Annotated in this window: 52 protein-coding genes and 2 pseudogenes (2 of these 54 cut by a window edge); 32 read left to right on the top strand and 22 right to left on the bottom strand. The window is 62.8% G+C overall.

Annotated features, from left to right (window positions below; genetic code table 11):
- Positions 1-24 carry the end of a leucyl aminopeptidase family protein gene (locus AB5Y51_RS10105; RefSeq protein WP_368178386.1) on the top strand. Its footprint begins 1,461 nt before the window's first position, so 24 of the gene's 1,485 nt are visible here — the last part of the coding sequence; its start codon lies off the left edge, out of view; its stop codon occupies positions 22-24.
- 33 nt (positions 25-57) lie between these two features.
- Entirely contained in the window at positions 58-738 is a 681-nt protein-coding gene (gene yjjG / locus AB5Y51_RS10100) for a pyrimidine 5'-nucleotidase (protein ID WP_010674855.1), read from the top strand.
- A gap of 71 nt (positions 739-809) precedes the next feature.
- Here yjjG and AB5Y51_RS10095 read toward each other — a convergent pair whose 3' ends face one another.
- The 4 genes from AB5Y51_RS10095 to elyC all read right to left on the bottom strand — a co-directional run bounded on the left by AB5Y51_RS10095 (position 810) and on the right by elyC (position 6,179).
- Positions 810-2,066, bottom strand: a complete 1,257-nt coding sequence (locus AB5Y51_RS10095; protein ID WP_324063439.1) for an amidohydrolase — start codon at positions 2,064-2,066, stop codon at positions 810-812.
- A gap of 1,321 nt (positions 2,067-3,387) precedes the next feature.
- A complete protein-coding gene (pfkA, locus tag AB5Y51_RS10090) occupies positions 3,388-4,359 on the bottom strand; it encodes a 6-phosphofructokinase (RefSeq protein WP_010674852.1) in 972 nt (323 codons plus the stop codon).
- Positions 4,360-4,502: 143 nt separating this feature from the next.
- On the bottom strand, positions 4,503-5,258 hold the full coding sequence (tpiA, locus tag AB5Y51_RS10085; protein ID WP_029314576.1) for a triose-phosphate isomerase: 756 nt from the start codon (positions 5,256-5,258) through the stop codon (positions 4,503-4,505).
- A gap of 135 nt (positions 5,259-5,393) precedes the next feature.
- The gene (gene elyC / locus AB5Y51_RS10080) at positions 5,394-6,179 is read right to left on the bottom strand and encodes an envelope biogenesis factor ElyC (RefSeq protein ID WP_368178385.1); all 786 of its coding nucleotides are present in this window, start codon (positions 6,177-6,179) and stop codon (positions 5,394-5,396) included.
- Between the two features lie 128 nt (positions 6,180-6,307).
- On the opposite strand from elyC, the gene cmoM reads away from it, so the two are divergent.
- The 10 genes and pseudogenes from cmoM to AB5Y51_RS10030 all read left to right on the top strand — a co-directional run bounded on the left by cmoM (position 6,308) and on the right by AB5Y51_RS10030 (position 18,105).
- Positions 6,308-7,084: a tRNA uridine 5-oxyacetic acid(34) methyltransferase CmoM gene (cmoM, locus tag AB5Y51_RS10075; RefSeq protein ID WP_039040723.1), complete on the top strand. Its 777-nt coding sequence runs from the start codon at positions 6,308-6,310 to the stop codon at positions 7,082-7,084.
- A gap of 114 nt (positions 7,085-7,198) precedes the next feature.
- Entirely contained in the window at positions 7,199-8,518 is a 1,320-nt protein-coding gene (gene mukF / locus AB5Y51_RS10070) for a chromosome partition protein MukF (protein ID WP_042863922.1), read from the top strand.
- Positions 8,499-9,236: a chromosome partition protein MukE gene (gene mukE / locus AB5Y51_RS10065; protein WP_029314572.1), complete on the top strand. Its 738-nt coding sequence runs from the start codon at positions 8,499-8,501 to the stop codon at positions 9,234-9,236. The genes mukF and mukE overlap by 20 nt, the downstream gene beginning before the upstream one ends.
- Before the next feature lie 45 nt (positions 9,237-9,281).
- Positions 9,282-13,709, top strand: coding sequence for a chromosome partition protein MukB (mukB, locus tag AB5Y51_RS10060; RefSeq protein WP_368178384.1), 4,428 nt, complete (start codon positions 9,282-9,284; stop codon positions 13,707-13,709).
- Between the two features lie 438 nt (positions 13,710-14,147).
- Positions 14,148-14,564 (top strand): annotated as a pseudogene (locus tag AB5Y51_RS10055) (septal ring lytic transglycosylase RlpA family protein).
- A gap of 104 nt (positions 14,565-14,668) precedes the next feature.
- Entirely contained in the window at positions 14,669-15,259 is a 591-nt protein-coding gene (locus AB5Y51_RS10050; protein WP_103260205.1) for a hypothetical protein, read from the top strand.
- A gap of 621 nt (positions 15,260-15,880) precedes the next feature.
- Positions 15,881-16,267: a septal ring lytic transglycosylase RlpA family protein gene (locus AB5Y51_RS10045; RefSeq protein ID WP_368178383.1), complete on the top strand. Its 387-nt coding sequence runs from the start codon at positions 15,881-15,883 to the stop codon at positions 16,265-16,267.
- 287 nt (positions 16,268-16,554) lie between these two features.
- Positions 16,555-17,028, top strand: a complete 474-nt coding sequence (locus AB5Y51_RS10040; protein WP_039040728.1) for a cupin domain-containing protein — start codon at positions 16,555-16,557, stop codon at positions 17,026-17,028.
- Positions 17,029-17,045: 17 nt separating this feature from the next.
- On the top strand, positions 17,046-17,531 hold the full coding sequence (locus AB5Y51_RS10035; RefSeq protein ID WP_324048891.1) for a GNAT family N-acetyltransferase: 486 nt from the start codon (positions 17,046-17,048) through the stop codon (positions 17,529-17,531).
- Between the two features lie 265 nt (positions 17,532-17,796).
- Entirely contained in the window at positions 17,797-18,105 is a 309-nt protein-coding gene (locus tag AB5Y51_RS10030) for a putative quinol monooxygenase (RefSeq protein WP_368178382.1), read from the top strand.
- Positions 18,106-18,150: 45 nt separating this feature from the next.
- Here the strand turns inward: AB5Y51_RS10030 and AB5Y51_RS10025 are convergent, their stop codons facing one another.
- Entirely contained in the window at positions 18,151-19,089 is a 939-nt protein-coding gene (locus AB5Y51_RS10025; protein WP_368178381.1) for a LysR family transcriptional regulator, read from the bottom strand.
- A 308-nt stretch (positions 19,090-19,397) separates the two neighbouring features.
- Between AB5Y51_RS10025 and xapA the strand changes: the two genes are divergently transcribed.
- From xapA to AB5Y51_RS10000, 5 genes are all read left to right on the top strand, one after another.
- On the top strand, positions 19,398-20,225 hold the full coding sequence (gene xapA, locus AB5Y51_RS10020; RefSeq protein WP_324059586.1) for a xanthosine phosphorylase: 828 nt from the start codon (positions 19,398-19,400) through the stop codon (positions 20,223-20,225).
- Positions 20,226-20,250: 25 nt separating this feature from the next.
- Positions 20,251-21,510 (top strand): NupC/NupG family nucleoside CNT transporter, encoded by a 1,260-nt coding sequence (locus AB5Y51_RS10015; protein ID WP_368178380.1) that lies wholly within the window; start codon positions 20,251-20,253, stop codon positions 21,508-21,510.
- Between the two features lie 62 nt (positions 21,511-21,572).
- A complete protein-coding gene (gene deoC, locus AB5Y51_RS10010; RefSeq protein ID WP_323890535.1) occupies positions 21,573-22,379 on the top strand; it encodes a deoxyribose-phosphate aldolase in 807 nt (268 codons plus the stop codon).
- Positions 22,380-22,426: 47 nt separating this feature from the next.
- The gene (locus AB5Y51_RS10005) at positions 22,427-23,341 is read left to right on the top strand and encodes a DMT family transporter (RefSeq protein ID WP_323890536.1); all 915 of its coding nucleotides are present in this window, start codon (positions 22,427-22,429) and stop codon (positions 23,339-23,341) included.
- A gap of 38 nt (positions 23,342-23,379) precedes the next feature.
- Positions 23,380-23,871: a histidine phosphatase family protein gene (locus tag AB5Y51_RS10000; protein WP_182975756.1), complete on the top strand. Its 492-nt coding sequence runs from the start codon at positions 23,380-23,382 to the stop codon at positions 23,869-23,871.
- A 65-nt stretch (positions 23,872-23,936) separates the two neighbouring features.
- Here the strand turns inward: AB5Y51_RS10000 and AB5Y51_RS09995 are convergent, their stop codons facing one another.
- The 4 genes from AB5Y51_RS09995 to AB5Y51_RS09980 form a co-directional block, all read right to left on the bottom strand.
- On the bottom strand, positions 23,937-24,527 hold the full coding sequence (locus AB5Y51_RS09995; protein ID WP_368178379.1) for a hypothetical protein: 591 nt from the start codon (positions 24,525-24,527) through the stop codon (positions 23,937-23,939).
- 121 nt (positions 24,528-24,648) lie between these two features.
- Positions 24,649-24,852 (bottom strand): hypothetical protein, encoded by a 204-nt coding sequence (locus tag AB5Y51_RS09990; protein WP_039040737.1) that lies wholly within the window; start codon positions 24,850-24,852, stop codon positions 24,649-24,651.
- Between the two features lie 123 nt (positions 24,853-24,975).
- Positions 24,976-25,611, bottom strand: a complete 636-nt coding sequence (locus tag AB5Y51_RS09985) for a LysE family translocator (RefSeq protein WP_368178378.1) — start codon at positions 25,609-25,611, stop codon at positions 24,976-24,978.
- A gap of 522 nt (positions 25,612-26,133) precedes the next feature.
- The gene (locus tag AB5Y51_RS09980; protein ID WP_039040739.1) at positions 26,134-26,712 is read right to left on the bottom strand and encodes an alkylphosphonate utilization protein; all 579 of its coding nucleotides are present in this window, start codon (positions 26,710-26,712) and stop codon (positions 26,134-26,136) included.
- 179 nt (positions 26,713-26,891) lie between these two features.
- On the opposite strand from AB5Y51_RS09980, the gene AB5Y51_RS09975 reads away from it, so the two are divergent.
- The 6 genes and pseudogenes from AB5Y51_RS09975 to AB5Y51_RS09950 all read left to right on the top strand — a co-directional run bounded on the left by AB5Y51_RS09975 (position 26,892) and on the right by AB5Y51_RS09950 (position 31,527).
- Complete coding sequence (locus AB5Y51_RS09975) at positions 26,892-28,085, top strand: methyltransferase (protein ID WP_368178377.1); 1,194 nt, start codon at positions 26,892-26,894, stop codon at positions 28,083-28,085.
- A 188-nt stretch (positions 28,086-28,273) separates the two neighbouring features.
- Positions 28,274-29,720 (top strand): annotated as a pseudogene (locus AB5Y51_RS09970) (chitinase).
- 122 nt (positions 29,721-29,842) lie between these two features.
- The gene (locus tag AB5Y51_RS09965) at positions 29,843-30,208 is read left to right on the top strand and encodes a VOC family protein (RefSeq protein ID WP_128273632.1); all 366 of its coding nucleotides are present in this window, start codon (positions 29,843-29,845) and stop codon (positions 30,206-30,208) included.
- A 206-nt stretch (positions 30,209-30,414) separates the two neighbouring features.
- Positions 30,415-30,813: a GFA family protein gene (locus tag AB5Y51_RS09960; protein WP_010674834.1), complete on the top strand. Its 399-nt coding sequence runs from the start codon at positions 30,415-30,417 to the stop codon at positions 30,811-30,813.
- Between the two features lie 29 nt (positions 30,814-30,842).
- The gene (locus AB5Y51_RS09955) at positions 30,843-31,070 is read left to right on the top strand and encodes a DUF4287 domain-containing protein (protein ID WP_042863908.1); all 228 of its coding nucleotides are present in this window, start codon (positions 30,843-30,845) and stop codon (positions 31,068-31,070) included.
- Between the two features lie 46 nt (positions 31,071-31,116).
- The gene (locus AB5Y51_RS09950; RefSeq protein ID WP_042017133.1) at positions 31,117-31,527 is read left to right on the top strand and encodes an SRPBCC domain-containing protein; all 411 of its coding nucleotides are present in this window, start codon (positions 31,117-31,119) and stop codon (positions 31,525-31,527) included.
- 89 nt (positions 31,528-31,616) lie between these two features.
- Here AB5Y51_RS09950 and smrB read toward each other — a convergent pair whose 3' ends face one another.
- Positions 31,617-32,141 carry an endonuclease SmrB gene (smrB, locus tag AB5Y51_RS09945; RefSeq protein ID WP_041211465.1) on the bottom strand — a complete coding sequence of 175 codons (525 nt, stop codon included), beginning with the start codon at positions 32,139-32,141 and terminating at the stop codon, positions 31,617-31,619.
- A gap of 65 nt (positions 32,142-32,206) precedes the next feature.
- On the opposite strand from smrB, the gene prmB reads away from it, so the two are divergent.
- The gene (gene prmB / locus AB5Y51_RS09940; RefSeq protein WP_039040745.1) at positions 32,207-33,142 is read left to right on the top strand and encodes a 50S ribosomal protein L3 N(5)-glutamine methyltransferase; all 936 of its coding nucleotides are present in this window, start codon (positions 32,207-32,209) and stop codon (positions 33,140-33,142) included.
- A gap of 16 nt (positions 33,143-33,158) precedes the next feature.
- Complete coding sequence (aroC, locus tag AB5Y51_RS09935) at positions 33,159-34,247, top strand: chorismate synthase (RefSeq protein WP_010674829.1); 1,089 nt, start codon at positions 33,159-33,161, stop codon at positions 34,245-34,247.
- A gap of 99 nt (positions 34,248-34,346) precedes the next feature.
- Here the strand turns inward: aroC and AB5Y51_RS09930 are convergent, their stop codons facing one another.
- Positions 34,347-35,132: a substrate-binding periplasmic protein gene (locus tag AB5Y51_RS09930; protein ID WP_368178389.1), complete on the bottom strand. Its 786-nt coding sequence runs from the start codon at positions 35,130-35,132 to the stop codon at positions 34,347-34,349.
- Positions 35,133-35,470: 338 nt separating this feature from the next.
- Here AB5Y51_RS09930 and AB5Y51_RS09925 point away from each other — a divergent pair, with 338 nt between their 5' ends.
- Positions 35,471-36,871 (top strand): DEAD/DEAH box helicase, encoded by a 1,401-nt coding sequence (locus tag AB5Y51_RS09925; RefSeq protein ID WP_368178376.1) that lies wholly within the window; start codon positions 35,471-35,473, stop codon positions 36,869-36,871.
- Between the two features lie 86 nt (positions 36,872-36,957).
- On the opposite strand, the gene AB5Y51_RS09920 is transcribed toward AB5Y51_RS09925, so the two are convergent.
- The 4 genes from AB5Y51_RS09920 to cra form a co-directional block, all read right to left on the bottom strand.
- Entirely contained in the window at positions 36,958-37,647 is a 690-nt protein-coding gene (locus AB5Y51_RS09920; protein WP_368178375.1) for an RES family NAD+ phosphorylase, read from the bottom strand.
- Positions 37,647-38,051, bottom strand: a complete 405-nt coding sequence (locus AB5Y51_RS09915) for an antitoxin Xre-like helix-turn-helix domain-containing protein (protein ID WP_039040750.1) — start codon at positions 38,049-38,051, stop codon at positions 37,647-37,649. The genes AB5Y51_RS09920 and AB5Y51_RS09915 overlap by 1 nt, the downstream gene beginning before the upstream one ends.
- A 243-nt stretch (positions 38,052-38,294) precedes the next feature.
- On the bottom strand, positions 38,295-39,488 hold the full coding sequence (locus tag AB5Y51_RS09910) for an aromatic amino acid transport family protein (protein WP_042863904.1): 1,194 nt from the start codon (positions 39,486-39,488) through the stop codon (positions 38,295-38,297).
- A 608-nt stretch (positions 39,489-40,096) separates the two neighbouring features.
- Positions 40,097-41,083 (bottom strand): catabolite repressor/activator, encoded by a 987-nt coding sequence (gene cra / locus AB5Y51_RS09905; RefSeq protein ID WP_368178374.1) that lies wholly within the window; start codon positions 41,081-41,083, stop codon positions 40,097-40,099.
- Between the two features lie 307 nt (positions 41,084-41,390).
- On the opposite strand from cra, the gene fruB reads away from it, so the two are divergent.
- The 3 genes from fruB to fruA are packed head-to-tail and all read left to right on the top strand — an operon-like array spanning position 41,391 to position 45,201.
- Entirely contained in the window at positions 41,391-42,491 is a 1,101-nt protein-coding gene (gene fruB / locus AB5Y51_RS09900) for a fused PTS fructose transporter subunit IIA/HPr protein (protein ID WP_010674822.1), read from the top strand.
- Positions 42,491-43,480, top strand: a complete 990-nt coding sequence (gene pfkB / locus AB5Y51_RS09895; RefSeq protein WP_010674821.1) for a 1-phosphofructokinase — start codon at positions 42,491-42,493, stop codon at positions 43,478-43,480. The genes fruB and pfkB overlap by 1 nt, the downstream gene beginning before the upstream one ends.
- The gene (fruA, locus tag AB5Y51_RS09890; protein WP_324063456.1) at positions 43,477-45,201 is read left to right on the top strand and encodes a PTS fructose transporter subunit IIBC; all 1,725 of its coding nucleotides are present in this window, start codon (positions 43,477-43,479) and stop codon (positions 45,199-45,201) included. Before pfkB ends, fruA begins: the two co-directional genes overlap by 4 nt.
- Before the next feature lie 82 nt (positions 45,202-45,283).
- Here fruA and AB5Y51_RS09885 read toward each other — a convergent pair whose 3' ends face one another.
- Positions 45,284-45,535, bottom strand: a complete 252-nt coding sequence (locus AB5Y51_RS09885) for a DUF1289 domain-containing protein (protein WP_039040754.1) — start codon at positions 45,533-45,535, stop codon at positions 45,284-45,286.
- A 150-nt stretch (positions 45,536-45,685) separates the two neighbouring features.
- Between AB5Y51_RS09885 and mltA the strand changes: the two genes are divergently transcribed.
- Entirely contained in the window at positions 45,686-46,837 is a 1,152-nt protein-coding gene (mltA, locus tag AB5Y51_RS09880) for a murein transglycosylase A (protein WP_368178373.1), read from the top strand.
- A gap of 133 nt (positions 46,838-46,970) precedes the next feature.
- On the opposite strand, the gene yfaE is transcribed toward mltA, so the two are convergent.
- The 5 genes from yfaE to ubiG form a co-directional block, all read right to left on the bottom strand.
- Positions 46,971-47,270 (bottom strand): class I ribonucleotide reductase maintenance protein YfaE, encoded by a 300-nt coding sequence (yfaE, locus tag AB5Y51_RS09875; RefSeq protein ID WP_272868905.1) that lies wholly within the window; start codon positions 47,268-47,270, stop codon positions 46,971-46,973.
- Between the two features lie 69 nt (positions 47,271-47,339).
- Positions 47,340-48,473: a class Ia ribonucleoside-diphosphate reductase subunit beta gene (gene nrdB, locus AB5Y51_RS09870; RefSeq protein ID WP_042017109.1), complete on the bottom strand. Its 1,134-nt coding sequence runs from the start codon at positions 48,471-48,473 to the stop codon at positions 47,340-47,342.
- Positions 48,474-48,552: 79 nt separating this feature from the next.
- Entirely contained in the window at positions 48,553-50,820 is a 2,268-nt protein-coding gene (nrdA, locus tag AB5Y51_RS09865) for a class 1a ribonucleoside-diphosphate reductase subunit alpha (protein WP_368178372.1), read from the bottom strand.
- Positions 50,821-51,407: 587 nt separating this feature from the next.
- A complete protein-coding gene (locus AB5Y51_RS09860) occupies positions 51,408-52,094 on the bottom strand; it encodes an HAD family hydrolase (RefSeq protein WP_029314563.1) in 687 nt (228 codons plus the stop codon).
- Positions 52,094-52,810, bottom strand: coding sequence for a bifunctional 2-polyprenyl-6-hydroxyphenol methylase/3-demethylubiquinol 3-O-methyltransferase UbiG (gene ubiG, locus AB5Y51_RS09855; RefSeq protein WP_041211453.1), 717 nt, complete (start codon positions 52,808-52,810; stop codon positions 52,094-52,096). Before ubiG ends, AB5Y51_RS09860 begins: the two co-directional genes overlap by 1 nt.
- A gap of 199 nt (positions 52,811-53,009) precedes the next feature.
- Between ubiG and gyrA the strand changes: the two genes are divergently transcribed.
- Both gyrA and AB5Y51_RS09845 read left to right on the top strand, forming a co-directional pair.
- Positions 53,010-55,757 carry a DNA topoisomerase (ATP-hydrolyzing) subunit A gene (gene gyrA, locus AB5Y51_RS09850; RefSeq protein ID WP_039040760.1) on the top strand — a complete coding sequence of 916 codons (2,748 nt, stop codon included), beginning with the start codon at positions 53,010-53,012 and terminating at the stop codon, positions 55,755-55,757.
- A 303-nt stretch (positions 55,758-56,060) separates the two neighbouring features.
- Complete coding sequence (locus tag AB5Y51_RS09845) at positions 56,061-56,234, top strand: hypothetical protein (RefSeq protein WP_164882096.1); 174 nt, start codon at positions 56,061-56,063, stop codon at positions 56,232-56,234.
- Between the two features lie 6 nt (positions 56,235-56,240).
- Here the strand turns inward: AB5Y51_RS09845 and AB5Y51_RS09840 are convergent, their stop codons facing one another.
- A protein-coding gene (locus tag AB5Y51_RS09840) for a PA0069 family radical SAM protein (protein WP_368178371.1) crosses the window boundary here: on the bottom strand, positions 56,241-56,795 show its 3' portion. It continues 501 nt past the right edge of the window; only the last 555 of its 1,056 coding nucleotides appear in the window; its start codon lies beyond the right edge, outside the window; it ends in the stop codon at positions 56,241-56,243.

The following is a 56,795-nucleotide window of genomic DNA, read 5'->3' as shown; positions in this document are numbered from 1 at the left end:
GGGATGGGTGCGCCCGACGCATGACAACGTGGCCAAGCACAATCAATAAGGACAAGCGTGAAACAAGCAAGCTATGACTGGGTGCTGTTCGATCTGGACGAAACCCTGCTCGATTTTCCGGTCGCCAGGGCGCTGGAGCGGACCCTGCAGATCTACGGCGTGGCGCCGACTCCCCCCAAGATGGCGGAGTACCATGCCCTCAACCAGCGGCTCTGGCAGCAGTACAACTCAGGGGAGATTGACGCCACCCACCTGCAGCAGACCCGTTTTTCGCTCTTTGCCGAGCAGGTCAACGTGGCGCCCATGGCGATGAACGAGACCTTCCTGCAGCAGATCATCGCCCTGAGCGTGCCGCTGGAGGGGGTGGAGGAGACCCTGCAGGCCCTGAAGAGCAAGGTCAGAATGGGGATCATCACCAACGGCTTCAGCCTGCCCCAGCGCGGGCGCCTCGACAAACTGGGTTGGAACAGCTGGTTTGAGCCTCTCGTTATCTCTGACGAGGTGCAGGTGACCAAGCCGGCGGCGGCCATCTTCCAGCATGCCCTGGCGCAGATGGGTCAGCCGAGCCCGGCGCGGGTGTTGATGGTGGGGGACAATCCCAAGACCGACATCGCCGGTGCCGCCGCCCAGGGGCTTGCTACCTGCTGGTACAACCCGGGGCGGGAGACAGGTCCGTGTGAGGCGACCCACGAGATCCACCACTTCGCCCATCTCTGCGCGATCGTGCTGGGAGAGTAGGTCCCCTATGCCCGCAAGGGTGTAAAAAAACAAGGCAGCCCATGGGCTGCCTTGTTTGCATCCGGCGTTTGCTAGCGGCCGAGGCGGGCGAGCAGCCAGGCCTCCAGCAAGGCCACTCCGGGGGCCAGCACGGCTTCGTCGAAGTCGAACTCCGGATGATGGTGGGGGGCCGCGAGGTTGGCTCCCAGGATGAGATAGGCGGCTTCGCCGCCGTGCTGCTGTACCCGCTCGATGAGGAAACCGGCATCCTCGCTGGCCCCGAAGCGGCGGGTGTGGATGGTATCAAGGGAATTCCCCTCTGCGAGAGGCACGATTTCCTCGATGAGGGCTGGGCTGTTCTCGATACCGATCGCTTCCCCCTGTTTGCGGATGTGGTAGGTCGCGCCCTGCATCAGGGCCGCCCCCTCCACAATCTGCTGTACCTGATTGAACATGTAGTCGTTGAGGGCCGGCGTCGCGCCACGGGTCTCCCCCATCAGGCGGGCATGGCCCGGGATGACGTTGCGTCCACTGCCGCCGTTGAGCTGCCCCACGTTGATGCGGGTCATGCCGTCCCGATGGCGGGGAATGCCGAGCATGGCGGTGGTGGCCATGCAGGCCGCCGCCAGGGCATTGTGGCCCGCGTTGGGCTCGAGCCCCGCATGGGCGGCTTGCCCCATGAACTCCACGTCGAATTTGGTTGAACAGAGAAACTCGGTGGGGTTGACCACCAGCTCACCGCTGCTCGCGTGAATGCCGATGTGCAGTGCCAGCAGGGCGTCCACGTCGTCGAGCTGCCCCCCTGCCGCGAGCGCCTTGCCGCCTCGGCAGCCCTCTTCAGCCGGCTGGAAGAAGAGCTTGATGCGGCCAGTGAGGCGATCGGCGAGGGCCGCGATCCGCTCGGCCAGCACCAGCCCGATGGCGGTGTGACCATCGTGGGCACAGGCGTGCATCCAGCCCGGGTTGGCGGAGTGCCAGCCTCCCTGGCCGGGCAGGTGTGACGCCTCCTGGCTCTCTTCGACCTCCACCGCATCGATATCGAAGCGAAACGCCAGGGTGGGGCCGGGGCGCCCGCTATCCCAGAGTCCCATCACGCCGGTGAGTGCGTCGATCCGCGTCAGCCACTCCGGATGCGCCCCCTGGTGCAGGGCACGGGCCTTCTGGGCCTCGACGTCTATTTCCCGTCCCATGATGAGGGTGCTGGCGAGCAGTTGATCCCCCAGCATGATGGAGAAACCGAGTTCACTGAGGTGTTGGGCGATGAGGGTGGTGGTGCGAAATTCACACCAGGCGGCTTCGGGGTGACGATGAAGGTCGCGGCGCCAGTGGCGCAAGGCATCCTGAGTCATGGTGGTTCCTGCGTGGCAAATCCAGCGGTCATTGTGACGGGCAGGGGGGCAAGAGTAAATCCCGCAGGGGGAGATGCGACAAGGGGAGCCTGGGCTCCCCTTGAAAGATGGCATGGATGTCGACGAGGTCGTTTTGTGTGCTCAGATCGCACTCAATGATGGCTTGGCATCATCCTTTGCCAGAGCGCGTCAAAAATCCACGTTGCAGTCTGTTTTTTGAACCACCCCTCTGGTGCAGAGGTGGCAGATGGCTGATTGACCGACTTAGAGCTGTGCCAGCGACGGCATGGAGACGGCAACCAGAGTGAAAAACACGGTGAAAACGGCAGTAACTACGAACTCTTTCATGATTTTATCTCCCTTGGTTGGCTCATGATGGAACCAAGATACCACAACAGAACGATAAAACAACGAAAAATGTAATTATGAGGCGAAAATGGTTTAGTGGTGAAATATAGCTGCATTTTCACAAGTTTAAGGGCGTTTTTTGTCCTGGGAAGAGTTTGATAGTAATGCCAGTGAAAGTGGATGCATATAAAGTCTTTAAATACATTAAGTTACGTTGTTTTTGTGACTCTCTCCTTTGTGGTTCCGATTGGGGTCTTTGTGGTGATCTCCATTTTTAGTCAGCAAAATGGCCTGCGGGATGCGCCGATTGGTGTCGTCCTAGGGAGGTTGGTGGCTGTCAGCCAGGTTTTGTCATCCCATGTCATGTTTTCTCACGACTTGTGTCCCAACCCCAGTCTGCAAGGCTGTTGCCAGCCAGGGTTATCCGATGAAGGCTCAATTTTCTGCTCATCCCAAACAGGATGGGAGCAAAAAGAGTACGGAAAAACGACAAAATGGCCGTCAAAGGAGCATGGAAGGAAAGGGGGGAAGGCGGGAAAATGGGGGGCGATCTTCATGGGGCCTTGGGTGGCCGGAAGCCCCGTTTTTCGCTGTTTTCTTGGGGGGACGAGCCACTGGGCCCGCGCGCAGGGGAAGCGGGCGATATCGTCGGCCCACCTGGGTGGCTATATGGCGCCAGTGTGATGTGATGAAAGGCGGGGAGAACAACCCGGCGTCACCCTGGCGCAGGGCCCTGGCACTGTGGCACCAAGGCCTTTATCCAGACCCGTCGCGAACAAGGTGAGCAAGCAGAAAAGCGGGGGAAAGAAGTAAAGGAGAAGGTCGTGGGGTCAGAGGCTCAGGGCCGCCGGGCAAGGGGTAAGACATGGCGACAGTGGCCAGTGGATAGTCGGGCCCCCGCAGGGGGAGGAGAGGGTGAGGAGCCCGCATAAAAAAACCCTCCAGAGGAGGGTTTTTTGTCAGACCACAGCCCTTAGAACAGGGTGGTGGAGAGATCGTACAGCTCCTGGTTGAACGGGCGCTTCAGGTTCTCGATGCAGTCGATGATGTCGTGGTGCACCATCTCGTTGCCCTGAATGCCGACGCAGCGGCCACCCTGGCCCGCCAGCAGTTGCTCGACGGCGAAGGCACCCATGCGGCTGGACATGATACGGTCACGGGCAGTGGGAGAACCGCCACGCTGGATGTGACCCAGGATGGTGGCGCGGGTTTCGCGGCCGGTCATTGCCTCGATGTCTTTTGCCAGGGCGTTGACGTCGGTGACGTGCTCGCAGATGGTGATGATGGCGTGCTTCTTGCCCTTGGCTTCCCCTTCCTTGATCTGTTGCAGCAGCTTCTCCTTGTCGAAGGCCACTTCCGGCACGATCACGTATTCGGCACCACCGGCAACGGCGGCAGACATGGCCAGATCGCCGCAGTGGCGGCCCATGATCTCGACCACGGAGATGCGGTGGTGGGAGCTGCAGGTGTCGCGCAGGCGGTCGATGGCGTCCACGACCACGTTCAGGGCGGTGTCAAAGCCGATGGTGAAGTCGGTACCGGCGATGTCGTTGTCGATGGTGCCCGGCAGGCCGATGCAGGGGAAGCCCTCTTCGGTCAGCTTCTTGGCACCCATGTAGGAGCCGTCACCGCCGATGACCACCAGGGCATCGATGCCGTGTTTCTTCAGGTTTTCGACCGCTTCGGCACGGACTTTCGGATCCTTGAAGGCGGGGAAACGGGCGGAGCCCAGGAAAGTACCGCCACGGTTCACGACGTCGGAGACGCTGTGACGCTCGAGCTTGACGATACGGTCCTGGTGCAGACCGAGGTAGCCATCATAGATGCCGTAAACTTCCAGGCCATGATGCAGACCGGCGCGCACCACGGCGCGGATGGCTGCGTTCATACCCGGTGCGTCACCACCACTGGTCAAAACACCAATACGTTTGATTTGTTTGGTCATGAGTGCCTCTGGATCTGAGTTGTCGAAAATCAAGATTCTGAAAAATACGGCTTGCCGCTTTTACTATATCGGCTTTCCTATGGCGAGAGGGTCCATAGGAAAGCGATATGCAAAGAGGGGCGGGGCCCCTCTTTGCTTGGCGCTTACTTGGCGGCGCCAGCGATGATCTGGGAGAAGTCGTCCACTTTCAGGGACGCGCCACCCACCAGGCCACCGTCGATGTCCGGCTGGCCGAACAGGTCAGCAGCGGTGGCGCCAGTCACGGAGCCGCCGTACAGGATCTGTACCTTGGCAGCCACGGCTGCATCAAAACCGGCCAGGTATTGACGGATGTGAGCATGCACGGATTGTGCGATCTCCGGGGTGGCGGTCTTGCCGGTGCCGATGGCCCATACCGGCTCGTAAGCGATGACGGCGTTCTCGAAGGAGGCGATGCCGCAGCGATCGATCACGGCCTTGAGCTGGGTCTCGACCACCTGGTTGGTGGTACCGGCTTCAAACTGGGCCAGGGTTTCACCGATGCACAGCACGGGGATCAGGCCGCCCTTCTGGATGGCTTCGTACTTGGCAGCCACCACGTCGTCGGTCTCTGCATGCAGGGTACGACGCTCGCTGTGGCCGACCAGGGAGTAGGTGCAGCCGAAGGCTTTGAGCATGGAGGGGGCGTTTTCGCCGGTGAAGGCGCCGGACTCATGAACGTCGGCGTTCTGGGCACCGTAGGCGATCTTGCTGCCAGCGGTCAGCTGTTCAACCAGACCCAAAAAGATAACCGGCGGGCAGACGGCCACTTGCACGGAAGGATGAGCGGCAGCGGCCGGGGTCAGTCCTTTGATCAGGGCTTCTACAGAAGCCTTGGTGCCGTTCAGTTTCCAGTTACCCATTACCAGGTGCTGTCTCATCTTCTATATCTCCTAGGCATTTGATTGCGCAACATTATATGAATTGAACCGAGCCCAAGATAGCTGACCCGGCGGCAAATGACGTAATTTTTTTTCGCTTTCCTGATCCAAATCAGGAATGCAAGGCGCGATTGCTCACTCGGTGACCTGCCCACGCAAACGGGCCCACCATACCCCAATCCACTCGTGAATGGCAGCCTCGGAATACATCAGATAACGCCCCTTGGGGAGGTAGCTGTAGAGGGGTTGCGGCTCCTGACTCTGCTTGGCGGTGTAATCGGTGGGAGCCGGCACCGCATCGAGTCCCTGACTGCGATAGAGGGCCATGGCCCGGGGCAGGTGGGTGGCCGAACTCACCAGCGCCACCTGTTTGCCGTTGAGGTGGGCGGCGATGCTGACCGCCTCGTCATGGGTGTCTTTGTTGTTTTCAAACAACGTCATGCGCGCGCGCGGGATGCCAAGGCTGGCCGCCATGCGGGCGTTGACCTCGGCGTTCGACAGGGGATCCCCGGCCACGGCGCCGGAGAAGACCAGCTCGGCCTCTGGATAGGCCAGGGCCAGGCGAACCCCTTCCAGGGTGCGCGCCAGGGAGATGTTGTTTTGCCAGGCGCGCTCTGGGATGGCCGGATCGCTCACATGACCGTTGCCCAGCACGACGATGGCCTGGATGTCAGGATGCTGGCTCACCTCGAAGGGGGGATAGGTCTGCTCCAGGCTGCGGGCCAGCTCGTAGCTCACCGGCCGCGTCCCCATCAGGGCGATGATCACCAAGGAGAGGGTCGCCAGCAGTCTGCCGCTTTTTTGAAAGCGGGTGAACCAGAGCAGCACGAGCGCCAGCACCAACAAGGAGAGAGAAAAGGGGAGCGGCATCAACAGATGGCCCAGCCATTTCTTGATGACAAAGAAGTTGAGCTCGAACACGACAGACACGTCCTTGAGTTTTCAGCAAATTCGGGATGTGACAGAATACCCCTCTTTTTTCCTGTGGCCCAATCCTGTGTGGTTCCTCCTGCGGCCCTCATGGCGGGGCGGTCGAAGATGAGTGTGTCTTGAAGCAAGATCAGAGTTTTGACGGGCGCGCGGACAAGTTCGCTCGCAACATTTACGACTCCACCAAGGGGCGCATTCGCACCACCATTGTCTGGAGTGACATCGAAGCCTGCCTGGCGCGCCTGGGCAACCGGCCGCTGCGCATCCTGGATGCCGGCGGCGGCTTTGGCTACTTCGCCCAGAAACTGGCGGCCATGGGCCATCAGGTGGAGCTGTGCGATTTGTCGGCAGAAATGCTGGATCTGGCCCGGGAGCAGATCGCCCAGAAGGGGTTGGAAGACAGAATTCGTCTCATCCATTGCCCCATTCAGGATCTCAAGCACCAGGTGACCGGCACCTTCGATCTGGTGCTCTGTCACGCGGTACTGGAGTGGCTCGCCGAGCCGCGCCAGACCTTGCTGGGTCTGTTCCCTTTCGTCAAGGCTGGGGGCATACTGTCGCTGCTTTTTTACAATCGTCACGGCCTCCTGTTCCAGAGCCTGGTGGTGGGTAATTTCGACTATGTGCGCCTGGGCCTTCGCAAGAAACGCCAGACAGCCCTGACTCCCACCAACCCTCAGTTGCCAGAGCAGGTCTATGACTGGATAGGCCGGGGGGGATTGCGGATCATCGGCAAGACCGGGGTGCGCGTCATCCACGACTACATGCGCCACAAGCAGGATCAGGTCGAGAAGTTCGAGGACCTGCTGGCCATGGAGCAGCAATATTGCCGCCAGGAGCCCTTTGTTTCCCTGGGGCGCTACATCCATGTGATGGCCCAGAAACCGGCCGGTTGAGACACACCGGCGTGAATACGATGCGGGATCCAGCCGCCGGGACGCCACCGACCCCGGCCTATATCACCACGGCGGGCGAAGACCTGCCGACTATAACAACGAGATGATAACGTCATGATGAGTACATCCCGTACCCTGCCAGAGACGGTGGGATGGGTCAGACAGGAGGGGTTGGCGCTGAACCTCCCCACCGACAGGCTGGCCTTTCTGATAGCGATCAAGACGCTCTCCGAGGACGAGTCTGATCTCTCGGAGGCCGCGCTGCACGATGCCTTTGGCTATGTCAGCAGTGCCTTCGGCCAGATGGACGAGACCCTCACCGGTCGCGCCAACAACGCCATCAACGATCTCATTCGCCAGCAACTGCTGTCGCGTTTCACCACCGACATGGTGGCGGGGGAGAGCCTCTATCGCCTGTCGCGCCTTGGCATGAGCATCGTCGATTTCTTCATGGATCAGCGCCAGGTGGACTCCATCAAGCTCTCCATCCTGCTCGAGCACCTGGCTGCCGAGCTCGACACCGCCCGCAAGGCGGCGCTCGAGACCAACACCCGGGAGCAGTGGGACGCCGAGGTACTGCCGCGCCTCTCCTTCTCCCTGGAAGAGACGCTCGGGCGCATCGATCTCACCCAGCGCGCCATGGACGAGCAGCAAAACCAGGTCAAGAGCGAGATCGCGGCCCTGCTGACCCAGAACTGGGTCGATGCCATCCACAGCTGCGAGAAGCTCCTGCACGAGACCGGCCAGACCCTGCGCGAGTTGCAGGACACCCTGGACGCCGCCGGCCACCGCCTGCAGGCGGGGCTGCTCAACATTCAGGAAGCGGCCCAGGGGCGTGAGGATCTGTTCCACGTCGAGGAGCTGACCCACGCCCTGCAGGGGCGTCTGGACGTCATCACCGCCTGGGGCCAGCAGTGCATCGAGCTCTGGTCCCGTTATGACAGGCACGTTCACAAGTTCATCCGCAACGCCATCGACATGGACAAGAACCGCGCCTTCAGCCAGCGGTTGCGGGAATCCATCCGCAACTTCGAGCAGCACAGCTGGTTGTTGCGGGTGGCCGAAGAGCCCCGTTTGCTGGAGCTGCGGGATGAAACCATCGCCATCCACGACGAGGAGGTGACCGGCGAGGTGCCCCTCGAGATGGAGTATGTGGAGATGGTGGACATCAACCAGGAGCTGGCGGAGCGCATCGAGCGCTACCTGGCCCGCTACCCGGAGCAGGGAGATCGGCTGGATCTTGCCGACGTGCTGCGGGAATACCTGCTGGACTACCCGGCTCATGCCCACTTCGACGTGGCGCGCCTCCTGATCGATCAGGCCGTGCGTCTCGGCCATGCCAGCGGTGAGCGCGAGCACCACCGCCAACCCGCATGGAAACCCATCAACCAAGCTGGATCCAAGGTTCAGGCCTATGTCATCGATCAATACTGAATTCCCCTTGCCCCTGCGGCTCGCAGAGGCCATCGCCAACCCCTTGTTTCCGCGCATCGACACCGCCCTGCGCTCCGGTCGCCACATCAGTGCCGACGAATTCGAGCAGCACTCTGCCCTGGTGGAGTACCACCAGGAGCTGGAGATCTTCTACGGCCGCTATCAGGTGGAACTCATCAAGGCGCCGGAAGGCTTCTTCTACCTGCGTCCGCGCCCGAGCGCCGACATCGGAACAACAGTGCTATCTGAGCTCGATATGCTGGTGGGCAAGGTGCTCTGCTACCTGTTCCTGAGCCCGGACAGGCTCGCCTCTGAAGGGGTGTTCGCCATGGGCGAGCTGCAAGAAGAGGTGCTGAGTCTGGCGGACGAGAAGCAACTGCTGCGCATGGTCAACAGCCGCTCCGGCGGCACGGATCTGGACAAGAAGAAACTCCTCGAGAAGATCCGCACCTCCATGCGTCGCCTCAAGCGCCTCGGGATGATCACCCCCCTTGGCAACAGCGACAAATTCCGGGTCAACGAATCCGTGTTCCGTTTCGCCGCCGATGTGCGCTCCGACGAAGATCCCCGCGCGGTGCAACTGCGGATGATCCAGGAAGGGGAGGCCATCTTCCACGACGACGAGATGCCGAGCAGCGATTCCCTGTTCGAGGATATCGAAGAGGATCTGGACGAGGAGCAGCTGGAGCTGGAGGTGGAAGATGATCTGCAACGTTAATGTGCCGGCACTGATGGTGTCGGCCGGTTTGATGGAGAGTGTGGCGTGAGAGGCAAATTCAAATCCCTGACCATGGTCAACTGGAACGGCTTCTTCGCCCGCACCTTCGATCTCGACCAGCTGGTCACGACCCTGTCCGGCGGCAACGGCGCGGGCAAGTCCACCACCATGGCGGCCTTTATCGCGGCCCTCATTCCAGACCAGTCACTGCTTCACTTCCGTAATACCACGGAAGCGGGTTCCAGCAGTGCCTCCCGCGACAAGGGGCTCTACGGCAAGCTGCAGCGTGGCCACTGCTATTCGCTGCTGGAAGTGATGAACAGCCGCGAGCAGCGGATCTGGGTCGGCGTTCACCTCGAACAGGTGGCCAACCGTGACAACAAGGTCAACATCACCCCGTTCGCCCTGGTGGATGTGCCCGAGCACCTGGCGCCCACGGATCTGCTGTTGGAGAAGCTCGATGACGGCAAGGGCCGGGTACGTGCCTTCGCCGATCTGAAGGGGGCGGCAGCGGAGCTTGGCGCCATCAAGGTCGCCAAGTTCAATACGGTGACCGATTATCACAACTTCATGTTCGAGTTCGGCATCACCCCGAAGAAGCTGCGGGATCAAAAGGATCGCGGCAAGTTCTATCGCCTGATCGAAGCCTCCCTCTACGGCGGTATTTCGTCTTCCATCAGCCGCTCCTTGCGTGAATACCTGCTGCCGGAGAACTCCGGGGTGCGCAAGGCGTTCCAGGACATGGAGGCGGCCATCTACGAGAACCGCCGCACCCTGGAAGCCATCAAGGAGACCCAGGGTCAGCGGGATCTCTTCAAGAACCTCATCACCGAGACCACCCACTATGTGGCCGCGGAGTATGTGCGGGGCGCTGCCGAGAAGAGCCGTCTCTCCGAGCTGGCCCTCAAGGCACGCTCTGAGCTCGCCGGCAAACGCCGCCTGCTGGCCGAGGAGAAGCAGCGCGCCATCTATCTGGCGGACGAGGTGGATCAGCTCACCAACCGCGAGAAGCTCCTGACCGACGAGCTGGAGTCCGCCGCCGAGCACCTGGCCAAGGTGATGGTCGCCGTGGCGCTGCAAAAGAAGATTGCCCTCTATCGCGCCGATCTGGCGGAGCTCAACGACAAGCTGGAGCAGCAGCAGGCGGTGGTGGAAGAGATCCACGGCCAGTTGCTGGAAGTGGAAGAGCGCAAGGAGCTGGCCCAGGCAGAGGTGGACAGTCTCAAGACCCAGCTCGCCGACTATCAGCAGGCGCTCGATATCCAGCAGACCCGCGCCATCCAGTACCGTCAGGCGGTGCAGGCGCTGGAGACGGCCCGCGAGCAGTGCGAGCTGCCGGGGTTCGAGCCTGCGCAGGCGAGCGACACCCTGCACCAGTTCCGCGCAGCCGAGCAGAGCTTGACCAGCCGCGTGCTGGGGGCCGAGCAGCAGTTGGCGCTGGCCAAGGCGGCGGTGGCCGAACACGAAGCGGCGCTGGCGCTGCTGCTCAGCATCGCCCCCGAGACAGTGCGCGAGGCTGCCTGGCCCACCGCGCAGGGGCTGCTCAAGCGCCACATCGAAGACAAGGCCCGCATTGCCCAGGGGCAAGGACTGCGCGCCGCCCTGGCTCGCCTCGAGAAAGAGAGCGAAAGCCAGAAGACGCTCTTGCGGCTGCGAGACGAGCTGGCCCAGGCGTCTGGTCAGCACATTGCCAGCCAGGACGAGTTGGAGATCTTCCTCGAAGCCCAGCGCACCCGCCAGGAGGAGCTCTCCGAGCAGCAGGCAGAGGCCAATCAGCGCCGCGCCAGCCTCGAGCATCAGGGCACTCAGCTGGGCCGCGATATCGCGGAACTGACCAAGCTGGCCCCGCGCTGGCTCAAATCCTTTGAAAAACTCGAGCAACTGCGCGAGCAGAGTGGCTTGGCCTTGGCCACCGCCGAAGAACTCTCTTCCGGCATGCAGAGCGTGCTCGACAAGGAGCGGGAGTTCGAGCAGGAGAGCAACCGCATTCAGGGCCAGAAACAGGCGCTGGAGATGCAAATTCGCAACCTGCAGCTGGGTGCCGGCGAGGCGGATCCCCGTCTTGCCCGCATCGCCGAGCAGGTGGGGGGCGTGCTGCTCTCGGACGTCTACGACGACATCTCCATCGACGATGCCCCTTACTACTCCGCGCTCTACGGCCCGGCTCGCAGCGCCCTGGTGGTGCTCGACCTCGAAGGCGCCATCGAGCGGCTGAAAAAGCTGGAAGATTGCCCGGAAGATATCTACCTCATTCAGGGCAACCCCGACTCCTTTGACGAGGATCTGGTGGAAGCGGACGAGCTGGGGGACGCCGTGCTGGTGCGCACCAGCAAGCGTCAGGTGCGCTTCTCCCGCTACCCCGAGCTGCCGCTCTTTGGCCGCGCCGCCCGGGAAAAACGGATCGAGCAGCTCGATCTTGAGCGGGAAAACCTCATCGAGGGCTACGCCAAGGCCGCCTTCGAGCAGCAGAAGTATCACCGTCTCTACGGCCACTTCCGCGACTTTATCGGTCAGCATCTGGATATCGCCTTCCGCCCGGACCCCGAAGCCGAGGTGCAGGCCAAGCAGCACGAGCAGCGCAAGCTGCAAGAAACCATCGCCGAGTGCGACAAGCAGCTGAGTGATGCCAAAGCAGCCGCCGCCCAGCTGACCCGCCATATCCAGCTGGTGCAGGGGATGCTGCCCTTTGCCCACCTGTTTGCCGAGGCAGACCTGGCGGCCCGCCTCGAGGCGGCTCACGCCGACGTGGAGGCGCTTAAAACAGCCGAAGCCTTTATCGCCAAACACGGCAAGGCGTTGGAAAAACTGGAAACCATGGTGCAGGTGCTGCGCCAGGATCCCCAGGATCTGGCTGCCCTGCAGGCGGCCTTTGACGAGGTGAGCGACCTGCTGGCCGCGCAGAAACGCCGCTGCTACGCCCTCGATCAGCTGGTGGCCCGTTTGCCGCACTTTGCCTATCAGGATGCACAAGACCTGCTGGGCAAGGCGTCCGAGATGAGCGAGCGACTCAAAGAGAAGCTCAAGGCGGCGGAGCTTGCCGCCCGCACCGCCGGTGAGCAGCACAAGCAGATCACCCAGCGCCACACCGAGGCGCTGCAACTGCGCACGGCGCTCGATTCCAGCGCCTCGGCCAAGGGGCAGACCCTGGCGGAGTTCGAGCAGGAGCTGGCGGCCATGGGGCTGACCCTCTCTGACGATATGGAAGAGAAGGCCCGTGCCCACAAGAAAGAGATTGAAGAGCTGCTTATCCGCACCCGGACCCGCCGCACCAGCGCAGAGGCCCAGTTGCAGGTGTGCAAGCGCGAAATCGAATCCCTTGGCGGTCGTCTCAAGCTCGAAGGCAAGGATTACTACAGCGCCCGTAAATCCCTGGTGGGTCACAAGGCGAGCTGGTCGCGGGTGGTGCGTCTGGCACGGGAGACCGACGTCGAGAAGCGTCTGAACAAGCGCGAGCTGGCTTATCTTGACAGCGACGAGCTGCGCTCCATGTCGGACAAGGCCCTCGGCGCCCTGCGGGTGGCGGTGGCCCACGACGAGGCCCTGCGCGATGCGCTGCGTCTGTCGGAAGGCAACCGCAGCACCGAGCAGAAGGTCGCCTTCTATGTGCAGGTCTACCGTTACCTCAAAGATCGCATCCGCAACGACATCATCCGCTCGGACGATCCGGTGGAAGCCATCGAGGAGATGGAGATCGAGCTGGCGCGCCTCGCCGACGAGCTCAAGCAGCGGGAAACCCATCTGTCCCTCTCCTCCCACGAGGTGGCGGCCAAGATCACCAACATCATCCGCCGGGAGCAGAACCGCATCCGGGTATTGAACCAGGGCCTGCAGAACATTGCCTTCGGTCTGGTGCGCGGGGTGCGTCTCAACGTCAATATCCGCGAGGCCCACACTCGCCTCCTGACCGCGCTCGCCGATCAGAGCGCCATGCACAACGATCTCTTCGCCGACAAGGAGCTCAGCTTCTCCGAGGCCATGGCCAAGCTCTTCCAGCGTCTCAACCCGCAGGTGGAGCAGGGGGAGCGCAACTATCAGGTAATGGGCGACGTGCTGCTCGACTATCGCAACTACCTGGAGCTGGAGATCGAGGTGCAGCGCGGGGCCGATGGCTGGCTGCGGGCCGAGAGCGGCGCCCTCTCCACCGGCGAGGCGATCGGCACCGGTCAGGCCATCCTCTTGATGGTGCTCATCAGCTGGGAGGAGGAGTCCCGCCGTCTGCGCGGCAAGGACATCGCCCCCTGCCGCTTGTTGTTCCTGGACGAAGCGGCGCGGCTTGATGGCAAATCCATCGCCACCCTGTTCGAGCTGTGCGAGCGCCAGGACATGCAGCTCCTCATCGCGGCGCCGGAGAACATCAGCCCCGAGAAGGGCACCACCTACAAGCTCATCCGCAAGGTGCAGGGCAAGCACGAGCATGTGCATGTGGTGGGGCTGCGCGGCTTTGGCTTTGCCGACGACAAGCTCATCGCCTGACTCTGATGGGCAAATAGCAAGAGAAAAGGGAGGCATTCGCCTCCCTTTTTATTGGAAAAATATGGCAAAGTAGCGGCGCTGCCTGTGATGGGATAAGGCTACGGATGAACGGGTTTGCCCGGTTCTGGTTAATAAGTATCCCTCTTGTTGTGCTGGGTTGCGGACGCAGATCGGAGGGTGTTTGTGTGCGCGAGTTGGCAAACGCGAGCAGAGAAGTGGCACCTTGATTGTCTCTTGGGTGTAACAGTGGTGATTTAAAGCCTATGTTTATTGCAACAATCGCGGCGACCACTGCGTTGGCAACTGGGCTGGGCCCCATGATGGCAAGGGGCCGCCTACATTGCGGTGGCTTGCCGGTATGGGGAGAATCTACTCGTTACTGCGACGCGATATGATCAGCCGGGCTATCTATCCGGCAAGGTGAGCGAGGAGAAGTAGATGCGCGGCATCGGGAGAGAAGGAGTGGTGCAATCGGCCTGCAAAGGGGGGCTGTTGCTTGTCTGCCTGCTGCTGGCAGCCTGTAGCAGCCGTTATGACGAGAGCCACGGCGGCAGCTGGCGCGGCTAAAGCGAGACCGGTTACGCCAGCTATTATGCCGACCGTTATCACGGTAAAAAGACCGCCAGCGGCTAGAGCTATCTCAATAACCTCAGTAGCGCTGCCCATATGGAATTGCCCTTTGGCTCCATGGTGCGACGGGTCACCAACCTCGCCAACGGCAAGAGCGTAGTGGTCAAGGTCAATGATCGCGGCGCCTTTAAAAGCGTGCGCATTATCGATCTCTCCAAATCCGCCTTCGGCTCCATCGGCAATATTCGCGAAGGTGTTATCAAGGTAAATGTTGAGGTGTTGTGACCACTTACGATGTCGCAGAGTCTGGTGGAATATGGTGGGCTCTGCAGATCGTAATGTCCTTGCAGCAGATGGCAGCTGGAAACATACACAGGGATGAATAAAGCATGGCTATGGACACTTTCGCGTTTCGCAAACAATGGCGCATGACGAAGGCGCGCATTCAAGCCACCTGGTTCTGGCGTGTGTTCGGCATCCGTGCCATGCAAAAGGGGTGGACCAAGTTTCTGGTGGCGGTAGCCATCATGGCCGGCTTCTGGAGCGTGTTTTTTTACGTTGAATTGCTTAACCCCATCCTGCCGCTGGAACAGTTGACGAAAAATGAGGGGGTGCTTGTGCAGGTTTATAAGCCCCTCCGTACTGCACATAACTCCGCGATCAGGATCCTGACGGACCCGGGAGAGGAAATAGCCTATCGAGGTAGTATCTATAACAAAGCAGCGTTGCTTGCCGCAAAAGGAAAACGGGTCACGGTCTGGAGTCAGCCTTATTACAGATTTTGGTGGCCCTTTTATTTCGAACAGGCGTGGCAGGTGCAGGAAGGTGAGCAGGTCTTGATAAGTTATGAAAATACGTACAAAAGCCTACTGCGTTATAAGCCAAGCGACGAATGGCTGGCCCAGCACTTGTTGATATTGACCATCCTCTCCTTAGCTATTGTGGCTTTGGCTTGCCACAAGGGAGCGACAGCAGAGTAATTGTTATTTTTAAATCATTCATCGCCAGTGATGGGGAAATGATCTCTATGAATTACACAATGCCGGGTGAATTTATCCAGTTTTACGGATAACCAGAGGACGGTGCAGTTTTATGAGCGCCTTGGTTACAAGGTGGAGGAGGGGGATCAGGGATAAATACAGTATGACTATGGAATTTTTTGAATTACGCAAACAATGGCGCATGACGAAGGCGCGCATTCAAGCCACCTGGTTCTGGCGTGTGTTCGGTGTCCGTGCCATGTAAAAGGGGTGGACCAAGTTTCTGGTGGCGGTAGCCATCGTGGCTGGCTTCTGGAGCCTTTTTTCATACGTTCAATCACTTAACCCAGCCTTACCGCTGGAACAGTTGACGAAAAATGAAGGGCTGATTGTGCATGTTTACCAGCCCCTTCGTACTGCACACGGCTCCACGATCAGGATCCTAGCGGACTCAGGAGAGGTGTACAGATCTAGTTATCACCTGACAGGGGCTGACGGGTGAACACACAAACGGGAGGCCTGGGCCTCCCGTTTTCCATGGAAAATATGAGAGAGTAGGCCCCTGTTAACGGAAGCCTGACTGGCGATGCTGGTCGCTCTGTCCCATCGAGGAAGCAACGCATGACGACGCTACAAAAAGGGCTGCTGGCCTCCCTGTGCCTGCTGCTGGCCGCCTGCAGCAGCCAGCCTGATGCAGGCAGTGCGGGCAACTGGCGAGGCTATAGCGAGACGGGGCTCGCCTCCTATTACGCCGATCGCTACCACAACAAGCGCACTGCCAGCGGGGAGCCTTACCAGCGCCACGCCAACACCGCCGCCCACATGACACTGCCCTTCGGCGCCCTGGTGAGGGTCACCAACCTGGCCAACGACAAGAGCGTGGTGGTCAGGGTCAACGACAGGGGCAATTTCCCCCGCGGGCGCATCATCGATCTCTCCAGGGCAGCGTTCAGCGCCATCGGCAATCCCCGGTCCGGGCTTATCAAGGTCAGGATTGAGGTGCTCTAGTCACCGGGTCTGCATGTGCCGGTGCCCCTCCATACCCGGGCCGCTGGAAGAGGGTGCTTCCCAGTGATCGCGGGCCATCTTCTTTATTCCATGGGTGAGGTTGCCAACGCGACTTCCCATTTTCCGGTGTGCCATTAAGATAGCCAAACGAAAAACAGGGCGTCTTTGCCATCTGGCGACAACCGGGCATGACATGGTGTGTGAGACACCCCTTCAACCCCTGCCCATGTTTCGCCGCTAAGGAGCAGGCTATAAAGAGAGACGTCATTCACAGGGAGGATCAGAACATGACTGACAAACGCGCCATTCAGGCAACGGCCATCCCCGAGCACAAGGCAAAGTCCCTCTATCCGGAGCCCTTTGCCTCCCTGGTCAAGCACCGCACCCGGCGCAGGCTGGGGGATCATTTCGGCCTCGCCAATTTCGGGGTCAATCTGACGACCCTGGCACCGGGAGCCATCTCGGCGCTCAAGCACCATCACGGCCTGCAGGACGAGTTCGTTTATGTGCTCTCGGGCAATCCCACCCTGCGCCACGGGGAGGAGGAGTACCGGATGTCGCCGGGGGAGTGCATCGGCTTCAAGGGGGGCAGCGGCCTGGCCCACCAGTTGCTCAACCACGGTGAGGTGGACGCTGTCTATCTCGAGGTGGGGGACAGGCTGCCAGGGGATACCGTCGACTATCCCGATGACGATCTGGCCCTGGTACAGGGGGCCGATGGCGCCTGGTCAGCCAGACACAAGGATGGCAGCCCCTACTAGGGGCGCCTCTTCGGGCAATGAGAGAGACCTCCATGGTGTTCAGCCCCTTTTCTGCTGTCAGGGCAGAGGATTTTCTGCCGCTGCTCAACGACGAGACGCTGCGAAAGCACCTGATCCCTCACCCGCTTTTCGATGTGGCCGGGGTGCGCGACTGGATGGCGTACAAGCTGGGAGTCGACGCCCGGCCAGGCTGCCGCGTGCGTGCCATCTTCCTCGACGGCACCCTGGCGGGGTGGTGCGGCATCCAGCCCGATGACGAGGGGGTGGAGCTTGCCATTGTGCTCGCCAGGGGCGGCTGGGGAAGCGGCGTGGCGATTTTCAACGAGATGATGGGGTGGGCGAGGGAGCTTGGCCATCGGACGATCCTCTTTCACTTGCTGGATACCCGCCCGCCTTATCGATCCCTCGCCAGACGGGCCATCTGGGTGAGGAAAACGCGCCTGGGCGAACACCCTTTCACCACCTATTGCCTTGACGTTGAACGCTGGTCTGCAGGCCCTTAGCCTGGACCAGGGGGCAGCAAGCCGTGCCGCCTCCTGGCGGGTCCCGTTGCCACCCTTTGCGCCATGATCCCTCCCACTCGTTTGTTCCTCCGTGCACGGCGTGGTTATCCACCCCGTTGAACACAGTGTTCATTCTGCCCCCCTATATGGCCCCCACCGTCCTGCCTACACTGGGCAACGTCTGATGGGGGCGCATCCGGCAGTATAAATCGCTGTCCAGGTTGCACTCTCTGGCGTATTGACGATGTACAACGGAGAAAACTGGATGAAAAAAAAGACAGACAAACTGGTATCGATCGCGGTGCTCAAGGCCCGTGACGGCATGGGAGAGCGCCTTCGCGATGCCCTGCTTACCTTGATTGGCCCCACTCGCCAGGAGCCGGGCAACCTCGATTACGTGCTGTTCGAGTTGAAGGATGAACCCGGCACCTTCTACATGCGGGAAGCCTTCGTGAGTCAGGCCGCCCTGGATGCCCACTGTGAGACCGCGTATTTCCAGGCTTTCGCTCGCCAGGCGGACGAGCTGCTGGCCGAACCCCTTCGGCTTGTCTTCATGGAAGAAGTGAGCCCCTGATCCTTGCCGCAGAGCCCGATGATCCCCTCATCGGGCTTTTTGCCTTCAGCCTCGCTCCGGCAGGTTCATCTGCTCGCTCATGGTGTCGATGAAATGGCGGATGGCGGTGGTCGTCGGCTGCCCGGCCAGGGGCGGAGCATGGAGCACGCAGAGATCGGCGGGGATCCCCTGCTCGAGGCGGATGAAGCGCACGTGGGGCCACTTCTGGCGGGCGTAGCTCGCGGGCACAAGGGCCACCTGCTGGCTGGTGGCCACCACGGCCATCAGGGTATTGGGCTCCACCACCTCCTGACGCAGGCGGGGGTAAAAGCCCTCCACCAGGCAGGCGTTGATGATGAGATCCGTGGAGGCGGAGTTGGCGCGGCTCATCAGCACGAAGGGCTCTGCGGCGAGTTCAGGGAGGGAGACCCGCTTGCGATCCCGCAGGGGATGCTCGTCCGATACCACCAGTACCATGGATTCCCGATAGACAGTCTCGGCCTGCAGCGGGTGGATGTTGAGGGTGTCGGCGAAGCGGGCGAGGCCGATGTCTATCTCCTTGCTGGCCAGCGCCTGCTTCTGGCGCTCGGGGGAGAGCTCGGTGAAGGAGATCTCGCACTCGGGGTGGCGCTGGTGACACTGGCGGATCACCTCGCCAAAGCCGGCCCAGAAGATGGAGCTGACCAGCCCGATGCGGATCTGGTTGCGCTCCATGCGCCCCGCCTGCACCACCTGGTTGAGGCCGCTCTCCAGCACGTCGAACAGGCGATCGCATTCGGCCTGCAACAGGCGCCCTGTGGGGGTCAGGTTCACCTGGCGGGTGTGGCGCTCAAACAGGGTCACCCCCAGCAGGGATTCGAGTTCCTTTATCTGGGCGCTGAGCGGCGATTTGGAGACATTGAGCCGCAGGGCTGCCCGGCTGAAGTGGCCCTGGCTGGCCACTTCATGGAAGTAACGCAACATCTTGAGGGTGACGCGATCGCGCCATTGGTTGTCCGGGAACATGGTCTCTCCAGGCTTTAAGGGTGAGATCGCCGTCAAAGTTCGGGCACGGGAATGGCGGGGCAGGGAGGCGGGTCCCTCCTGACACCGCGATCCGCATCACATCGGTTTTCCCCCTCCGGCGACCCGTTTGACTGAGAAATGGCATGAAGCAGCGGTTTTTGGGCCATTTCGGGTGCGTCATTACCCCACTACGCCGGTCATTGTGTTGTATATCGGGATAATCAGGCCGATTTTAGCGATTTTTGTCGTCCAATACCTCCCCTAGAGTGAGCGTCATGTCTCATTCACAGCCTCAAGAGGTACAACTCATGCAACACGATCCCGTACTCAACGCCGTCGCCACCATTCTTGCCCGCAAGCCGGGGTTTGCCCCCCGCGCCGCCATGATCCTGGGCTCCGGCCTCGGCGTGCTGGCCGATGCGCTGGAAGAGAAGGTCACCATTCCCTACGAGGAGCTGGACGGCTTCCCGGTCAGCACGGTGGCCGGTCACAGCGGCGAGCTGGTGCTCGGCAAGCTGCACGGGGTGGACGTGGTCTGCATGAAGGGGCGCGGCCACTACTACGAACACGAAACCATGAAGGTGATGACTACCCCGGTGCGCACCTTCAAGCGCCTGGGCTGCGAGCTGCTGCTGGTAACCAATGCGGCCGGCTCGCTGCGCCCGGAGCGCATCGGGGTCGGCTCCCTGGTCATCTTCAACGATCACATCAACACCATGCCGGGCACCCCCATGACGGGGGCCAATGACGAGGCCTACGGCCCGCGCTTCTTCAGCCTGGCCAATGCCTATGACAAGGGGTTGCGCAGCGAGGCGCTGGCGCTGGCCGAGCGGGAGGGGATCGCCGTCAATCAGGGGGTGTTCGTCTCCTACAGCGGCCCCTGTTTCGAGACCGCCGCCGAGATCCGCATGATGCAGATCATCGGGGGCGACGTGGTGGGGATGTCGGTGGTGCCCGAGGTGGTCAGCGCTGCCCACTGCTCGCTGCCGGTGCTGGCCATCTGCGCCATCACCAACATGGCGGAGGGGCTCGGTGACGTGCAGCTCTCCCACGAGCAGACCCTCAAGTGCGCCAAGCTGGCGGAAACGGACTTCATCCGCCTCATCAACGCCTTCATCCAGCACCACTTCCAGTAAGCAGGGAACGACCAGGAGGTCAGTTATGTTTGCAGCAGGATTTCTCGGTATGGCGGCGCTGATCCTCATCGCCGTGATCGCATCGACAAACCGCAGGGCCATTCGCCTGCGCACCGTGGGGTTGGCCTTGGCCTTGCAGGTCGCCATCGGTGCCCTGGTGCTCTATGTGCCGCTGGGGCGCCGGGCGCTGGAGGGGATGGCCCACGGGGTCGAGGCGGTGCTGGCAAGCGGCAAGGCGGGGATCCACTTCCTGTTTGGCAACCTGGTCAACTTCTCGGTGGACGGCATCGGCTTCGTGTTTGCCCTCAACGTGCTGCCGCTGGTGGTGTTCTTCTCGGCGCTCATCGCCGTGCTCTACTACCTCGGCATCATGCAGGTGGTGATCCGCATCATCGGTGGCGCCATGGCGCGGCTGCTTGGCACCTCCCAGACCGAATCCATGTCGGCGGTGGCCAACGTCTTCGTCGGCCAGAGCGAGGCCCCGCTGGTGGTCAAACCCTACATGCCCAGTATGAGCGATTCGGAGTTCTTCGCCGTCATGTGCGGCGGCATGGCCTCGGTCTCCGGCACCGTGCTGGCGGGCTACGCCATGATGGGAGTGGACATGCAGTACCTGCTGGCGGCCTCCTTCATGGCGGCGCCGGGCGGGATCCTGTTTGCCAAGCTGATCATCCCCGAAACCAGCCAGCCGGATTACGTCTTTGACAACCGCATCCAGTTTGATGGCAAGAAGCCGGAGAACGTGCTGGCAGCGGCAGGCGAGGGTGCCAGCAGCGGCCTCAAGCTGGCGGCGGCCATCGGCGCCATGCTGATCGCCATGATTGGTCTGGTGACCCTGGTCAACACCCTGCTGGGTGGGGTGGGGGAGATGGTGGGCATGCCGCTCTCCCTCGAGCTCATCCTGGGCTGGATCTTCTCGCCGCTCGCCTTCCTGCTCGGGGTACCGCTGGCGGACATCGGCATCGCCGGCGCCATGATCGGCAAGAAGCTGGTGGTGAACGAGTTCGTGGCCTACAGCGATCTGGCGCCCTACCTGAAAGACGCCAGCACGGTCACCGCTGCCGGTCTGCAGGTGCTGGAGGAGAAGTCCAAGGTGATCATCAGCTTCGCTCTGTGTGGCTTCGCCAACCTGGCCTCCATGGGGATCCTGATCGGTGGCCTCGGCACCCTCTGCCCGTCGCGCACCGACTTCATCGCCCGCTACGGTCTGCGTACCGTGCTGGCGGCCACCTGCTCCAACCTGATGAGCGCCGCCATCGCCGGTGTCTTCTTCTCCCTCGCCTGAGTCTCTCACCCTTTGTTTCGGGGCGCTGCGGCGCCCCTCTCTTATCCCGACAGGAGCTATTTATGAACGACGTGACTGCTTTTGAACCTGCCTGCGCTACCACAGAGGCGGCCATCCGGGCCATCCGCTTGATGGATCTCACCAGCCTCAACGACGATGACCACGATGCGCGCATCATCGCCCTCTGCCATCAGGCCCGGACCCCTGTCGGCACCACCGCTGCGGTGTGCATCTACCCGCGCTTCGTGGGGCTGGCCAGGCTCACCCTGGCGGCTCAGGGCACCCCCGAGGTCAAGGTTGCCACTGTGGTCAACTTCCCCCACGGCGACGATGATCTGGCAACCGTGTTGGCCGAGACCCGCGCCGCCCTCGCGGATGGCGCCGACGAGATCGATCTAGTGATCCCCTGGCGTGCCTTGATGGCCGGGGACGAGGCCCCCGCCCGGGCGCTGGTGCGCGGCTGCAAGGCGTTGTGCGGCGCCCGGGTGCTCAAGGTGATCATCGAATCCGGCGAGCTGCAGGAGCCTGCGCTTATCCGTGCGGCCTCCCTGCTTGCCATCGAGGAGGGGGCCGACTTCATCAAGACTTCCACCGGCAAGGTGGCGGTCAATGCCACCCCGGCGGCGTGCCATACCATGCTGGCGGCCATCGCCGAGTGCGGTGCGCAGGATCGGGTGGGGTTCAAGGCGGCGGGCGGGGTGAAAAGCGCCCGAGAGGCGGCGGAGTATCTCGCCATGGCGGCCGCACTCTTTGGCGAGGGGTGGCTGGTGGCCGAGCGGTTTCGTTTCGGTGCTTCCAGCCTGCTTGGCCAGTTGCTGGCAACCCTGGGCGAGGGCAAGCTGTCCCCTGCGACCGACCACGGTTATTGATCTCTTCCGTCGGCGCCTGCGGGCGCCCTTGCTGACAGGTGTATCCCATGTCTTCACGTCCCCATGTTGCAAAGGCCCACGGCAAGGTGTTGCTGTTCACCCTGCTCATCAGCCTCTCGTTTCCCATCGGCAGCGCCCTCACCGCGGTGCTGGACCCGCTGGTGGTCACCTGGGTGCGCTACCTGCTGGCCTCCCTCATTTTCGTCGGGGTGCTGGGGTATCAGGGGGGGCTGGTGCAGCCTTCCCTGCGGGATCTGGGGCGCTACACCCTCATTTCGTTGCCGGCCCTCTGCTACTTCGTCGCCATGTTCGTGGCATTGCAGGAGACCAGTGCCCTCGATGCCAGCGCACTCTACACCACGGTGCCGCTGATCAGCGCCCTGGCCGGCATGGTGATCTTGCGTCGCGCCATCGGCTGGGGAATGGGGCTGGCCCTGCTGGGGGGCATGGTGGCTGCGGCCCTCATCATCTTTCGCGGCGATCTGGGATTGGTGGCGAACCTCAGCCTCACTCCCGGCAATCGCATCTACCTGCTCGGCTGCGTGGCCATGGCCCTCAACCCCATCCTGATCAAGCGCTGCTACCGGGGGGAGTCCTTCCTCCACCTGACCGGCTGGACCCTCATCTGCGCCACTGTGCTGCTCACCCCGGTGGCGCTGCCCGGATTGCTTGAAACCGACTGGAGCCGGGTCTCCCTGCCGGTGGGGCTGGGACTTGGCTATCTGGCTCTCTTTGCCACGGCGCTGAGCTTCTTGTTGTTCCAGCAGGGAAGCGTGGCGCTGCAACCGGAACAGGTGTCAGCCTATACCTACCTCATCCCGGTGATGGTGCTGCTCACCGGCATGCTGACCGGGGAGACAGTACACTGGGAACAGGTAGGCTGGGGGGTAGGGGGTGTGCTGCTGACCATGGTGGTCATGGTGCTGCTGCCCCTTCATGCTGGCAAACGGGGGGCGGTCTGAGGGGCCGCCTGTCGCCCTTATCAACCAGGGAGTGCGTCATGAGAAGAACCCTGATCCTGGTACGCCATGGCAAGTCGAGCTGGGAGGACGCATCTTTGTCTGACCGCGATCGTCCGCTGGCGGCGCGCGGGCTGCGCGATGCGCCCCTGATGGGGGCTCGCCTGGCGCACCTGGGGGTGAAGCCCGATCTCATCCTCTCGAGCCCCGCCAGCCGGGCCCTGACGACCGCCCGGCTGCTTGCCGCAGAGTTGGGTTATTCCCCGAACCGCATCGCCATCGACGAGGGCCTCTACGAGAGCGGTGCCGGGACCCTTCTCGGGGTGGTGGGGGCGCTTTCAGATGATCTCGCCTGCGTACTGCTGGTAGGCCATGATCCTGCCTTCACCGACCTGGCCCATGGCTTTTCCTCCGGTATCACTCGCATGCCGACCTGCGCCGTCGCTCGCTTCATCTTCGACGCCCCCTCCTGGTCGGCGCTCCCGTCCTGCTCGCCGGTGGTGGCCGTGCTGGACTTCCCGAAGAAAGGGTAGAGGGGGGCAAGCAGGCAGAAACGACAAGGGGAGCCGCGGCTCCCCTTGTCGGGATGGTGACGGGGTCATTTGGCCGCGATGGGCCCCTTGGTGCCCGCGTCGTTGTCGACCCAGCCATCTTCTCCCTTGAGGCGGCGATCCCCCTGGATGGTGTAGATGACCATGCCCTCCTTGAACACCAGGGCCCCGTCGGATTTCCTGGCACTCACCTGCTTGTCGTTGACCCACACCTGATCCTTGTCATCGATGCGGATGTTCGCGACCGTGGCGCCCGTCTCTGGGAAGGTGGCGACCCAGTTGCCGGCGTAGGGGCTGGCGCTGGCCGCTGCGGGGGCGGCGCCAAATCCGGCGGCGGCGTTCTCGGCCTTGCTCTTGTTGATGTCACAGCCGTTGAGCTCGCTCACCTGGGTGCAGCCTGAGCGCTCCAGCTTCTGCTCATAGCTCATGTTCAATCCGCCGTCGGCGGCCGGGGCGGCGGTGCCAAATCCTGCCTTGGCGTTTTCCGCCTTGCTCTTGTGAATATCGCAGCCCTGGGCTTCGGTCACCTGGGTGCAGCCGGAGCGTTCCAGCTGCTCGGCGTATTTGTGGTTGATGGCGTGAACCTGGGCGCTGCCCAACAGGGTGAGGGTCAGGATGAGCGCGGTCTGTCTGAACATGATCAATACCTCTGGCAATGGGTCATTCGGGCTTGCTGCTCCCTGGGCGGCAAGGGGCTTGCGTTGGCGAGCTGCCGCCCTCTCTCACCATAGCAGGAGGGAGCGAAAGACGATGCCTGCGTCAGCTCTGGGGGATGCGGACCCCCTTGTCGAGGTAGAGGCTGCTGTAGTGGGCGCGGTGGGTGACGAACATCACCTGATGGCGACTGCCATCGGAGAGAATGATGAAATCACCGGCCTGTGCCGGGCTTTGCAAGCGGATCTCGTGTTCGGGGGCCGTCAGCTTGTCGGCCTCCTCCCGGAAGGTGAGGGTGTAGGAATACATATGGCGCTCCACCGCAGGCTCATATACAGACACGCCTACAACTCTAGCCTCGGTGGCCGGGATCCGCGGCGCCCAAGCGGCGCCGATGGTGCAGATAATGTCAGCCGCGGTGAGGCGCGGGGATCAGGGACGACCACTGAGCAGGATGGCGCCGCCCAGGGTGATGAAGAGCCCGCCGGTGATGCGGCCAACGAGGCGCTCGCTGCGACCTGGCTTGAAGTCGCGACCGGCGCGCCTGGCCAGGGCGACATAGCACAGATGCACCAGGCTGACGATGGCGCAGATGGTCAGGTACATGGTGATGAACTGCAGCGTCAGCGGACTCTGGTGATCGAGGAACTGGGGCAGCAGGGCACAGAGGAAGACGATGGTCTTGGGGTTGCTGGCGGAGACCAGAAAGGCTTCTCGCAACAAGGAGAGGGTGGTTCTGGTGCGTCCCCGAGCGGTGGAGGGAGAGAGCCCTTGGGCACCGGTATTGGCCGCGCGCAGCGCCTTGTAGCCCAGATACACCAAGTAGCCACCCCCCGCCAGCTTGAGGGCGACAAAGAGGGGAGGCAGGGTTTGCAGCAGGGCCCCCACCCCCATGGCGACCAGACCGATGAGGATGGCCTGGCACCCCAGATTGCCGAGGATGCTCACAAGGGCGGCGCGCCAGCCGTGTTGCAGACCGTTCTTGACCACCAGCAGCACATTGGGGCCAGGGGTCAGGGTTGCCAGCAGATAGGCCAGCGCAAACAGCATCCAGGTATTGGGGTTCATGAACACATCCTTGGCGTCAAAGCAGGCATGATGCCAGCCTCTTCGACGAGTCGTCCAGCGGCGTCTCTCCCGGCCTCGAAAAGGATTCAGGGGAGGGCAATCCGGTGCAGCATGGTCTGCGGCAGGAAGTGCAATAGGCAAGGATGTGTATAAAAAAACCGCCATCAGGCGGTTTTAATGGTTGTCAGCTCCTATTTCAGGGCTTTTTTCAGCTTTTTGATCTTGCCTTCGTGCTTGGCGATTTTCGCCTGGCGGGCGGCGATCTTCTTCTTGATCTCTTTCTTGCTGGCCATGGGGCGTCTCCTTGTCTCGTGGGCGCCATGGGGATCAGGGTGCCCGGGGTCTTGCCATGCGTGCCGGGAAGGCCCTCTCCATTGGCGCACTGGCGGCCAGGGGAGGGGGCATACCGCGGAACTGGTTTGCAGAATAGTCCAGTTTCTCGCGGGTGCCACCCGAACGGCAGGAAACAGGGGTAACAAAAAAGCGCCCCCGGGGGGCGCTTCTGGCTTGAAGGGGTCGGTATCAGGCCTTCTTCAGGTAGGCGGCCACCAGCACGATCTGCATGCCGTTGACCTTGCCCTCGATGTGCAGCGGGTTGTTGGTCAGGCGGATGCCCTTGACCAGGGTGCCGCGCTTGGCGGTGAAGCCGGCGCCCTTGACGTCCAGATCCTTGATCAGGGTGACGGAGTCCCCTTCCACCAGCACGGCGCCATTGGAGTCGACGGTCGGCACGCTGTCGTCATCGTCGCTGGTCACGCCGGCGTCTGCCCAGGCCTTGACTTCGTCTTCCATGTACATCATGTCCAGCATGTCCTGGGCCCAGAGCTCGCCCCGGGCGACGAGGGCCTTCAACTGGCGCCAGGCCATCACCTGCACCGCCGGCACCTGGCTCCACATGCTGTCACCCAGGCAGCGCCAGTGGTTCACCTCCGTGGTGTCCGGCTGCTCCAGCTGGCCGCGGCAGGTGGCGCAGAGGGCCACGCTGTGGTCGTCGTCGCTGGCGGGGGAGTGCGGCACCGGGAAGGCAGTCAGCGCATGTTCTGCGCCACACAGCTCGCATTTGGCGTTTGCACGGGCTTGCAGGATGGCATTGATGGTCATGATTGGGTTCCGTTTATAGGGGTAAAGCGGCTCGCCGTGGCGGGCTGCGCGAATGAGGGGGCGGAATATAGCACAAATCCCTGCTTTTTGTCAGGCTACCAGCGGCGCACAGGCGAGTGCTTTTTGACGGCAGATCGCTAGAATGAGCCTCCCTTTTTGCGCCAAAGGACAGGTTCACCGTGCTGGCCCACCGTTTTCGACAACTGGACTGCTTGCTCACCGCCGAGCGACGCTGGTGGCAATACCAGCCCTATCACCACCTGGGGATCGCCTTTGCCCGCGAGGCGCCAGCCCTTGCGAAGTGCCTGGGAGCCCTGACCCTTGACGAGATAGCGCACCTCGACGGGGACATGGATGCGCTCTGCACCCTACTCGCCCCCTGGATCCCGGCGGGGGCCGAGTTGCAGGCTCTCGGCGAGCTTGCCCCTTTCGCCCCCGAGCCCGTCCAGTGCGCCAGGGCCATGGCGATGTACATGCCGGGACGCAAGCAGGGGCAGATAGAGGCCTTCACCGGCTGTCTGCCCCCCCACCAAGGTCCCTATCTGGAGTGGTGCGCTGGCAAGGGGCATCTGGGACGCCTGGTGTCGTTGCACCGTGGCGCCGAGATCCTGAGCCTGGAGTGGCAGGGGGCGCTCTGCGAGGAGGGGCGGCGGCTCGCCGCGCGCGACGGCGCCAACATGCGGTTCGTGGAGGCGGATGCCTTTGCCACCGAGTCCGGGGCCCTCATCGCCCCGGACCATCACGCCATGGCGCTCCATGCCTGCGGCGATCTGCACACCCATCTGCTGACGCGGGTGGCCGAGGGGGGCGCCCAGGGGGTGACCCTCTCTCCGTGTTGCTACCACCTCATCAGGGGAGAGCACTATGCGCCCCTCTCCCGGGCCGCCAGGGCCAGTGCCCTGCGCCTTGGCAAGAGCGACCTGAAGCTGCCGCTGCAGGAGACGGTGACCGGCGGCGCCCGCATCGCCCGGTTGCGGGAGCGGGAGGTGGTGTGGCGCCTCGCCTTTGACTGCCTGCAGCGCCAGGTGCGCGGGGTGGATGAGTACCTGCCGGTGCCCAACCTGCAAAAGAGCCTGCTGACCGGGGGCTTCGAGGATTTCTGCCACTGGGCCGCCGAGCGCAAGGGGATGGGCTTGCCCGCGGGGCTCGACTACGCCACCTTGCTGGCACAGGGGGAGCGGCGTTTTGGCGATGTCGCCCGCATGGAGCTGGTGCGCCACCTGTTTCGCCGTCCCCTGGAAATCTGGCTGCTGCTCGATCGCGCCCTTTTCCTCGAGGAGCAGGGCTACCGGGTGGAGGTGGGCACCTTCTGTCCCAAACCCATGACCCCGCGCAATCTGCTGATCCGGGCGGTGCGCGCAGGGGGGAGCTGAGCAAGCGTCCGCACAGGTCGGATGGCTGCGCCAACAAGACCTGGGGCTGGATCCCCCTGCAAACGAGCGCCATCTGAGTGCAGGGAGGCATGGCTCACAATTTCGCCAAATTCTTAATTCTTGTCGTGAATTTAGTTGCCAGGATGCCTATGCTCGCCCTGACATTTTCAAGACAAGGATGGTTACCCATGTTCATGCTCACGCGCACCGCCTGCCTGGTTGCCCTCGTTTGGGCGCTGCCCGGCCAGAGCGCCATGACAATCCAGCCCGATCCCCAGAACAGCGGCGGCTATGTGATGGCGGCGGCGGATCTCGCCAGTGCGGCCCAGGCCAAGACCGCCAACCCCATGTACGGGATCTGGTCCCACGCCCTGGCCACCCGGCCCAATACGGTGGTGGAGGCCATCGTGGCCCGCGCCCCCGGCAACCCGGACAACGTCAAGCGGGTCGAGCGGGTCTTCACCGAATCGGACTGGGAGTTCCTGACCCAGATGGCCGCCCCGGAGTACACCTACGAGCGCTTCCTGCGGGCGGTGGGCAAGTTCCCCGCCTTCTGCGGCGACTACACGGACGGGCGCAATGCAGACGCCATCTGCAAGAAGTCCATCATCACCGCCTTCGCCCACTTTGCCCAGGAGACCGGCGGCCACATTGCCAAGGAGAATGTCTCCGACAACCCCTTGGGGCTGGAGGAGTGGCAACAGGCCCTGGTGCACGTGCGGGAGATGGGCTGGTCTGAGGGGCAGACCGGCTACACCACGGGGTGTGGCCAGAGTGACTGGCAGAACCGGCGCTGGCCCTGCAGCACCGGTCAGGGCTATTTCGGTCGCGGCGCCAAGCAGCTCTCCTACCACTTCAACTACGGCGCCTTCTCCGAGGCCATGTTCGACGGCGACGCCACCGTGCTCCTCAACAACCCCGGGCTGGTGGCGGACTCCTGGCTCAACCTCGCCTCCGCCATCTGGTTCTTCCTGACGCCCTCAGGCTCCCAAACCCGCCATGCTGCACGTCATCGACCGGACCTGGGTGCCCTCCCAGCGTGAGCTGGCGGCGGGCATCGGCTACGGCTTTGGCACCACCATCAACATCATCAACGGTGGCATCGAGTGCGGCGAGCAGAACAAGAACAAGGGCCAGCCGGTCAACCGTATCCGCTACTGGGAGGGGCTCGCGGCCCACTACGGGATCCCGCTGCTGGCGGACGAGAAGAACACCTGCTGGCAGCAGACCCCCTATGGCAGTCTCAACCTCAACGGCGCCACCGACGTGCTCTACACCAACTGGGACGGCAACTGGAAATACTACCCGGACAGACCCGGCGGCTACTCCTTCGAGTGCGATCTGGTGGGGTACCAGACCGCCTATTCGGCCCTGGTGCCGGGGGATTACGAGAAGTGCGTGACCAACTTCTACGGCTCCCACGCCAGCTGGCCCAAGATACGGGTGGTGGCCACGCTGGATCCGGCCCCGGTCGACCCCGGCACGCCGCCGGTGGACGGGGTACCGGCCTGGGAGGCAGGCAAGGTCTACACCGCGGGCAACAAGGTGAGCCACAAGGGGATCATCTATCAGGCCAAGTGGTGGACCCAGGGCAACGAGCCGGGCAAAGGGGACCCTTGGGCACCGGTGACCTGAGAGTCAGTACAAGCGCAAGCACTCCGGGGAGGCCGCGCGCCTCCCTTGTTGATCACCGCGCTGGCTTGCTGCGCTTCTTTTGGCACTGATAGAGTGCAGATTCACACCGAGGGAGGATGACCATGAACATCGCCATTCATTTTGAAATTCCGGTACAGGATCTGGAGAGAGCCATCCGCTTCTATGAGGGGGTCTTCGAGACGGTGCTGGAGCGGGTGCAGATCGATGGCAACGAGATGGCGCTCTTTCCCCTGGAAGGTGGCACGGCGGGCTGCTCCGGCGCCCTGGCGAAGGGGGATAGCTATGTGCCGAGCCTGGATGGCACCCGGATCTATCTGCGGGTGCCTGACATCGAGGGGACCATGGCCCGGGCACTGGCATCGGGCGGGGCCTGTCTCTATCCCGTCACCCGGGTCGGGGAGGGCCTCCGGGTGGCGGAGTGTCGAGATTGCGAGGGGAATCGCATCGCCTTGCAGGAGGGAACCTGACCATTATTTATCCGGTGCATGGGATATATTGAGTCATTCACACGATGAATAAAGAGGGGGGGTTCCCGCTCCGGGAGTCTCAGACCCGCGGTGAGGCCCCGGAATGGTCAGTTGCCGCTCCCCGGATCCCGTGCTACTTCATCTGGTGCGGCACGGAGGCGAGCACCCGTTCGCCCGGTCTGTCGCCCCAACTCTCAGGAGGCATCATGGAAGGACATTGTCTGTGTGGCGGGATCACCGTGTCGAGCGGCGATCACAAGGAGGTCAACCTGTGTCACTGCGCCATGTGCCGGCGCTGGTCAGGGGGGCCCATGTTCGCGGTGCACGGGGGCAAGGGCGTGCGGTTCACCGGGATGACCCCGGTGGCCTACCGCTCGTCGGAGTGGGCGGAGCGCGGATTCTGCCCCACCTGCGGCACCCATCTTTTCTACCATCTGTTGCCGACGGACGAGTACATCCTCTCTGCCGGCCTGTTTCAGGATCAGGGGTTCGAACTCACCGGGCAGATCTTCATCGACGAGAAGCCCGACTTCTATGCCCTCAAGAACGACACCCCGACCCTGACCGGACAGCAGGTGTTCGAGCAGTTCGCCCCCAAACCCTGAGCCTGTACTCACCCCGAGGAGAAGCCATCATGGATGAACAACCGAAGGTGAAGGGGCCTGCCTCCTATTTTCCCGCCATCGAGCAGAAATACGGCCAGCCCATCGTCCACTGGCTGACCCTGCTGGCAGGGCGGGAGGAGCGCAAACACATGGCCCTGGTGGCCTGGCTCAAGGACGAACACGCCATGGGTCACGGCCATGCCAATGCCCTGGTGGCCCACTTTTTGGCGCAGCCCGATGCGCCCGGCGTGGCATGACAGTGCCACAGTGCAAAACGTGCAGGACAGCCAGAGGAGCAGAGAGATGAAGATAAGCGTCAGCGTCTGGGTTGCCAGGCCGATTGCCGATGTGTGGCAGGGCTGGAACACCCCCGCCAGCATCATGGCGTGGAACGCCGCCTCCCCGCAGTGGCACTGCCCCCAAAGCCGGGTGGATTTGCGGGTGGGTGGGCGTTTTTGCCACCACATGGCGGCGCGGGATGGCAGCACGGGGTTTGATTTCGAGGGGACCTTCACCGAGGTCACGGCGCCGACGGGGCTCGGCTACGTCATGGACGATGGCCGCGAGGTGAGCGTGCGGTTCGTGGCAGAGCAGGGGGGCACCCGGGTGGAGGAGCGGTTCGATGCCGAGTCCCTGCACAGCGGCGAACAGCAGCGGGCGGGGTGGCAGAGCATCCTGGATAACTTCAAGCGCCATATGGAAGCCGTCGGCTGACCCTGCGGGGCGCCAAGAAAAAACCACCGCAAGCTGGCGGTGGTTTTTTTATGGCGTTCGCCCGGGGCAAGGCGGGGCGGGGAAGGGGGTCACTCCTCGATGTCCAGCAGCACCAGGATGGCGCTCTCGCCCCCCCACTCCCGCGGCGCCTGGTGAAAGGCGCGCACAGCGGGGTGCTGGGCCAGCCAGCTCGGAATGCGCTGCTTGAGGATGTGCTTGCCGATGCCGTGCATCACCGAGGCGACGTGGATGTTCTCTTTTCGGCACAGGGTGAGCAGGGCCGCCAGCTCCTGCTTGGCCTGGTGCTGGTTCATGCCGTGCAGATCCAGATAAATCTCCGGCGGGTAGCTGCCGCGCTTGAGCTTTTTCAGCTCGAATTTTGACACGTCGTCGCGCACGTAACGGGTCGGCCCGTCCGCCTCGAGATGGGGCTGGTACTCGTCGCTGAAAAAGTGGTCAACCCCAAGCTTTTCGCGGCTCTCGCGCACTTCGCGTTTCTGCTTGACCGGGCTTGAGGAGGCCCTTATGGTATCTTGCTTAATTTTCCGGGTACCTTTGACAGCATCACGAAACAGCAGGCTTTCCTCGTCTGTGAGTGAGGGCGTTTTTTTCATCAGGTACTCGTCTTGCTCGCTGTATAAAATTCTCGGGCCGGATATTACTCGACTTGGAGGTGGATTTGGACAAGATATTTATCGATGAGGTGGTTGCCGAAATGCACACCATCCAGGACATGTTGCGCTGGGCCATGAGTCGTTTCAACGACGCCGGGATCTTCTACGGACATGGTACCGACAACGCCTGGGATGAGGCCGTGCAACTGGTGCTGCCCGCGTTACATCTGCCGCCGGACGTGGATCCCGCCATGCGCCACTCCCGCCTGACCACCAGCGAGCGCCACCGCATCGCCGAGCTCATCATCCGCCGCGTGCAGGAGCGCATTCCGGCACCCTACCTGACCAACAAGGCCTGGTATGCGGGCTGGGAATTCTACGTGGACGAGCGGGTGCTCATTCCGCGCTCCCCCATCGCCGAGATGGTGGCCAACCGCTTCGCCCCCTTCCTGAAAGACGAACCGACCCGGATCATGGACTTGTGCACCGGCTCCGGCTGCATCGCCATCATCATGGCCCATGAGTTCCCCCATGCGGAAGTGGATGCCATCGACATCAGCGTCGATGCCCTCAACGTGGCCGAGCGCAACATCAACGATCACGGGCTGGAGCAGCAGGTCATCCCCATTCGCTCCGATCTGTTCCGGGATCTGCCGGCCGGTGACAAGTACGATCTCATCGTCTCCAACCCGCCCTATGTGGACTCCGAGGACATGTCGGATCTGCCGGAGGAGTTTCGCCACGAGCCGGAGCTGGCCCTGGCGTCTGGCTCCGACGGCCTCAAGCTCACCAAGCGCCTGCTGGCCAATGCCGCCGACTTCCTGAAAGAGGATGGGGTGCTGGTGGTCGAGGTGGGCAACAGCATGATCCACCTGGAAGCCCAGTTCCCCGAGGTGCCCTTCACCTGGGTCGAGTTCGAAAACGGCGGCCACGGCGTCTTTGTGATGACCCGCGCAGAGCTCGAGCAGTACCAGGCCCATTTCGCCATTTACAAGAACTAAGCAGCAAGGAGCATCCATGGCAGGGAACAGTTTCGGCCAACTCTTTCGGGTCACCACTTTCGGCGAGAGCCACGGTCTGGCGCTGGGCGCCGTGGTCGACGGCTGCCCGCCGGGGCTGGAGATAAGCGAAGACGATTTGCAGGGGGATCTGGACAGGCGCAAGCCCGGCACCTCCCGCTACACCACCCAGCGCCGCGAGGCGGACGAGGTGAAGATCCTCTCCGGGGTGTTCGAGGGCAAGACCACGGGCACCTCCATCGGGCTGCTCATCGAGAACACCGATCAGCGCTCCAAGGACTACTCCGAGATCAAGGATCTGTTCCGTCCGGGTCACGCCGACTACACCTATCACCAGAAGTACGGCCAGCGTGACTACCGTGGCGGCGGCCGCTCCTCGGCCCGCGAGACCGCCATGCGGGTCGCGGCGGGGGCCATCGCCAAGAAGTACCTGAAACAGGTGCACGGCATCGAGATCGTGGGTTTTCTCTCCCAGCTCGGCCCCATCAAGGCGGAAGGGTTCGACGAGAGCCAGATCGAGCAGAACCCCTTCTTCTTCCCCGATGCGGGCAAGCTGGAGGCGCTGGATGAATACATGCGTGCCCTCAAGAAAGAGGGCAACAGCGTGGGGGCCAAGGTGTGCGTCGTGGCGCGCAACGTGCCGGTAGGCCTGGGGGAGCCGGTGTTCGACCGCCTCGACGCCGACATCGCCCACGCCATGATGGGCATCAACGCGGTGAAAGGGGTGGAGATCGGTGACGGCTTCGCGGTGGTGGAGCAAAAAGGCTCGGAGCACCGGGACGAGATGACTCCGGCCGGCTTTGCCAGCAATCATGCGGGGGGCATCCTGGGGGGCATTTCGTCGGGTCAGGAGATCGTGGTGAGCATGGCCCTCAAGCCTACCTCCAGCATCACGGTGCCGGGCAAGACCATCACCACCAGCGGTGAGGCCACCGAGATGATCACCAAGGGTCGTCACGACCCCTGCGTCGGCATCCGTGCCGTGCCCATCGCCGAGGCCATGCTGGCCCTGGTGCTGATGGATCACCTGCTGCGCCACCGCGCCCAGAACCAGGGCGTGCACACCCAGACCCCACAGCTGCGCTGATCATGCTGCGGGCCAGGTGAGTGATCACCAGAAACCACAAGGCGACCCCAGGGTCGCCTTTTTCATGGTTTTTTGCCGGCGTCGGCGTCGGCGTCGGCGTCAGGGGGTCGATGGCGTCGAGAGCGATGGGTGCCGGGTTGCGTCCAGGCGGCAGCGGGGCGGCGCAAAGGCGGGGTCCGGTGAGGGCAGGGTGGCGATGGCGGCATCAATGCGGGCGAGCGCCTCATCGTTCACGGCCTCTTTGGCAAACATCAGGCGCACCGGCTGCTGGTGCAAGAGCACCTGACACTGGATGGCGTCGCTCGCCCCGAGCTGGCCGAGCCGGTAGCGGGCGTATTGCCACTCCATGATGACGCCGTCGAGGCGGCGCGCCAGCAAGAGGGTGAGCAGCCTGTCATCGCTGTTGTATTCACTCGCCTGCCCGAGGGCAGGGCACTCCTCGTTCATCGGCAGGGGGCGGGTGCCCCGCAGCTTGCCAAGGCGCAGCCCCTTGGCCTGGCACAGGGTTGCCAGCTCGGTGAACCCTTGCCAGCCCTCGGGCTCCCCGGCCTGCGGGCGCTGGCTCAGCAGCACGAAGCTGGCGCGCCGATAGGGGGCGGAGAAGCGGGCGAACCGCTCCCGCTCGGGGGTTTTCAGGGCGCCCATGGCCACGTCCAGCTGCTGGCGCTCCATGAGGTAGAGGGCCCGGGCCCAGGGGAGATTGCGAAAGGCGGGCTCAACGCCTGCCTTGCCCAGGATCTGGCGGGTCAGGGTCACGTCCAGTCCGCCGAGGGTGCCGTCGGCAGCGATTTGACTGAAAGGGGGCCAGTGGCTCCAGGCCACCGACAGGGTCTCCCTGGCGGCGAGGGGCTGGGCGAAGAGCAGGGGCAAGACGAGGCCCAGCATGCGCCGGGCGGTGGGGGTGAACTTCCGTTTCAATCAAAACCTCCTGTTCCGTGTATCGCGCCGTCCCCCGCAGGCTGTGCAGGGGTGTTGATACATACGGCGATTCGGGCCATTTTGTCCTGCCTTTGTCGCTATTTCCAGCCGCGCTGGGAGATGCATCACATTTTCCTCGTCTAAGTGCGCCAACTCCGTTAGACTGCGCCTCTATTCTTTCCCCTTTGCTCTGCTCCCCGGGGAAATCGTTGTTTTCTCTATAGGCCCGGATCCTGTGAGATGGCATCGGCTCAGCAGAGGAGCCCCACCACGATCTTTGGCGCCCCTATCCCTAGCAGGTAACTATGAGTTTTACTTCCCTCGGTCTGGCCGAACCCTTGTTGCGTGCCGTTGCCGAGCAAGGCTACGACACCCCGTCTCCCATTCAGCAACAAGCGATCCCGGCGGTACTGGCTGGCCGTGATCTGATGGCCGCCGCCCAGACCGGGACCGGCAAGACCGCAGGTTTTACCCTGCCGATGCTGCAGCGTCTGACTGAGAGCAAGCGCAAGGTCTCCCCGAATCGCATCCGCGCCCTGGTGCTGACCCCGACCCGCGAGCTGGCCGCCCAGGTGGGCGAGAGCGTGCGCAACTACGGCAAACACCTGCCGATCCGCAGCCACGTAGTATTCGGCGGCGTGAGCATCAACCCCCAGATGATGGCGACCCGCCGTGGTCTGGACGTGCTGGTGGCCTGCCCGGGCCGCCTGATGGATCTCTACAACCAGAACGCCGTCAAGTTCGACGAAGTGGAGATCCTGGTACTGGACGAAGCGGATCGCATGCTCGACATGGGCTTTATCCGCGACATCCGCCGCATCCTGGCCCTGCTGCCGAAGAAACGCCAGAACCTGCTCTTCTCCGCCACCTTCGCCGACGAAATTCGCGAGCTGGCCACCGGTCTGCTGGACAACCCGGCGGTGATCGAAGTGGCCCCGCGCAACAGCACCGCCGAGCGCATCGAGCAGCTGGTACACCCCTGTGACAAGGCCAACAAGATTGCCCTGCTGAGTCACCTGGTCACCAGCAACGACTGGCAGCAGGTGCTGGTGTTCACCCGCACCAAGCACATGGCCAACCGCGTTGCCGAGACCCTCGACAAGAACGGCGTCAGCGCCGCCGCCATCCACGGCAACAAGAGCCAGGGTGCCCGTACTCGCGCCCTGGCCGGTTTCAAGGATGGCAGCGTCAAGGTGCTGGTGGCGACCGACATCGCCGCCCGTGGCCTGGACATCGACAAACTGCCGCAGGTGGTCAACTTCGAGCTGCCGAACGTGGCGGAAGATTACGTGCACCGTATCGGCCGTACCGGCCGTGCTGGTGCCGCTGGTCACGCCATCTCCCTGGTGGCCGCCGATGAGGGCAAGCTCATCAAGGCCATCGAGCGGCTGACCAAGCAGAACATTCCGTGCGAGCAGGTGGCCGGTTTTGAAGCCTCCCGCGAGACCCTCGACAACATCGCCCGTGGCATCGGCGCACCGCTGCGCAAAGAGCCGCGCGATCCGAGCGAGCAGCGCCGTGCGCCGCGCCCGCAAGGTCAGGGCCAGCGTCAGGGTGCCGGTCGTTCTGCCAACGGTGGCAATGGCGGCGGTAACCGCTCCGGCAACGGTGGCAAGCCCAAGCCCCAGGGCGGTCAGCGTCCGGAAGGCGGCGCCGCCAAACCGGCCCAGGCCCGTCGTCCGCGCCGCGCCAGCCACAACCAGTAAGCGGTCAGGGAGCCAGGCTCCCCCACTGTTCGGTTGATACAAAAAGCCCCGCCAATCTGGCGGGGCTTTTTTTGTCCTGGTAGACGCTATTCACCGTAGAGGCGGATCTCCAGCACATGGGTGATGGCCTTGCCGCTCCAGTGGTACTCCAGATGACGGGCGTGGTCCACCCGGCTGACCAGACGGGGGCGATAGAGCACGTGGCAGTCGTGACCGGGGTGGCGCACCGAGCGGTAGTGGATGCCGTCCGCCCCGGCAACCTTCTGCTCCCGGGCGAAGGCCTGGGCGGGGCCGTAATCGGTGGCGTGATAGAGGGGGCCTGGCAGAAACGCCGGGCCCGTGATGTCGATGAGGCTGGCGCTGAACTGCGCCTGGATCACCCGCATCTGCACCTTCTGGGCCGGCTCCCGGGTGTACCCGAAGATCCGCTCCCTGTGGTAGACCGTCTCCTTGATGCCGGTGTCGAGGGAGGGGGCACAATAGTAGCCGCCAAAGTCCCCCGTGGTGAAACGGCCACCCTCGGGATTGAGGTGGGTGAAGGCGGCCATCACATAGCTGCCGCCGGGCAGCCCCACCAGCCAGTCTTCCCTGGGCACCCGCATCAGCTCGCCCGCCTCTTCCCTCAGCCTGTCGTTGGTCAGGGCCTCGACGGCCCAGACCGCCTCCAGCTCGTCGGCGGTAGCGACGTCTTCATAGAGGCAGATGGGGGGAAAGCGGCTCGGAATGATGCGATAGGCGCAGGCATTGTGGAAGGCGCGCAAGGGCGGGGAGGACATCAGGCCATCTCCCCGCGCCAGGCGTGCAGCCGGGTGGCCACTTCGTAGAGATCGGCCACCCGCCCACCCTGCATGACCTCCATGGCGCTGCGCCCGGCGAAGAAGGGGTGGCTGTTGGGCTTGCGCACCCAGCCATAGATGCTCTCATCCAGGCTGAACAGCAGCCGCAGGCTCTTGTGGATGTTGAGTAGATAGCTCATCCGCTCCTGGAGATCGGCGCTCAGCCGAATGCCGCCGCTGGCCTCCTTGTACTTGTTCAGGGTGGAGCGGGAGGTAATGCCAAGCAGCCTGAGCTGTTCGTCCGTGCTGCACTGCCATTTGTCCAGGATGCGAAACACCACGGGCAGGGCCTTGCTGGGATCGACGGCGGGCTGTTGCCGGGGAAGAGATGCGGTGGCGGCCATGTTGCCTCCCGGGTTGGCGTGCCAGACGGGCACGGGATCATGGGTTGTCTGCTAAGCAGTGTAGGGCAGGGGCGCAGTCATGTACATATCTATACATGGTTGCACTCAAATGTTCATTATTGGATGGATTTCGCGCTGAGTGGTGTGGGTCGGCCAAGTGAGCCCGTGCCAATGACACGCCCCGCCAACTGGGTTGGCGGGGCGTGTCTCTTTGCGGCGTTTCTGCTTGTCGGGTCGGGGAGATCAGAGGGCGGGCAGCAGCCCCATGCTAACGCTGACCTGTACCCCGACGATCAGTACCCCCATGGCACCGGCCAGACCCAGGGCCAGCACGCCGCCCGGGACGCGGTAGTGGTCTGCCTCGGCCTGCTTGCGGCTCTGCCACACCAGGGCCACCGGCAGCAGCACCGCCAGCACCGCCAGCGCAATGGCGGCGTAACCGAGCGCCATGATGAAGCCTTGCGGGAAGTAGAGGGCGAACAGCAGGGGCGGCACGAAGGTGATGAGGCCGGTCTGGGTGCGGCCCTGCCAGTTGTCCTTGCGACGGGTCACCTTGGCCATGAAGTCGAACAGTCCCAGGGTCACCCCGAGGAAGGAGGTGGCGAGCGCAAGATCCGCAAACAGATGCATCGCCTGGTTGAAGGCGGGCCAGCTCACCAGGCCGCCGACGTTGGCCAGCAGGCTGTCCAGGGCGCCGCCGGTCTGGATCAGGGATTGCTGGCCCAGCAGCCCCAGAATGGCGACCTGCCACAGCACGTAGAGCACGAGTGGCAAGGCGGAGCCCCACACGAAGACTCGGCGTAACTGCCTGGGGTTGTCCCCGAGGTAGAGCATGACGCTCGGGATGGAGCCGTGGAAGCCGAAGGAGGTGAAGATGACCGGCAGGCCCGCCAGCAGCAAGCCTTCCCCGAGGGGCATGGAGAGCAGGTGCTGCCCCTGGGCGCGGGGCAGCAGCAGTGCCAGCACCGCCACCATGATCACCAGCTTCACGGTGAACATCAGGCGGTTGAGGTAATCCACCTGCCTGGTGCCGATGCACACCATGCCGCCAAACAGCAGGGTAAAGACCCAGGCCGCCTGCTCCTGGCCGAGGGGCAGGCCGGCATCGGCCAATGCCTGGGCCAGCAGGCTGCTGCCGCCGCTGATGTAGGCGGAGGCCAGGGCGTAGAACAGCATCAGGATGCAGAAGGAGGCGATGCCCTTGCCCCAGGGGCCGAGTAGGTGATCCGCCAGCTGGTGCAGGTACCACTTGCCGGTGCTGAGGCTGGCTTCCACCTGCAGCATGGCGGTGAAGGCCATCAGGGCCCAGAGGCCGATCATCAGCATCAGGGTGGCGGGGCCGCCCAGGGACGAGGAGGCCAGCGGCAGGGCCAGCATGCCGGCGCCTATGGTGGTGCCGGCAATCAACAGGGTACAACCCAGGGTCTTGGTATTCATGTCATCCATCCGAAAGTGAGGGGCGCTGTTGCAAACAAGAGAGAGCCAGTTGGCTGTGTCGGGAGACGCCTCCGGGGAAAAGCCGGAGGCTAGCAATATCGGTGTGGATACATCTGTACCTGAAACCTGTCGGTTGTAAAAATTGGTTGCCAAGTTAGCGGATTGAAATGGCGGAAACAACCCCTTAAAAGCGGATTTTGTGCTGTGGCAAGCCGAAGGGTGGCAATAAAAAGTGACACCTTGCGTCATGCGCCGACAAAACGCGCACATCAGGGCGAGGCCGCCCGCCAGGCTGCGGGTCGACGTCGAGTGCGCCCGCGTTGGCGGCAAAAGGGCTTGCAGAGGGTAACACGGGGCCCTGGTGGTGCGACTGGCACGGTATAAGCAAACATCGGGTCATACTCCCAAAAGCCATCATTTTCACTTATAGCGAGCCGAGGCGCCGATAAACGTGCCCTGGCGCGGGGTTGCCGCCCGGCAGATCACCTCAAAGCCAGAAGGCGAAGGGCAAAAGCTGAGACAACAGGGGAGAACACAAGCAGGTGTGGGGGAGGAGGCTCAGGGGCCGGCACGGCGGGCCGCCCCCGGGGTGGTGCGTCGTTGCCGGGTCAGCGGCGGCGTTTGAGGGTACGGCTCACATAGTGCAGGCCGCTCTGGTAGTCGCCATTGACCGCCTTGAGGGCCAGCGTCAGGGCCTGGCTTGCCAGGGCGTCGTGCTGCTGGGGCAGGGAGTTGATGCCAAAGGGGAGGAAATCGAGCAGTCGGTCATCCCCGAAGGTAGCCATGGCGAGCTGGCTCATGTCGGCCTCCTGCTCCAGCAGGTAGTCGAGCACCCCCTCCATCAGGATGTAGGAGGTGGTGATCAGCGCCTCGGGCAGTTGGCCGAGCTGCTGATGGAGCGTCTTGATCAGGCGATACCCTTCGGTACGCGAGAAGTGGGCCCCTTCACACAGGTGGCGGGTTGCACTGTGACTGGCAATGGCCTGCTCGAAGCCCGCTTTTCGCTCCTGGCTGATCGTCAGTTCCGGCAGTGCAGTGATCAAGGCGATATGACCGATGGCCGGGGTGAGCAGGGAGGCGGTGAGGTCCAGGCTCGCCTTCTGGTTTTCACTCGCCACGGTGACGAAGTGCTCGGTGGCCATGGCACGGTCGATGGCGAGGATCTGCACACCCCTGGACTGCTGCTCCAGATAGAAGGGATCCGCCGGGGGGAGGCAGCTTGCCACCAGGAGCGCGTCCACATGGCGGCTCACCAGCATCCGGGCCAGCTCCTTTTCGGTGTCCGGATCGTCCTCCGAGCAGACGATGAGCAACTGATAGCCCTGTACCCGCGCCCCTTGTTCCAGCCGTTTGGCGAGCTTGGCGTAACTGGCGTTTTCGAGGTCGGGCAGGATGAAGCCGAGGGTGCGGGTCTGGCCGCCGCGCAGGGAAGCGGCGCGGCTGTCCGGCTGATAGTTGTGGGCATGGACCACGGCCATCACCTTGTCGCGGGTTGCCTGGCTGATGCGGTATTGATCGGCCTTGCCATTGATCACATAGCTGGCGGTGGTGCGAGAGACACCGGCCAGCGCGGCGATTTCATCCAGTTTCATCATGTTGGCTCTGTTTGAGTTGCAAGGCCCGCGCCGGTTCCTGGTTGGGGCGCCGAAAAGTGTGCGCGGGATCATATCATTGAAACGTACTTTCTGCGGGATCTTGAACAATGCGCTGAAACGATTCAGTCTGAGTGTAAGTGAAACGATTCAGCTTGTCAGTAACGGATGATTATCTGCACTTGGAAATGGGTTCCGGCTCATCAAAGCGAGAGATCACCGTCTATTGTCAGCAGGCAAGTTACCCGAAAATCGAGTTGAGTTGAGCCGGTACGCCGCGAGGTGAAGCCGGACCTGATGGAGAATCTCTATGTTGAAGTTGGCGCGACAGCAAATCCTGCTGGGACAATCGGTGACGACCAAGGCGGACGCCATCGCCCTGCTGGCAAGCAAACTGACCGACGCCGGTCTGGTTGAAGCAGGTTACGTGGACGGCATGCTGGCGCGGGAAGCGCAGCACGCCACCTATCTTGGCAGCGGTATCGCCATTCCCCACGGCACCACGGACACCCGTCATCTGGTGAAGAGCACCGGCGTCATGGTGGCCCAGTTCCCCCACGGCATCGAGTGGGACGAGGGGCAGATTGCCTACGTCGCCATCGGCATCGCCGCCAAGTCCGACGAGCACCTGGGGATCTTGCGCCAGCTCACCCACGTGCTGGGTGACGAGCAGGCCGCAGCCCAGCTCAAGGGGGCGACCGACGAAGAGACCATCATCAATATCCTGACTGGCGCGACTGCCGCCAAAGAGGTGCAATACCTGACCCTGGCGGACTTCCCGGCCGACGACCAGGACCAGTTGCTGCTGGGGGCTGCGGCCCGCGCCAAATCCGCAGGCTGGGGAGACGCCGCCATGGTGAGCGCCCTCCTGGCCAGTCAGCCTGTTCACCTGGGGGAGGGCATCTGGCTGGCCCGTGCGCAAGCGGCCCAGACCGGTTGGGTGCTGGCCACCCCGAGCACCCCGCTGAACGTCGGTGAATTGCCGGTCAGCGCCCTGCTGCTGCTGTGTGCCGCAGATAGCGGCCATTTACCGCAACTCGAGAATCTGGCCAAGCTGGCCGCAGCCGGCCAGCTGGCCACCCTTTCTGGCAGCGATGGTCTGGCCATGTTGCAGGCGGGTCCGGCGAGCGGGCTGTCCGAGACCTTCACCATCATCAACCCCCACGGTCTGCACGCCCGTCCGGGCGCCATGCTGGTCAAGGTGGCCAAGGAGTATGAATCCGACATCCGCGTCGCCAACCTCGATGGCAGCGGTGAAGCCGTCTCTGCCAAGAGCCTGATGAAGGTGATCGGGCTTGGGGTCAAGTGCGGTCATCGTCTGGCGTTTCGCGCCGAAGGAGCGGATGCCGAAGCAGCCCTCAAGGGCATTGGCGAAGCCATTGCCGCGGGTCTTGGCGAGGGGGCGCACTGATGGACATCGTCACCATCACCCTCAATCCCGCGCTCGATCTCACCACCCGTCTGGAGGCCATGCACCCTGGCGAGGTCAATCTGGTGAGCGAGGCCAACTTGCGCGCCGCGGGCAAGGGGATCAACGTCGCCATGGTCTTGAAAGATCTCGGCCGTGACGTAGGCCTGACCGGCTGGCTCGGTGAGGGCAACCAGCAGAGCTTCGTCTCCCTGTTCGAGGAACGTGCTCTTGCCGATCACTTCGTGCGCGTGGCGGGCGACACCCGGATCAACGTCAAGATCTCCGAACAATCAGGCCGGGTGACCGATCTCAATCTGCCGGGACTCGCCGTGCAGGAAGGTGATGTCAGCGCCCTGGAGGCGGCGCTGGAGCGACTGGCTCCCCACACCGACTGGTTCGTGCTGGCGGGCAGCCTGCCCAAAGGGGTGGCCCCCGATTACTGCGGCCATCTGATCCGTCTGCTCAAGGCCAAGGGCAAGCAGGTGATCTTCGATTGCAGCGGCGCGGCGTTGAGCGAAGGGATCAAGGCGGCGCCGACCCTGGTCAAACCCAACCTGGAAGAGCTGAGCCAGTGGGCGGGTCGCCCCGTGAAGACCCTGAGCGAGCAGGCCGAGTGCGCCCGCGCGCTGCAGGCCAGCGGGATCCCCAACGTGGTGATCTCCAATGGTGCCGACGGCCTCATCTGGTTTGCACCGGATGCCACCTGGCAGGCGATTCCGCCGCGCATGGAGGTGGTCAGCACCGTGGGTGCCGGCGACTCCCTGGTGGCGGGCCTGGTCCATGGCATGAGCCTGGACTGGACGCCGGAGCAGACCCTGCGGCTGGCCACCGCCGTCTCGGCACTGGCGGTGAGCCAGGTCGCGGTCGGCTTCAACGATATCAATGTGCTCAAACCGTTACTCGAGCAGGTGCGCGTACAGCGTCTGGATGATCTGGCACCGACTCAACCCCAACCCCATTTGATGGCTAACTCAGGAGATGCCCAATGAAAGCAATTCTGGTTACGGCTTGCCCGGCGGGCATTGCCACCAGCTTTCTCGCTGCAAAACGGATAGAACAGCAGGCCAAACTGGCTGGCTGGGAGCTCACCCTCGACGTCGACTCCAGCGTGCAGCCCCGTCAGGTTCCCTCGAAAGAGCTGATTGCCGCCGCCGACCTGGTGCTGGTCGTTGCCAGCGCACCGGTGGATCTGGCCGCCTATGACGGCAAGTCGCTCTATCGGGGCGACATGGATCTGGCGCTCCAGGATCCCGCTGCCCTGCTGGACGCCGCGCGAAGCGGTGCCAGCGTCTATCGCCATGAGGCGGCACCTGTCGTTGCCAAACCGGCCAGCGGTGCCAAGCGCATCGTGGCGGTGACGGCCTGCCCGACCGGGGTGGCCCACACCTTCATGTCGGCCGAGGCCCTGGAGACCATGGCCAAGCAGCTGGGTCACCAGATCCGCGTCGAGACCCAAGGCTCGGTCGGTGCCCAGAATGCCTTGACGGCGGACGAGATTGCCGCCGCCGATCTGGTGTTCCTCGCCACTGACATCGAGGTGGACATGGCGCGCTTTGACGGCAAGCCGGTCTATCGCACCAGCACGGGGGCTGCCCTGAAGAAAACCCGCGCCGAGCTCGACAAGGCCTGGACAGAGGCGAAGACCTATCGCCACAGCGGCGCGGCCGCGGTCAAGAAAGAGGAAAAGGCGGGCCCCTACAAGCACCTGCTGACCGGTGTCTCCTTCATGCTGCCCATGGTGGTGGCGGGGGGCCTTATCATCGCGCTCTCCTTCATCTTCGGCATTGAAGCGTTCAAGGAAGAGGGGACGCTGGCCGCGGCCCTGATGAAGATCGGTGGCGGCTCCGCCTTCGCCCTGATGATCCCGGTGCTGGCAGGCTACATCGCCTACTCCATCGCCGACCGTCCGGGTCTGGCCCCCGGCATGATCGCCGGTATGCTGGCAAGCTCGCTCGGCGCCGGTTTCCTTGGCGGCATCGTCGGTGGCTTCCTCGCCGGTTACAGCGCCAAGTTCCTGAGCGACAAGGTGCGCCTGCCGGTCACCCTGGAAGCCCTCAAGCCCATCCTCATCATTCCGCTCTTTGCCAGCCTGTTCACCGGTCTGGTGATGATCTACGTGGTGGGTGGCCCTGTGGCGGGCATCATGAACGCCATGACCGAGTTCCTCAACAACATGGGCTCTGCCAACGCCGTGCTGCTGGGTGTCATCATCGGCGCCATGATGTGCTTCGACATGGGGGGCCCGGTCAACAAGGCGGCTTATGCCTTCGGTGTCGGCCTGCTCGCCTCCAAGACCTATGCCCCCATGGCAGCGGTCATGGCCGCCGGCATGGTGCCTGCACTGGGGATGGGGATCGCGACCTTCCTGGCCAGCAGAAAGTTCATCAAGGCGGAGCAGGAAGCGGGCAAGGCCTCCTTCGTGCTGGGTCTGTGCTTCATCTCCGAGGGGGCCATCCCGTTTGCCGCCAAGGATCCCATGCGCGTCATCCCGGCCTGCATGGCGGGCGGCGCCCTGACCGGTGCGCTCTCCATGCTGTTCGGCTGCGAGCTGGTGGCACCCCACGGTGGTCTGTTCGTGCTCTTCATCCCGAACGCCATCAGCCATGTGATGATGTACATCCTGGCGATCGCGGCCGGTTCTCTGGTGACCGGGGTGGCCTACGCCATGCTCAAGCGTGGCGAGGAGCAGGCCAAGCTGGCGACCGCCTGAGAGCGTCACGGCGTGACACACCCTTCATGACAAGGCGGCCCTGGGGCCGCCTTTCTTGTTGGGGGGAGGGGCAACGTGGGATTTAAAAATCCCAGCCCGGCGGGGGCGGTGGATCGGCCGCCTCTGCGGCCTGCGCCTTGCGGCGAGCGGCCTCGACCCTGGCCTTGCGGCTGCGGCACAGGCGCATCACCTCCTGCTGCTGGGCAGGGGTCATGGCAAGCCAGTTGAAACGCTCCTCGCGGCTTCGCAGGCATCCCTTGCAATACCCCTTGTTGTTCAGTTCGCAGACCCCGACACAGGGGCTCTGGAGCGGGAAGATTTCGAGCTGTTCCATCCATGACCTCTCACACCTTGTCACCTTGTTATAACCCAGAAGATCACGGCAGGAGAAATCCGTCGTCAGGGGCGTGAAGGCGTTTGCTTTCCCCGGGCAATTTTGGCATCTTCCCCGCCGTGCAAGACACTCGGTGTTATATGAGGACATATGAATAGACATGCGTACTGGTTGGCCGCCGCCGTGGTGGGGCTGGCCGGTTGTGCGGGCAATCCTGAACCGGTCAAGGTGCCCCAGAAGAAGGCGGAATCCGGATGTTTTCTGAACTGCGAGATCCCTGTGAATCTGGGCAAGCAGTATCTGGATGGTGCCCTGCCGGGGGATCTGGTGCGGGTGGAGCGGGTCAACAGCCGCGCCCGCGCCGATTACAGCAAGTTCGGTCCCCAGAGCCGGATGGTGATGGAACGCTCCGGCCGCATGGCGAGCCGCTATGGGGAGCTCTACCGTCAGCTCTCACGCTGGGTCGCCAATGGGGGCAATCCCGCCCATATCACCCAGTTCGGCATCAGCCTGGCGCAGCTTGGCGGTGCCGACCGCATGGGCAACGTGCTTTTCACCGGCTACTACTCGCCGGTGCTGGAGGTGCGCCATCGCCCGGACGCCCAGTACAAGTATCCCATCTATGCCATGCCCAACTGCGGCGGTCGCTGCCCGAGCCGGGCCGAGATCCACCGGGGGGCGCTGGCCAACCGGGGACTGGAGCTGGGCTACAGCAAGTCCCTCATCGACAACTTCCTGATGGACGTGCAGGGTTCCGGCTTCGTTCACTACGGCGATGACGACCGGCTGCAGTACCTCGGCTACAGCGGCAAGAACGGCCACGGCTATGTCAGCATTGGCCGGGTGCTCATCGACCGTGGCGAAGTGCCCAAGGAGCAGATGTCCATGAAGGCCATCAAGGAGTGGGCCAATCGTCAGCCGGAAGAGAGCGTGAAGGAGCTGGTGGAGCAGAACCCCTCCTATGTCTTCTTCGAGCGCCGTCCCACCAATGACGTGGTGGGGGCTGCCGGCATTCCGCTCTTGCCCATGGCGGCGGTGGCTGCCGACAAGACCCTGCTGCCCATGGGCACCCCCATCCTCGCGGAAGTGCCGCTGCTGGACAAAGCAGGCAACTGGACCGGCAAGCACCAGCTGCGCCTGCTGATCGCGCTGGATGTGGGGGGCGCGGTGAAGAAGGGGCACCTCGATCTCTACCACGGCATGGGGGAGAAAGCCGGTGTCGCGGCCGGTCATTACAAGCACTTTGGCCGGGTCTGGAAGCTGGGTCTGCACCACGGGCCGACCGCCGCCCCCTGGTTGTAACGCCCCCAGGTTGTAATGTAAGAGGGGCCATGGCCCCTCACTTCCCTCAAGAGACGGGACATTCCCATGAAAAAAGCCGCCGGAGCAATCCGGCGGCTTTTTGTTTGCGGGGCAGATCTGGCGACAAGGGCCGTCAGCCCTTTCGGATATCGAGCTTGATGGCGCCCACCGGCTGACAGCAGCAGGGGAGGCACTCCCCCTGGGAGACAAAGGCGAGCGGGACGGCGGCGTAGTGCACCTTGCCCGCCAGCAGCGGGGTGCGGCAGGCGCCGCAATAGCCGCTGCGGCACTGGAACTCCACGTGATGGCCGTGGCGCTCCAGGGTCTCCAGCACGCTTTCGCCGGGATGGGGGTGCAGCACACCGTCCAGGGTCTGTACCTGGGGGGCTTGCCCCTCCGGCGCCGTGGTGGCGGAATGCAGGGGCGCGTTCAGGGTGGCGGTGGCGTCACTCACGGACGTCGCTCTCCCGCATTATGGTCTGCCAGCAGAGGTCGCCTTGCATCACAGCTCGAAGTCACCCAGATCGTCGGCGTGCACTTCACTGTCTATCTGACCCACCAGATAGGAGCTTACTTCCACTTCCTGGGGCGCCACCTGCACGTTGTCGGAGGAGAGCCAGGTGTTGATCCAGGGGATGGGGTTCTGCTTGGTGCCGGCAAAGGCCGGTTGCAGGCCGACGGCCGCCATGCGCAGGTTGGTGATGTATTCCACGTACTGGCAGAGGATGTCCTTGTTCAGGCCGATCATGGAGCCGTCCTGGAACAGGTACTCGGCCCACTCCTTCTCCTGCAGGGCCGCTTCCTTGAACAGCTCGAAGCAGGCCTGCTCGCACTCGACGGCGATCTCCGCCATCTCGGGGTCGTCGTTGCCGCTGCGCATCAGGTTCAGCATGTGCTGGGTGCCGGTCAGGTGCAGGGCCTCGTCACGGGCGATCATCTTGATGATCTTGGCGTTGCCCTCCATCAGCTCGCGCTCGGCGAAGGCGAAGGAGCAGGCGAAGCTCACGTAGAAGCGGATGGCTTCGAGGGCGTTGACGCTCATCAGGCACAGGTAGAGCTTCTTCTTGAGCTCCCGCAGGCTGATGGTGACTTCGCGATCCCCGATCCGGTGAGTCCCCTCACCGTGCAGGTGATAGACGGAGGTCGCCTCGATGAGATCGTCATAGAAGTGGCTGATGGAGCCGGCGCGCTTCAAGATCTGCTCGTTGGTCACGATGTCGTCGAACACCTGGCCCGGGTTGTTGACGATGTTGCGGATGATGTGGGTGTAGGAGCGAGAGTGGATGGTCTCGGAGAAGGCCCAGGTCTCGATCCAGGTCTCCAGCTCCGGGATGGAGACCAGGGGCAGCAGGGCCACGTTGGGGCTGCGGCCCTGAATGGAATCCAGCAGGGTCTGGTACTTCAGGTTGGAGATGAAGATGTGCTGCTCGTGGGGCGGCAGAGCCTGGAAGTCGATGCGGTCGTGGGAGACGTCCACCTCTTCCGGGCGCCAGAAGAAGGAGAGCTGCTTCTCGATCAGCCGCTCGAAGATGTCGTGCTTTTGCTGATCATAACGGGCCACGTTGACCGACTGGCCGAAGAACATCGGCTCCTTGAGCTGATCGTTTTGGGTCTGGCAAAAAGTAGAGTAAGCCATGGTTCGAATGCCGTGAAATAGGGAAAACAGGAGGGCGGGAGCTTGATGCTCCCGCCCGGTTTATCAGTGCGTTTCGCGGTTAGATCTTGCAAGCCCCGCCAGCGCAGCCGTCATCTTGCAGATCGGTCTGGGTGTCGTCGGCACCATCACGGGTGTTGTGATAGTAGAGGGTCTTGAGACCGTATTTGTAGGCGGTCAGCAAGTCTTTGAGCAACTGCTTCATCGGCACCTTGTTGCCTTCGAAGCGGGCCGGGTCGTAGTTGGTGTTGGCGGAGATCGCCTGATCCACGAACTTCTGCATGATGCCGACCAGCTGCAGGTAACCGTCGACGCTCGGCTGTTTCCACAGCAGTTCGTACTGATCCTTCAGGCGATGGTACTCCGGCACCACCTGCTTGAGGATGCCGTCCTTGGAGGCTTTCACCGACACCAGGCCGCGGGGCGGCTCGATGCCGTTGGTGGCGTTGGAGATCTGGCTGGAGGTCTCGCTCGGCATCAGGGCGGTCAGGGTGGAGTTGCGCAGACCCACGGTCTTGATCTCTTCGCGCAAGGTTTCCCAGTCCAGGTGCAGGGGTTCATTGCACAGGGTGTCCAGATCCTTTTTATAGGTATCGATGGGCAGGATACCCTGGGCATAGGTGGTCTCGTTGAAGGCCGGGCAGGGGCCGAACTCGCGGGCCAGTTGCACGGAGGCTTTCAGCAGGTAGTACTGGATCGCCTCGAAGGTGCGGTGGGTCAGGGCCAGACCGGAACCATCGGAGTAGCGGGTACCGTTTTTCGCCAGGTAGTAGGCGTAGTTGATGACGCCGATCCCCAGAGTACGGCGGTTCATGCTGCCCTTCTTGGCGGCCTTGAGCGGGTAGTCCTGATAGTCGAGCAGGGCGTCCAGAGCGCGCACGGCCAGTTCGGCCATCTCTTCCAGATCTTCCAGCTTCTCGATGGCGCCCAGGTTGAAGGCGGAGAGGGTGCACAGGGCAATCTCGCCGTCCTCGTCATCCACGTTGTTGAGCGGCTTGGTGGGCAGCGCAATCTCGAGGCAGAGGTTGGACTGGCGTACCGGCGCCACGCTCGGGTCGAACGGGCTGTGGGTGTTGCAGTGATCCACGTTCTGGATGTAGATGCGGCCGGTACCTGCACGCTCCTGCATCATCAGGGAGAAGAGATCCACTGCCTTCAGGGTCTTCTTGCGAATGGCCGGATCCTGCTCGTACTTGACGTAGAGCGCTTCAAACTTGTCCTGGTCCGCGAAGAAGGCGTCATAGAGGCCGGGTGCATCGGACGGGGAGAACAGAGTGATGTCACCGCCCTTGATGAGGCGCTGGTACATCAGCTTGTTGATCTGCACGCCGTAGTCCATGTGACGGACCCGGTTCTCTTCCACGCCGCGGTTGTTCTTCAGTACCAGCAGGCTCTCCACCTCGGTGTGCCACAGCGGGTAGAACAGGGTGGCCGCACCGCCGCGCACGCCGCCCTGGGAGCAGCACTTCACCGCCGTCTGGAAGTATTTGTAGAAGGGGATGCAGCCGGTGTGGAAGGCTTCGCCGCCACGGATGGGGCTGCCCAGACCACGGATGCGGCCGGCGTTGATGCCGATGCCGGCGCGCTGGGACACGTAGCGCACGATGGCGCTGGCGGTGGCATTGATGGAATCCAGGCTGTCGTCACACTCGATCAGCACGCAGGAGCTGAACTGGCGGGTCGGGGTGCGCACGCCGCTCATGATCGGGGTCGGCAGGGAGATCTTGAAGGTCGAGACCGCATCATAGAAGCGCTTGATGTAGTCCAGACGGGTATCTTTCGGATACTTGGAGAAGAGGCAGGCTGCTACCAGGATGTAGAGGAACTGCGGGCTCTCGTAGATCTCGCCGGTGACGCGGTTCTGTACCAGGTACTTGCCTTCGAGCTGCTTGACCGCCGCGTAGGAGAAGTCCATGTCGCGCCAGTGATCGAGGTAGCCGTTCAGCTCCTCAAATTCCGCCTGGGTGTAGTCTTCCAGCAGGTGCTTGTCGTACTTGCCCATGTCCACCAGTCTGGCGACGTGCTGATACAGGTGGGGAGGCTCGAACTGGCCGTAGGCCTTCTTGCGCAGGTGGAAGATGGCCAGACGGGCAGCCATGTACTGGTAGTCCGGGCTTTGCTCGGAGATGAGGTCAGCTGCAGCCTTGATGATGGTCTCGTGGATGTCGGCGGTACGGATACCGTCATAGAACTGGATGTGGGACTTGAGCTCCACCTGGGAGACCGACACGTTGTCGAGCTTCTCGGCAGCCCAGTCGAGCACACGGTGAATTTTATCCAGATCGATGGGTTCTTTGTGTCCGTTACGCTTCGTCACAAACAAGTTCATTGGCTGATGACCCCTTTCATTGATACCTGCCGGTATCGGTTGATTCCCGAAAAGCCATCGCACAATGGCGCAACCCGGCTCCGTCTGTCGAGGGAAACTGGGCAGGGATTGTGCGATGAATCACAAGATGTAGTGTTATTTTTAATGCGAACTACAAGATAGTGAGGTCGATGCGGTAATGCAATCTGTGGATAACGCATTAGCTGTGGATAAATTGTGGGTGTCGGGACGGGAGTTAGTGGACGCTCACAGCGAACGGGTTTTCATCCGTCCGATCCGTCAAATGCAAGTCCGGCGATCGAAGATGGAAAATTAAAATAACTTTTTTTGCTTGCGAAAGCAGGGTGTTTTTACTAGCAAATCCGGCCTGCTCATCCCTTGTGCAGTCAGGGTCAAAAGGTGTCCTGTTACGCCGTTCGGGGGGTTGCCAAGCCCGTAAAAAGAGGGATCGTCCGGGATCCCTCTGGTGTGCTGCGGGGGAGCTGCGCGTCGGGGCAGATGCCCACATGGCCATCGGGACAACATCAAAGTTGCCCCGCAGATCCACCTCTATCCGGATGCCTTGTCGGTCATGGGCAATGAACGTGTCAGCTCAGCTCGTAACGCAGCCAGTGGTGAAGGGCCTGCACGGTATCAAAGTGAAGATCGGCGCCCCAGAGGGCCGGATCCTCGTCATCATTGAGATAACCCCAGCCAGCCACTGCGGTACGCATGCCGGCATTGCGGCCGGCCTCGATGTCGCGCACGTGATCCCCTACATAGAGACACTGGCTCGCCGCGATGCCGAGGCGCTCGCAGGCAAAGAACATGGGGGCGGGGTCGGGCTTGCGCACCGGCAGGGTGTCGGCGCTCACGGTCACGCCGCAACTGGCGAGTTCGGGCAGGGCTGCCAGGAGCGGTTCGGTGAGAAAGCCCGGCTTGTTGGTGACAATGCCCCAGGGCAGCTTTTTCTCGTCGAGCCACTCGATGAGATCCACCATGCCTTCATAGGGGCGGGTGCCGACGCAGAGGTTGGCGGCGTAGTAGTCGAGCAGGGCGGTGCGAAGGCGGGTGGCCCCCAGCTCCTCGAGCAGCTCGTCACCAAGACCGGCCCTGAGCAGCCCGAGGGCCCCGTGGGAGGTGGTCTGGCGGATGATGTCGTCAGAGAGCGGGGCAAAGCCTTCGCTTATCAGCACGTGATTGACGGCGGCGCCAAGGTCTGGCGCGGTGTCGAGCAGGGTGCCGTCCAGATCGAACAGCACGCAGCCAAGGGGCATCGGGTGAGGTGTGCTCATCAGCCTTGCTCCGGGCGCTCGAACGCCACCATGTAGTTGACGTCGACATTCTTGCCGAGCTTGAAGCTGTTGGAGAGCGGGGCGTAGTGAACGCCGCTCATGTCCCGCACCAGGAGGCCCGCCGCTTCCCCCATGCGACACAGTTCGGCGGGGGTGATGAACTTCTTGTGATCGTGAGTGCCCTTGGGGACCATCTTCATCAGGTACTCGGCCCCGAGGATCATCATCAGATAGGCTTTCGGGTTGCGGTTGATGGTGGAGACGAACACCTTGCCCCCCGGCCGTACCAGGGTGGCGATGGCGCGCAGCACCGAGGCCGGGTCCGGCACGTGCTCCAGCATCTCCATGCAGGTGACCACGTCATACTGGCCCGGCGCTTCATCGGCGTGGGCTTCGGCGGTGATCTGGCGGTACTCGAGCTCCACACCTTGTTCCAGCGCGTGCAGGCGGGCGACGCCGAGGGGTTCCTTGCCCATGTCGATGCCGGTGACCCGGGCCCCCCGGCGGGCCATGCTCTCGGAGAGGATGCCGCCACCGCAGCCGATGTCGAGCACGCGCTTGCCAAACAGGCCGCCGCTCTTGTCGGTGATCCAGTCAAGGCGCACCGGGTTGATTTGATGCAGCGGCTTGAATTCGCCCTCCATGTCCCACCAGCGGGAGGCGATGGCTTCAAATTTGGCGATTTCTGTCAGATCGACATTGGCATCACTATTCATGTTTTGATGATCCTGTGGCAAGGCGCGCAGCGGGCTGGGCGCGCGCAATCTATTGTCCTGGCGCGCATTATAACGGACCGACTTCGTCGCACCAGCCCGATGTGCTCATCGGATTTGTGGCTTAATGTATTTGGCTCAGTGTGTTACCATGTCGCGCTGTTTAAGCCAAAGAACAACTAATTAGGGATTAAGGCTTTCTATGAGCGATCTGGCCAGAGAGATCACGCCGGTCAACATCGAAGAAGAGCTCAAGAGTTCCTATCTGGATTACGCCATGAGCGTGATCGTAGGACGAGCTCTGCCGGATGTGCGTGATGGCTTGAAACCGGTTCACCGCCGCGTTCTGTATGCAATGAACGAGCTGGGGAACGACTGGAACAAGCCCTATAAAAAATCGGCCCGTGTGGTCGGTGACGTAATCGGTAAATATCACCCGCATGGCGACAGCGCCGTGTATGACACCATCGTCCGGATGGCGCAGGATTTCTCCATGCGCTACATGCTGGTCGACGGTCAGGGCAACTTCGGTTCGGTGGACGGCGACAACGCCGCGGCCATGCGTTACACCGAAGTGCGGATGGCGCGCATCTCCCACGAGCTGCTGGCCGATCTGGACAAAGAGACCGTGGACTGGGTGCCGAACTACGACGGCACCGAGATGATCCCGGCTGTCATGCCCACCAAGGTCCCCACCTTGCTGGTCAACGGCTCCTCCGGTATCGCGGTGGGCATGGCGACCAACATCCCGCCTCACAACCTCACCGAGATTGTCAACGGTTGCCTGGCGCTGATCGAAAACGGCGACCTCACCATTGACGAGCTGATGACCCATGTCACCGGCCCGGATTTCCCCACCGGCGGCATCATCAACGGTCGTTCCGGCATTGTGCAGGCGTACCGTACCGGTCGCGGCTCCGTCTATGTGCGGGCCAAGGCTGAAGTGGAGGTGGACGAGAAGACCAGTCGCGAGACCATCATCGTCCACGAGATCCCCTATCAGGTGAACAAGGCTCGCCTGATCGAGAAGATCGCCGAGCTGGTCAAAGAGAAGAAAATCGAGGGCATCAGCGCCCTGCGCGATGAGTCCGACAAGGACGGCATGCGCATCGTCATCGAGATCAAGCGCGGCGAGTCCGGCGAGATTGTGCTGAACAATCTCTACAAGCACACCCAGATGCAGACCACGTTCGGCATCAACATGGTGGCGCTGGACAACAACCAGCCCAAGGTGATGAACCTCAAAGAGATCCTGGATGCGTTCCTGCTGCACCGCCGTGAAGTGGTGACCCGCCGGACCGTGTTCGAGCTGCGCAAGGCGCGGGATCGGGCGCACATCCTGGAAGGGTTGGCGGTGGCATTGGCCAACATCGACCCCATCATCGAGCTCATTCGCCACAGTGCGACCCCGGCGGATGCGAAAGCCGCCCTGGTAGCCAAGGGCTGGGAGCTCGGCAACGTGGCCGCCATGCTGGAAAAAGCGGGCGACGACGCGGCGCGGCCCGAGTGGCTGGAGCCGGAGTTCGGCATCCGTGAAGGGCAGTACTTCCTGACCGAGATCCAGGCCCAGGCCATCCTTGACCTGCGTCTGCACAAGCTGACCGGCCTCGAGCACGAGAAGATCCTGGAAGAGTACCAATCTCTGCTGGATCTCATCGCCGAGCTGCTGCACATCCTGGCAAGCCCGGAACGCCTGATGGAAGTGATCCGTGACGAGCTGCTGGCCGTGCGCGAGCAGTACGGCGACGAGCGTCGCACCGAGATCAGCATGTCCAGTGCCGAGATCAACATCGAAGATCTGATCACCCCGGAAGACGTGGTCGTTACCTTGTCTCACCAGGGCTATGTGAAGTATCAGCCGCTCTCCGACTACGAGGCCCAGCGCCGCGGTGGTCGTGGCAAGTCGGCCACCCGGATCAAGGAAGAGGACTTTGTGGAGCGTCTGCTGGTGGCCAACACCCACGACACCATTCTGTGCTTCTCCACCCGTGGCAAGGTCTACTGGCTCAAGGTGTATCAGCTGCCGGAAGCGTCCCGTGGCGCCCGCGGTCGTCCGATCATCAACCTGCTGCCGCTGGATGAGGGTGAGCGCATCACCGCCATCCTGCCGGTGAAAGAATATGACGCCGACAAGTATGTCTTCTTCGCCACCGCCAACGGCACCGTGAAGAAGACCAGCCTGTCTGACTTCAGCCGCCCGCTCTCCTCCGGTATCCGTGCCATCAACCTCAAAGAGGGTGATGAGCTGATCGGGGTGGACATCACCGATGGCAGCAACGAGATCATGCTCTTCTCCGATGCGGGCAAGGTGGTTCGCTTCGCGGAAGGCAGCGGTCGTGCCGATGCCGATGCCACTGACGAAGTCGACACCGACGACGACGCCGGCAACGATGATGATGGCAGTGACAACGGCGAAGGCACCGAAAGCAAGGGCACCTTCAAGGGCGTACGTCCCATGGGTCGTACCGCTGCTGGCGTGCGCGGCATCAAGCTGGGCGCCGGTGACAAGGTGGTCTCCCTCATCGTGCCCCGTGGTGATGGTGCCATCCTCACCGCCACCGAGAACGGTTACGGCAAGCGTACTGCGCTGGACGAGTACCCGACCAAGAGCCGTGGTACCCAGGGCGTCATCTCCATCAAGGTGGATGAGCGCAACGGCAAGGTGATCGATGCGATCCAGGTCGAAGATACCGACCAGATCATGCTGATCACCAACGGCGGTACCCTGGTTCGTACCCGGGTGTCCGAGGTGAGCGTCATCGGCCGCAACACCGGTGGTGTGCGTCTGATCCGTACCGGTGAAGACGAGACCGTGGTCGGCCTGCAGCGCGTTGCCGAGAGCGACGAAGAGGAAACCGAGGCCCTGGCTGTTGAAGGGGAGGTGTCTGAAGGCACCGACACCGCAGCGGACGCTGGCGCCGTCGATACCGGGGAGGCGGGCGACGAGTAATCGTCCCCTTTGTCCGGTGCGAAAGAGCGACCTTGATGGTCGCTCTTTTTTTGTCCGCCTCACCGCAGGCTCTCCCCGTCCTTGTGCTTGCCCAGCAGCTCTCTTCTCTGCTGCCAGGCTCCGTCTGCCGTGCATGCAGCCCTGCCTGCCACGGCGTCATCTTCCTGATATGCAGGGTTGGCCCCATCGCATCAACACGATTCCTTCACTCGACTGTCATGGCCCTGTCATGACGGTCAGCCATGCTGCCTGCGTTGAATGAGGCCACCACAGAGGCAGGCATCGCTTGCCAGGAGCACTGTTATGACGAGCTGGGTAATGTGGGAGATCTGGTGGAGCCGGATGTGGGGAGGGCAGGAGAAGGCGCGCCTTAGGGTGGATGAGGAGGAGGTGGCGCACGAGCCATCCCGCCTGCCTGCGGAGCTGATTGCACAGCGCCACCCAGCGGGGAGCTGCCCGCCGAGACCACGGGGCTGACGGTGCTCAGAACAGACGCAACTGCTCGCCCGGGCGGATGAAGGCGGCTGTATTGAGTGCTATATGGCGCTTGCCCAGTTGCAGCCGCCTGCTGATCAGGCGAAAGCGCTGGGCGAGCAGGTCGGCAAACTGTCCTTCACCTCGCATGCGGCTACCAAAGGTGGCGCTGTTGAGTGCGCCACCCCGGCTTGCCCGCAGCTGGTTGAGGATCGCCTCTTTCTGGCCGGGATAGTGCGTATCGAGCCAGTCGCAAAAGAGGGTGGTGAGCTCGTGGGGCAATCGCAGCAAGATGTAATCCGCACAGCCCGCCCCGGCGTCGACGGCGGCCTTGATGATCTGTTCCAGTTCCGGCTCGTTGAGCCTGGGGATCATGGGGGCGGCGAGCACGCCGACCGGCACACCGGCCTTGGCCAGTCGTTCGATCACCTTGATCCGCCCAACCCCCGTGCTGGCCCTGGGCTCCAGCTGTCGCCTCAGCGTCTCATTGAGGGTGGTGACCGACACCATCACCTGGCATAACCCTTCCCGGGCCAGCTCGGTCAGCAGATCGAGGTCGCGCAG

Source organism: Aeromonas sp. R7-1, assembly GCF_040908115.1.
Classification (GTDB): domain Bacteria; phylum Pseudomonadota; class Gammaproteobacteria; order Enterobacterales; family Aeromonadaceae; genus Aeromonas; species Aeromonas caviae.
The sequence above is the reverse complement of the archived record's forward strand: the minus strand, read 5'-3'. Positions and strand labels throughout refer to the sequence as shown.

Coding starts and splice junctions, on each gene's coding strand:
- ubiG (WP_041211453.1), bottom strand. CDS start 52,810: ATGAATAGTGATGCCAATGTCGATCTGACAGAAATCGCCAAATTTGAA.
- AB5Y51_RS10040 (WP_039040728.1), top strand. CDS start 16,555: ATGACTGACAAACGCGCCATTCAGGCAACGGCCATCCCCGAGCACAAG.
- AB5Y51_RS09860 (WP_029314563.1), bottom strand. CDS start 52,094: ATGAGCACACCTCACCCGATGCCCCTTGGCTGCGTGCTGTTCGATCTG.
- cra (WP_368178374.1), bottom strand. CDS start 41,083: ATGATGAAACTGGATGAAATCGCCGCGCTGGCCGGTGTCTCTCGCACC.
- AB5Y51_RS09990 (WP_039040737.1), bottom strand. CDS start 24,852: ATGTATTCCTACACCCTCACCTTCCGGGAGGAGGCCGACAAGCTGACG.
- AB5Y51_RS10005 (WP_323890536.1), top strand. CDS start 22,427: ATGTCTTCACGTCCCCATGTTGCAAAGGCCCACGGCAAGGTGTTGCTG.
- xapA (WP_324059586.1), top strand. CDS start 19,398: ATGCAACACGATCCCGTACTCAACGCCGTCGCCACCATTCTTGCCCGC.
- AB5Y51_RS09930 (WP_368178389.1), bottom strand. CDS start 35,132: ATGCTGGGCCTCGTCTTGCCCCTGCTCTTCGCCCAGCCCCTCGCCGCC.
- pfkA (WP_010674852.1), bottom strand. CDS start 4,359: ATGACCAAACAAATCAAACGTATTGGTGTTTTGACCAGTGGTGGTGAC.
- AB5Y51_RS10000 (WP_182975756.1), top strand. CDS start 23,380: ATGAGAAGAACCCTGATCCTGGTACGCCATGGCAAGTCGAGCTGGGAG.
- AB5Y51_RS09960 (WP_010674834.1), top strand. CDS start 30,415: ATGGAAGGACATTGTCTGTGTGGCGGGATCACCGTGTCGAGCGGCGAT.
- AB5Y51_RS09985 (WP_368178378.1), bottom strand. CDS start 25,611: ATGAACCCCAATACCTGGATGCTGTTTGCGCTGGCCTATCTGCTGGCA.
- AB5Y51_RS09920 (WP_368178375.1), bottom strand. CDS start 37,647: ATGTCCTCCCCGCCCTTGCGCGCCTTCCACAATGCCTGCGCCTATCGC.
- AB5Y51_RS09910 (WP_042863904.1), bottom strand. CDS start 39,488: ATGAATACCAAGACCCTGGGTTGTACCCTGTTGATTGCCGGCACCACC.
- AB5Y51_RS09915 (WP_039040750.1), bottom strand. CDS start 38,051: ATGGCCGCCACCGCATCTCTTCCCCGGCAACAGCCCGCCGTCGATCCC.
- fruB (WP_010674822.1), top strand. CDS start 41,391: ATGTTGAAGTTGGCGCGACAGCAAATCCTGCTGGGACAATCGGTGACG.
- AB5Y51_RS09955 (WP_042863908.1), top strand. CDS start 30,843: ATGGATGAACAACCGAAGGTGAAGGGGCCTGCCTCCTATTTTCCCGCC.
- AB5Y51_RS10095 (WP_324063439.1), bottom strand. CDS start 2,066: ATGACTCAGGATGCCTTGCGCCACTGGCGCCGCGACCTTCATCGTCAC.
- AB5Y51_RS10050 (WP_103260205.1), top strand. CDS start 14,669: ATGGCTATGGACACTTTCGCGTTTCGCAAACAATGGCGCATGACGAAG.
- AB5Y51_RS10025 (WP_368178381.1), bottom strand. CDS start 19,089: ATGTTCCCGGACAACCAATGGCGCGATCGCGTCACCCTCAAGATGTTG.
- tpiA (WP_029314576.1), bottom strand. CDS start 5,258: ATGAGACAGCACCTGGTAATGGGTAACTGGAAACTGAACGGCACCAAG.
- nrdA (WP_368178372.1), bottom strand. CDS start 50,820: ATGAACTTGTTTGTGACGAAGCGTAACGGACACAAAGAACCCATCGAT.
- AB5Y51_RS09980 (WP_039040739.1), bottom strand. CDS start 26,712: ATGACCATCAATGCCATCCTGCAAGCCCGTGCAAACGCCAAATGCGAG.
- AB5Y51_RS10030 (WP_368178382.1), top strand. CDS start 17,797: ATGAAAAAAAAGACAGACAAACTGGTATCGATCGCGGTGCTCAAGGCC.
- gyrA (WP_039040760.1), top strand. CDS start 53,010: ATGAGCGATCTGGCCAGAGAGATCACGCCGGTCAACATCGAAGAAGAG.
- mukF (WP_042863922.1), top strand. CDS start 7,199: ATGATGAGTACATCCCGTACCCTGCCAGAGACGGTGGGATGGGTCAGA.
- AB5Y51_RS09950 (WP_042017133.1), top strand. CDS start 31,117: ATGAAGATAAGCGTCAGCGTCTGGGTTGCCAGGCCGATTGCCGATGTG.
- smrB (WP_041211465.1), bottom strand. CDS start 32,141: ATGAAAAAAACGCCCTCACTCACAGACGAGGAAAGCCTGCTGTTTCGT.
- fruA (WP_324063456.1), top strand. CDS start 43,477: ATGAAAGCAATTCTGGTTACGGCTTGCCCGGCGGGCATTGCCACCAGC.
- nrdB (WP_042017109.1), bottom strand. CDS start 48,473: ATGGCTTACTCTACTTTTTGCCAGACCCAAAACGATCAGCTCAAGGAG.
- mukE (WP_029314572.1), top strand. CDS start 8,499: ATGTCATCGATCAATACTGAATTCCCCTTGCCCCTGCGGCTCGCAGAG.
- AB5Y51_RS10015 (WP_368178380.1), top strand. CDS start 20,251: ATGTTTGCAGCAGGATTTCTCGGTATGGCGGCGCTGATCCTCATCGCC.
- deoC (WP_323890535.1), top strand. CDS start 21,573: ATGAACGACGTGACTGCTTTTGAACCTGCCTGCGCTACCACAGAGGCG.
- pfkB (WP_010674821.1), top strand. CDS start 42,491: ATGGACATCGTCACCATCACCCTCAATCCCGCGCTCGATCTCACCACC.
- AB5Y51_RS09845 (WP_164882096.1), top strand. CDS start 56,061: ATGACGAGCTGGGTAATGTGGGAGATCTGGTGGAGCCGGATGTGGGGA.
- AB5Y51_RS09885 (WP_039040754.1), bottom strand. CDS start 45,535: ATGGAACAGCTCGAAATCTTCCCGCTCCAGAGCCCCTGTGTCGGGGTC.
- aroC (WP_010674829.1), top strand. CDS start 33,159: ATGGCAGGGAACAGTTTCGGCCAACTCTTTCGGGTCACCACTTTCGGC.
- AB5Y51_RS10035 (WP_324048891.1), top strand. CDS start 17,046: ATGAGAGAGACCTCCATGGTGTTCAGCCCCTTTTCTGCTGTCAGGGCA.
- AB5Y51_RS09965 (WP_128273632.1), top strand. CDS start 29,843: ATGAACATCGCCATTCATTTTGAAATTCCGGTACAGGATCTGGAGAGA.
- AB5Y51_RS09925 (WP_368178376.1), top strand. CDS start 35,471: ATGAGTTTTACTTCCCTCGGTCTGGCCGAACCCTTGTTGCGTGCCGTT.
- AB5Y51_RS09995 (WP_368178379.1), bottom strand. CDS start 24,527: ATGTTCAGACAGACCGCGCTCATCCTGACCCTCACCCTGTTGGGCAGC.
- AB5Y51_RS10045 (WP_368178383.1), top strand. CDS start 15,881: ATGACGACGCTACAAAAAGGGCTGCTGGCCTCCCTGTGCCTGCTGCTG.
- mltA (WP_368178373.1), top strand. CDS start 45,686: ATGAATAGACATGCGTACTGGTTGGCCGCCGCCGTGGTGGGGCTGGCC.